Origin of the sequence: Thioclava atlantica, from assembly GCF_000737065.1 — a bacterium.
Classification (GTDB): domain Bacteria; phylum Pseudomonadota; class Alphaproteobacteria; order Rhodobacterales; family Rhodobacteraceae; genus Thioclava; species Thioclava atlantica.
In genome coordinates, this window is the sequence record NZ_AQRC01000003.1 from 110119 (window position 1) to 165277 (window position 55159).

56 protein-coding genes and 2 tRNA genes (2 of these 58 running past the window's edge) are annotated in these 55159 nt (G+C 66.1%); 19 read left to right on the forward strand and 39 right to left on the reverse strand.

All coding sequences use genetic code 11. From position 1 onward, the window contains the following. From sdhA to DW2_RS04815, 7 genes are all read right to left on the reverse strand, one after another. Positions 1–1373, reverse strand: partial view of a succinate dehydrogenase flavoprotein subunit gene (gene sdhA / locus DW2_RS04785; protein WP_038144196.1) — the 5' portion only. The gene continues 433 nt to the left of window position 1, outside the view; the window shows 1373 of its 1806 coding nt (coding positions 1–1373); the start codon lies at positions 1371–1373; the stop codon falls past the left edge of the window. An 18-nt stretch (positions 1374–1391) separates the two neighbouring features. Then, on the reverse strand, positions 1392–1784 hold the full coding sequence (locus tag DW2_RS04790; RefSeq protein WP_038144197.1) for a succinate dehydrogenase, hydrophobic membrane anchor protein: 393 nt from the start codon (positions 1782–1784) through the stop codon (positions 1392–1394). Positions 1785–1795: 11 nt separating this feature from the next. Next, positions 1796–2185, reverse strand: coding sequence for a succinate dehydrogenase, cytochrome b556 subunit (gene sdhC, locus DW2_RS04795; protein WP_038144198.1), 390 nt, complete (start codon positions 2183–2185; stop codon positions 1796–1798). A 266-nt stretch (positions 2186–2451) separates the two neighbouring features. Beyond that, a complete protein-coding gene (locus tag DW2_RS04800; RefSeq protein ID WP_038144199.1) occupies positions 2452–3486 on the reverse strand; it encodes a MaoC family dehydratase in 1035 nt (344 codons plus the stop codon). Further along, positions 3486–3689, reverse strand: coding sequence for a DUF1737 domain-containing protein (locus DW2_RS04805; RefSeq protein ID WP_038144200.1), 204 nt, complete (start codon positions 3687–3689; stop codon positions 3486–3488). The genes DW2_RS04800 and DW2_RS04805 overlap by 1 nt, the downstream gene beginning before the upstream one ends. Before the next feature lies 1 nt (position 3690). Further along, positions 3691–4239 carry an NnrU family protein gene (locus DW2_RS04810; protein ID WP_038144201.1) on the reverse strand — a complete coding sequence of 183 codons (549 nt, stop codon included), beginning with the start codon at positions 4237–4239 and terminating at the stop codon, positions 3691–3693. 12 nt (positions 4240–4251) lie between these two features. Next, positions 4252–5112 carry an HpcH/HpaI aldolase/citrate lyase family protein gene (locus DW2_RS04815; RefSeq protein WP_420340830.1) on the reverse strand — a complete coding sequence of 287 codons (861 nt, stop codon included), beginning with the start codon at positions 5110–5112 and terminating at the stop codon, positions 4252–4254. 188 nt (positions 5113–5300) lie between these two features. Between DW2_RS04815 and DW2_RS04820 the strand changes: the two genes are divergently transcribed. Further along, entirely contained in the window at positions 5301–5612 is a 312-nt protein-coding gene (locus DW2_RS04820) for a hypothetical protein (protein WP_038144203.1), read from the forward strand. On the opposite strand, the gene DW2_RS04825 is transcribed toward DW2_RS04820, so the two are convergent. Next, positions 5609–6352, reverse strand: coding sequence for a sulfite exporter TauE/SafE family protein (locus DW2_RS04825; protein ID WP_156102895.1), 744 nt, complete (start codon positions 6350–6352; stop codon positions 5609–5611). The genes DW2_RS04820 and DW2_RS04825 overlap by 4 nt on opposite strands. A 230-nt stretch (positions 6353–6582) precedes the next feature. Between DW2_RS04825 and mdh the strand changes: the two genes are divergently transcribed. Next, positions 6583–7545 (forward strand): malate dehydrogenase, encoded by a 963-nt coding sequence (gene mdh / locus DW2_RS04830; protein WP_038144205.1) that lies wholly within the window; start codon positions 6583–6585, stop codon positions 7543–7545. Positions 7546–7597: 52 nt separating this feature from the next. On the opposite strand, the gene DW2_RS19005 is transcribed toward mdh, so the two are convergent. After that, positions 7598–8641 carry a glycosyltransferase family 2 protein gene (locus DW2_RS19005; RefSeq protein ID WP_051855429.1) on the reverse strand — a complete coding sequence of 348 codons (1044 nt, stop codon included), beginning with the start codon at positions 8639–8641 and terminating at the stop codon, positions 7598–7600. 253 nt (positions 8642–8894) lie between these two features. Between DW2_RS19005 and sucC the strand changes: the two genes are divergently transcribed. From sucC to lpdA, 6 genes are all read left to right on the forward strand, one after another. After that, positions 8895–10088 (forward strand): ADP-forming succinate--CoA ligase subunit beta, encoded by a 1194-nt coding sequence (gene sucC, locus DW2_RS04840; protein WP_038144206.1) that lies wholly within the window; start codon positions 8895–8897, stop codon positions 10086–10088. A gap of 4 nt (positions 10089–10092) precedes the next feature. Continuing rightward, a complete protein-coding gene (gene sucD / locus DW2_RS04845; protein ID WP_038144207.1) occupies positions 10093–10980 on the forward strand; it encodes a succinate--CoA ligase subunit alpha in 888 nt (295 codons plus the stop codon). Positions 10981–11481: 501 nt separating this feature from the next. Beyond that, positions 11482–14436 (forward strand): 2-oxoglutarate dehydrogenase E1 component, encoded by a 2955-nt coding sequence (locus tag DW2_RS04850; protein ID WP_038144208.1) that lies wholly within the window; start codon positions 11482–11484, stop codon positions 14434–14436. A gap of 4 nt (positions 14437–14440) precedes the next feature. Further along, complete coding sequence (gene odhB / locus DW2_RS04855) at positions 14441–15961, forward strand: 2-oxoglutarate dehydrogenase complex dihydrolipoyllysine-residue succinyltransferase (RefSeq protein ID WP_038144209.1); 1521 nt, start codon at positions 14441–14443, stop codon at positions 15959–15961. A gap of 110 nt (positions 15962–16071) precedes the next feature. Then, positions 16072–16464, forward strand: coding sequence for an MAPEG family protein (locus DW2_RS04860; protein WP_038144210.1), 393 nt, complete (start codon positions 16072–16074; stop codon positions 16462–16464). A 107-nt stretch (positions 16465–16571) separates the two neighbouring features. Continuing rightward, positions 16572–17960 carry a dihydrolipoyl dehydrogenase gene (gene lpdA, locus DW2_RS04865; protein WP_038144211.1) on the forward strand — a complete coding sequence of 463 codons (1389 nt, stop codon included), beginning with the start codon at positions 16572–16574 and terminating at the stop codon, positions 17958–17960. A gap of 67 nt (positions 17961–18027) precedes the next feature. Here the strand turns inward: lpdA and DW2_RS04870 are convergent, their stop codons facing one another. From DW2_RS04870 to DW2_RS04885, 4 genes are all read right to left on the reverse strand, one after another. After that, positions 18028–18441: a hypothetical protein gene (locus DW2_RS04870; RefSeq protein ID WP_038144212.1), complete on the reverse strand. Its 414-nt coding sequence runs from the start codon at positions 18439–18441 to the stop codon at positions 18028–18030. A 72-nt stretch (positions 18442–18513) separates the two neighbouring features. After that, a complete protein-coding gene (locus DW2_RS04875) occupies positions 18514–19020 on the reverse strand; it encodes an acyl-CoA thioesterase (RefSeq protein ID WP_038144487.1) in 507 nt (168 codons plus the stop codon). 87 nt (positions 19021–19107) lie between these two features. Beyond that, positions 19108–21594, reverse strand: a complete 2487-nt coding sequence (hrpB, locus tag DW2_RS04880) for an ATP-dependent helicase HrpB (RefSeq protein WP_051855432.1) — start codon at positions 21592–21594, stop codon at positions 19108–19110. Beyond that, the gene (locus DW2_RS04885) at positions 21566–22318 is read right to left on the reverse strand and encodes a DUF3108 domain-containing protein (RefSeq protein ID WP_238321265.1); all 753 of its coding nucleotides are present in this window, start codon (positions 22316–22318) and stop codon (positions 21566–21568) included. Before DW2_RS04885 ends, hrpB begins: the two co-directional genes overlap by 29 nt. Positions 22319–22447: 129 nt before the next feature. Here DW2_RS04885 and meaB point away from each other — a divergent pair, with 129 nt between their 5' ends. Then, a complete protein-coding gene (gene meaB / locus DW2_RS04890) occupies positions 22448–23434 on the forward strand; it encodes a methylmalonyl Co-A mutase-associated GTPase MeaB (RefSeq protein WP_038144493.1) in 987 nt (328 codons plus the stop codon). Between the two features lie 35 nt (positions 23435–23469). Here the strand turns inward: meaB and DW2_RS04895 are convergent, their stop codons facing one another. From DW2_RS04895 to DW2_RS04915, 5 genes are all read right to left on the reverse strand, one after another. Further along, a complete protein-coding gene (locus tag DW2_RS04895) occupies positions 23470–24024 on the reverse strand; it encodes a copper chaperone PCu(A)C (protein WP_051855434.1) in 555 nt (184 codons plus the stop codon). 40 nt (positions 24025–24064) lie between these two features. Further along, positions 24065–24418: a hypothetical protein gene (locus DW2_RS04900; RefSeq protein WP_051855437.1), complete on the reverse strand. Its 354-nt coding sequence runs from the start codon at positions 24416–24418 to the stop codon at positions 24065–24067. 114 nt (positions 24419–24532) lie between these two features. Further along, a complete protein-coding gene (rpmB, locus tag DW2_RS04905) occupies positions 24533–24820 on the reverse strand; it encodes a 50S ribosomal protein L28 (RefSeq protein ID WP_038144213.1) in 288 nt (95 codons plus the stop codon). A 182-nt stretch (positions 24821–25002) separates the two neighbouring features. Next, on the reverse strand, positions 25003–25659 hold the full coding sequence (locus DW2_RS04910) for a GntR family transcriptional regulator (protein WP_038144214.1): 657 nt from the start codon (positions 25657–25659) through the stop codon (positions 25003–25005). A gap of 32 nt (positions 25660–25691) precedes the next feature. Next, positions 25692–26378, reverse strand: a complete 687-nt coding sequence (locus tag DW2_RS04915) for a M48 family metallopeptidase (RefSeq protein WP_038144496.1) — start codon at positions 26376–26378, stop codon at positions 25692–25694. Positions 26379–26511: 133 nt separating this feature from the next. Here DW2_RS04915 and DW2_RS04920 point away from each other — a divergent pair, with 133 nt between their 5' ends. Continuing rightward, positions 26512–26835, forward strand: coding sequence for an FYDLN acid domain-containing protein (locus tag DW2_RS04920; RefSeq protein ID WP_038144215.1), 324 nt, complete (start codon positions 26512–26514; stop codon positions 26833–26835). A 191-nt stretch (positions 26836–27026) separates the two neighbouring features. After that, positions 27027–27102, forward strand: a tRNA-Ala gene (locus DW2_RS04925). Between the two features lie 80 nt (positions 27103–27182). Here DW2_RS04925 and DW2_RS04930 read toward each other — a convergent pair. From DW2_RS04930 to DW2_RS04960, 7 genes are all read right to left on the reverse strand, one after another. After that, positions 27183–27887, reverse strand: coding sequence for a PEP-CTERM sorting domain-containing protein (locus DW2_RS04930; protein WP_162178885.1), 705 nt, complete (start codon positions 27885–27887; stop codon positions 27183–27185). A gap of 216 nt (positions 27888–28103) precedes the next feature. Continuing rightward, entirely contained in the window at positions 28104–29993 is a 1890-nt protein-coding gene (locus tag DW2_RS04935; RefSeq protein ID WP_038144217.1) for an acyl-CoA synthetase, read from the reverse strand. A gap of 196 nt (positions 29994–30189) precedes the next feature. Further along, positions 30190–31971 (reverse strand): ABC transporter transmembrane domain-containing protein, encoded by a 1782-nt coding sequence (locus DW2_RS04940; RefSeq protein ID WP_038144218.1) that lies wholly within the window; start codon positions 31969–31971, stop codon positions 30190–30192. A 157-nt stretch (positions 31972–32128) separates the two neighbouring features. Then, positions 32129–32211 (reverse strand) — tRNA-Leu (locus DW2_RS04945). A gap of 42 nt (positions 32212–32253) precedes the next feature. Then, complete coding sequence (locus DW2_RS04950; protein ID WP_038144219.1) at positions 32254–33027, reverse strand: enoyl-CoA hydratase-related protein; 774 nt, start codon at positions 33025–33027, stop codon at positions 32254–32256. Between the two features lie 217 nt (positions 33028–33244). Next, the gene (locus DW2_RS04955; protein WP_038144220.1) at positions 33245–33709 is read right to left on the reverse strand and encodes a cytochrome c-type biogenesis protein; all 465 of its coding nucleotides are present in this window, start codon (positions 33707–33709) and stop codon (positions 33245–33247) included. A gap of 3 nt (positions 33710–33712) precedes the next feature. After that, complete coding sequence (locus tag DW2_RS04960; protein ID WP_038144221.1) at positions 33713–35680, reverse strand: heme lyase CcmF/NrfE family subunit; 1968 nt, start codon at positions 35678–35680, stop codon at positions 33713–33715. A gap of 223 nt (positions 35681–35903) precedes the next feature. Between DW2_RS04960 and DW2_RS04965 the strand changes: the two genes are divergently transcribed. Genes DW2_RS04965 through DW2_RS04975 form a run of 3 tightly spaced genes read left to right on the forward strand, consistent with a single transcriptional unit; the run spans position 35904 to position 37468 of the window. Beyond that, a complete protein-coding gene (locus DW2_RS04965; RefSeq protein WP_038144222.1) occupies positions 35904–36311 on the forward strand; it encodes an META domain-containing protein in 408 nt (135 codons plus the stop codon). A 42-nt stretch (positions 36312–36353) separates the two neighbouring features. Further along, positions 36354–37082, forward strand: a complete 729-nt coding sequence (locus DW2_RS04970; protein WP_038144223.1) for a rhomboid family intramembrane serine protease — start codon at positions 36354–36356, stop codon at positions 37080–37082. Beyond that, positions 37082–37468 carry a GFA family protein gene (locus tag DW2_RS04975; protein ID WP_038144224.1) on the forward strand — a complete coding sequence of 129 codons (387 nt, stop codon included), beginning with the start codon at positions 37082–37084 and terminating at the stop codon, positions 37466–37468. Before DW2_RS04970 ends, DW2_RS04975 begins: the two co-directional genes overlap by 1 nt. Here the strand turns inward: DW2_RS04975 and DW2_RS04980 are convergent. The 10 genes from DW2_RS04980 to pyk all read right to left on the reverse strand — a co-directional run bounded on the left by DW2_RS04980 (position 37440) and on the right by pyk (position 46991). Continuing rightward, the gene (locus DW2_RS04980; RefSeq protein WP_038144225.1) at positions 37440–39053 is read right to left on the reverse strand and encodes a GMC family oxidoreductase; all 1614 of its coding nucleotides are present in this window, start codon (positions 39051–39053) and stop codon (positions 37440–37442) included. The genes DW2_RS04975 and DW2_RS04980 overlap by 29 nt on opposite strands. 358 nt (positions 39054–39411) lie before the next feature. Further along, on the reverse strand, positions 39412–41820 hold the full coding sequence (pheT, locus tag DW2_RS04985; protein ID WP_038144226.1) for a phenylalanine--tRNA ligase subunit beta: 2409 nt from the start codon (positions 41818–41820) through the stop codon (positions 39412–39414). Between the two features lie 10 nt (positions 41821–41830). Beyond that, positions 41831–42124, reverse strand: a complete 294-nt coding sequence (locus DW2_RS04990) for a YrhK family protein (RefSeq protein WP_038144227.1) — start codon at positions 42122–42124, stop codon at positions 41831–41833. Beyond that, positions 42121–42516, reverse strand: coding sequence for an ASCH domain-containing protein (locus DW2_RS04995; RefSeq protein ID WP_038144228.1), 396 nt, complete (start codon positions 42514–42516; stop codon positions 42121–42123). The genes DW2_RS04990 and DW2_RS04995 overlap by 4 nt, the downstream gene beginning before the upstream one ends. A 19-nt stretch (positions 42517–42535) precedes the next feature. After that, entirely contained in the window at positions 42536–42991 is a 456-nt protein-coding gene (locus DW2_RS05000; protein WP_038144229.1) for a hypothetical protein, read from the reverse strand. Beyond that, on the reverse strand, positions 42988–44061 hold the full coding sequence (gene pheS, locus DW2_RS05005; RefSeq protein ID WP_038144230.1) for a phenylalanine--tRNA ligase subunit alpha: 1074 nt from the start codon (positions 44059–44061) through the stop codon (positions 42988–42990). Before pheS ends, DW2_RS05000 begins: the two co-directional genes overlap by 4 nt. A gap of 491 nt (positions 44062–44552) precedes the next feature. Beyond that, the gene (gene rplT, locus DW2_RS05010) at positions 44553–44918 is read right to left on the reverse strand and encodes a 50S ribosomal protein L20 (RefSeq protein ID WP_038144231.1); all 366 of its coding nucleotides are present in this window, start codon (positions 44916–44918) and stop codon (positions 44553–44555) included. A 17-nt stretch (positions 44919–44935) separates the two neighbouring features. Then, the gene (gene rpmI, locus DW2_RS05015) at positions 44936–45136 is read right to left on the reverse strand and encodes a 50S ribosomal protein L35 (protein WP_038144232.1); all 201 of its coding nucleotides are present in this window, start codon (positions 45134–45136) and stop codon (positions 44936–44938) included. Between the two features lie 127 nt (positions 45137–45263). Next, positions 45264–45506: a hypothetical protein gene (locus tag DW2_RS05020; protein WP_038144233.1), complete on the reverse strand. Its 243-nt coding sequence runs from the start codon at positions 45504–45506 to the stop codon at positions 45264–45266. A gap of 39 nt (positions 45507–45545) precedes the next feature. Continuing rightward, a complete protein-coding gene (pyk, locus tag DW2_RS05025) occupies positions 45546–46991 on the reverse strand; it encodes a pyruvate kinase (protein ID WP_038144234.1) in 1446 nt (481 codons plus the stop codon). Positions 46992–47128: 137 nt separating this feature from the next. Here pyk and DW2_RS05030 point away from each other — a divergent pair, with 137 nt between their 5' ends. The 3 genes from DW2_RS05030 to DW2_RS05040 all read left to right on the forward strand — a co-directional run bounded on the left by DW2_RS05030 (position 47129) and on the right by DW2_RS05040 (position 49695). After that, positions 47129–47875 (forward strand): N-formylglutamate amidohydrolase, encoded by a 747-nt coding sequence (locus tag DW2_RS05030; protein WP_038144235.1) that lies wholly within the window; start codon positions 47129–47131, stop codon positions 47873–47875. A 137-nt stretch (positions 47876–48012) separates the two neighbouring features. After that, the gene (locus DW2_RS19010; RefSeq protein WP_081874860.1) at positions 48013–48942 is read left to right on the forward strand and encodes a calcium-binding protein; all 930 of its coding nucleotides are present in this window, start codon (positions 48013–48015) and stop codon (positions 48940–48942) included. A gap of 219 nt (positions 48943–49161) precedes the next feature. Further along, on the forward strand, positions 49162–49695 hold the full coding sequence (locus tag DW2_RS05040; protein WP_156102887.1) for a hypothetical protein: 534 nt from the start codon (positions 49162–49164) through the stop codon (positions 49693–49695). 72 nt (positions 49696–49767) lie between these two features. Here the strand turns inward: DW2_RS05040 and DW2_RS05045 are convergent, their stop codons facing one another. The 3 genes from DW2_RS05045 to dgcN form a co-directional block, all read right to left on the reverse strand. After that, positions 49768–50628, reverse strand: a complete 861-nt coding sequence (locus tag DW2_RS05045) for a D-amino-acid transaminase (RefSeq protein WP_038144237.1) — start codon at positions 50626–50628, stop codon at positions 49768–49770. A gap of 18 nt (positions 50629–50646) precedes the next feature. Further along, positions 50647–51609, reverse strand: coding sequence for an N-acetyl-D-Glu racemase DgcA (gene dgcA / locus DW2_RS05050; RefSeq protein WP_038144498.1), 963 nt, complete (start codon positions 51607–51609; stop codon positions 50647–50649). Positions 51610–51680: 71 nt separating this feature from the next. Then, positions 51681–52682, reverse strand: a complete 1002-nt coding sequence (dgcN, locus tag DW2_RS05055) for an N-acetyltransferase DgcN (protein ID WP_038144499.1) — start codon at positions 52680–52682, stop codon at positions 51681–51683. A 268-nt stretch (positions 52683–52950) separates the two neighbouring features. On the opposite strand from dgcN, the gene DW2_RS05060 reads away from it, so the two are divergent. After that, positions 52951–53907, forward strand: coding sequence for an L-malyl-CoA/beta-methylmalyl-CoA lyase (locus DW2_RS05060; RefSeq protein ID WP_038144238.1), 957 nt, complete (start codon positions 52951–52953; stop codon positions 53905–53907). A 177-nt stretch (positions 53908–54084) separates the two neighbouring features. Here DW2_RS05060 and DW2_RS05065 read toward each other — a convergent pair whose 3' ends face one another. Next, positions 54085–54552, reverse strand: a complete 468-nt coding sequence (locus DW2_RS05065; RefSeq protein ID WP_038144239.1) for an AraC family transcriptional regulator — start codon at positions 54550–54552, stop codon at positions 54085–54087. Between the two features lie 160 nt (positions 54553–54712). Here DW2_RS05065 and DW2_RS05070 point away from each other — a divergent pair, with 160 nt between their 5' ends. Then, positions 54713–55159: the 5' portion of an acetyl-CoA carboxylase carboxyltransferase subunit alpha gene (locus DW2_RS05070; protein ID WP_038144240.1), read on the forward strand. The gene runs 513 nt beyond the window's last position; 447 of the gene's 960 nt are visible here — the first part of the coding sequence; the start codon lies at positions 54713–54715; its stop codon lies off the right edge, out of view.

Sequence of the window (55159 nt, forward strand, 5' to 3'; positions counted from 1 at the left end):
GGCACGGTGCCGTCGGCATAGCGGACCTTGTCGAAGCGGTCGAAGATCGCGTCGATTTTCGCCTTCGGGATGTCGGGGTTCGACGCGGTCGGATCGACGACCTGACCCGCGCGCAGGGCCGCGGCGCGACCGAAGACCACGAGGTCGATCAGCGAGTTCGAGCCCAGACGGTTCGCACCATGCACCGAGGCACAGCCCGCCTCGCCCACGGCCATCAGACCGGGCACGATCGCATCGGGATTGTCGGCGTCCGGATTGATCACCTCGCCGTGGTAGTTCGTCGGAATGCCTCCCATGTTGTAATGCACGGTCGGCAGAACCGGGATCGGCTCTTTCGTGACATCCACGCCAGCGAAGATCTTGGCGCTTTCCGAGATGCCCGGCAGGCGTTCGGCCAGCGCTTCGGGCGGAAGGTGGCTGAGGTTGAGGAAGATGTGGTCTTTCTCGTCACCCACGCCGCGGCCTTCGCGGATCTCCATCGTCATGCAGCGCGACACCACGTCGCGCGAAGCGAGGTCCTTGTAGGTCGGCGCATAGCGCTCCATGAAGCGCTCGCCTTCGGAGTTGGTCAGGTAACCCCCCTCGCCGCGCGCGCCTTCGGTGATGAGGCAGCCCGAGCCGTAGATGCCGGTCGGGTGGAACTGCACGAATTCCATGTCCTGCAGCGCGAGACCCGCACGCGCCACCATGCCGCCACCGTCGCCGGTGCAGGTATGGGCCGAGGTGGCCGAGAAATAGGCGCGGCCGTAACCGCCGGTCGCCAGAACCACCATCTTCGCGTTGAAGACATGCATCGTTCCGTCGTCGAGCTTCCAGCAGACGACACCCTGACACTGCCCGTCATCGGACATGATCAGGTCGATCGCGAAATACTCGATGTAGAACTCGGCATTGTGCTTGAGCGACTGGCCGTAAAGCGTGTGCAGGATCGCGTGGCCGGTCCGGTCGGCCGCGGCGCAGGTGCGCTGCACGGGCGGGCCCTCGCCGAATTCGGTGGTGTGTCCGCCGAAGGGACGCTGATAGATCTTGCCCTCCTCGGTACGCGAGAACGGCACTCCGTAATGCTCGAGCTCGTAGACGGCTTTCGGGGCTTCGCGTGCGAGGTATTCCATCGCGTCGCTGTCGCCGAGCCAGTCCGAACCCTTCACGGTGTCGTACATGTGCCACTGCCAGTTGTCCGGCCCCATGTTGCCCAGCGAGGCGGCGATGCCCCCCTGCGCGGCGACCGTATGCGAGCGGGTCGGGAACACCTTGGTCACGCAAGCCGTGCGCAGCCCCTGTTCCGCCATGCCGAGAGTGGCGCGCAGCCCCGAGCCACCGGCGCCGACCACGACCACGTCGTAATTATGCGTTTCGTATTCGTAAGCAGCCATTCGTCTCGTTCCGATCTATCAGTTGCCCATCAGCAGGCCGATGAAGACCATCTTGCCCAGAGCGTAAAGGGTCGTGGCCATGATGACGTAGGCCAGCGAATGCATCGCGATCTTCAGCGCCTTGCCGGCGGTGCCGTGAACGTAATCCTCGATCCAGATCTCGGTGCCCTTGGCGAAGTGGCGCATGCCGATCACCGCGATCAGCGCGGTGAGGATCGCCACGAAAGGCTGCGAGAAGGTTGAGATCACGGTTCGCTGGTCGGCGCCCAGCGTGGTGCCCACGATGTAGAGCCAGGTCGGGATCATGAATGCGAGCGCGACGGCCGAAGCCGACATCCACCAGTGGTGCTCGGTCCCGGTGCCAGAGGCGCCCTTGCCTACGGCGCGCTTGCGATCGGTCAGGTAACGCATCTCGGCCTCCGTTACAGATGAATGATGATGAGGGTGAGGATCGTGAGGACGACCGACCCGATGGTGCTGATCCAGCCGAGCATCTCGGCGGATTTGATGTCCATGTACTTGCCCGTGTCGAAGATCAGGTGCCGGATCCCCGCGAGGTAGTGATACCAGAGGCCCAGCAGCGACAGGGTGAAGACCAGATCGCCGAACCACGAGGTCGCGATCGCGTTCACGAAGTTGAAGTAGTCAGGGCTCGTCGCCGCGGCGAGCAGCCACCAGACCAGCAGGAGCACGCCGACGATGATCCCGTTGCCGGTGATCCGCGTCATGATCGACGAGAAGGACGTCATCTGCGGGCGGTAGATTTGAAGGTGGGGGGAAAGCGGGCGCGCAACCTGTTTCGCTTCAGCCATGATCGGTCCCTTTTTCGCTGGGCTCGGTGCGAGGGGCGTCCCAAGACGGGGTCCGCGACCGCACGGAGCTGGCCGGATTTGCGCTTTTTACTAGCGTGTTTTTCCCTCAAGTCACGGGGGCAGAGCCGGAAAAGCGGCGATTTGAACCGAAAGACAGCCGAATTTTTCGCTTTGTGATCACATAAATTCCAAGTGTGATCACATGTTATCGCTCTCGGTCGCGACCGGCGCAAAGTGAGTCTCGTCCCGGTCGGGCCCGTGCACGATCAGATAGGCATCAACGCCCAGTAGTCGAGATCGAGGAGCACTTCCGGCAGATACTTGCCGTCCGCGCCCTTATAGGCGAACTCCCCGGCGCCCTGCTTGGTCGCCACCAACCGCAGCCGGATCGCGCCGATATCGGGCACCCCGGTTTCGGCCTTGTCGAGCACCTCCGACCAGACCTTGATCGTATCGCCCGCGAAACAGGGATTGGCATGAGCCCCGCCATTGAGCGCGACGATCATCTGCGCATTGGCGAGCCCGTTGAAGGAGAGCGCGCGCGCCATCGAGATCACGTGGCCGCCATAGATCAGACGCCTGCCGTCCTCGCGGAAGGTGGCATCGAAATGGACCTTGGCGGTGTTCTGCCACAGGCGCGTCGCGATCATGTGCTCGGCTTCCTCGATCGTGACGCCATCGACATGGTCGATCTTCTCGCCGATCTCGTAATCGCCCCAGCGATGCGGCTCGCCCGCCAGTTCGAAATCGTAATTCTCGAAGGTCAGGCCTTCCGGGATCACCAGATCGTCGGGCGCCACCACCTGCGCCAGCTCCGGGATCACCGTCTCGGGCGCGGGCGCGTCGAGATCGCGTTTGCGCACCATCACCCAGCGGACATAGTCGAGCACGACCTCGTCCATCTGGTTGAAGCCGCGGGTGCGGACATAGACCACGCCCGACTTTCCGTTCGAATTCTGCTTGAGGCCGATCACCTCGCTTTCCGAACGCAGCGTGTCGCCCGGATAGACCGGCCGGATCCAGCGCCCCTGCGCGTAGCCGAGATTGGCGACCGCATTGAGCGAGACATCCGGGACGGTCTTGCCGAAAACGACATGGAAGGCGAGCAGATCGTCGAGCGGCGAGCCCTCGAGCCCGCAGGCCGAGGCGAATTCGTCGCTCGAATAGAGGGCATGCCGAGCCGGGTAGAGCGCGTGATAGAGCGCCCGCTCCCCTTCCGCGACGGTGCGCGGCACCGCGTGGCGGATGACGTCGCCGAGGCGGTAATCCTCGAAGAAGCGGCCCGGATTGGTCTTGCCCATCATTGCTCTCCCAGCTTCATGTCGGGGTGATAGTCGGCCGCGATGTCCTTGGTGACGGCCTGAGCGCAGCGCATTACGCCGCGCGCCGCGTCAAAGGCGTATTGCGGATCGCCCTGCAACTCCCAGCCTTTCGAAAGCGCGAGCGACACCTTGTGGCAGAAGGCCGAGGTGTCGTCCTCGGTCAGCAAACGGTAGATCTTCATGTCACGCTCCGAAAACGGGGTAGCCGAACCAGTAGTGGATGCCCGCGATCGCGGCATAGACGATCAGGGTGCCGACGATCCCGCCGATCTCCTTGCCGACATTCACCGGGCCGGTGGGCGGGGTCCACTTGGTCTGGCGGTTGATCAGGATGACCTCCAGAACCGCCCAGATCAGCAGGCCGCCGAACAGGACGAATCCCGGGATATCCCCGTTGACCAGGAGATGCGCGATCGCCCAGGTCTTCACGCCGGTCAGTTGCGGATGGCGGATCTTGCGGGTGATCCAGAGCTTCATCCCCGAGGCCGCGAACAGGTAGACCGCAAACAGCATCAGCAGGTTGTTGATGCCCTTGAGCGCGGCATTGGGCGCCCAGAGAAAGGTGGGATCGGTGGCGCGCCAGCCGATGAACATCAGCACGACGCTGACCAGGACCAGCGCGCCGACCATCGGGCGCTCGGCGCCTCTCAGGGCGCGATGAAAGCCCGGGAAGATGCGTTCCGCCATATGTGCGAGCGACCAGATCAGGACGCCGAGGATGAGAAGTGCCATTGCGATTGCCCCTTAGCTGCCAAGCGCGGCAATCGCCTCCGCCTTGGCGAGGACCTGCCGCGCGGTCACGATATGCAGATTTTCGACGATCTTGCCATCCACGACTGCGACACCCTGCCCGACTTTCTCGGCTTCCTCGAAGGCAGCGATCTGGCGGCGGGCGAGGTCGATCTCGGCCTCCGAGGGCGCGAAGGCGGCATTGCAGATCTCGAGCTGCGCGGGATGGATCAGCGTCTTGCCGTCGAAGCCCATGTCGCGGCCCTGCTCGCATTCCGCCCTGAGGCCCTCGTCATCCTTGAACGCATTATAGACCCCGTCGACGATGATCTTGCCCTGCGCCTTCGCAGCGAGGACGCAAAGCCCCAGCCCCGTTTGCATCGGCAGACGATCCGGGCGGAAGCGCGAGCCCAGCTCCTTGGCGAGGTCGTTCGTGCCCATCACCATCCCCTCGAGCCGCGCATGGCCCGCGATCGCGCTCGCATTCAGCATTCCGAGCGCGGTCTCCATCATCGCCCAGAGCGGCACGCCCTGGATCAGGTCCGCGACCGCGTCGAGATCGGCGGGGCTCGAGACCTTCGGGATCAGGATCGCATCGACCTTGGCACCCGCCCGGATCGCTTCGGCGAAGGTCAGGATGTCATCCCTGCCCCATTCGGTGTCGAGCCCGTTCACCCGCACGATCTTCATCCGCGCACCGTAATCGACCTCGGTCAGCGTCTTGGCCAGCAACGCGCGGGCCTTCGACTTCTCCTCGATCGCCACGGCATCCTCGAGATCGAAGATGATCGCGTCGCAGGCGAGCCCGGTGGCCTTTTCCAGCGCACGCTCCTTGGAGCCGGGTATATAGAGCACGGAACGGGTCGGGCGGGCCATTTGATTCTCCATCTCGCAATTTTCTTTCGCCTGATCGCACAAACGGGACAGAATCAACAAGCCCCGATTTGCCGCGTCGCAGAAAAACGCGGTCCCACATGCGGCGCCCAAGGCTCGGGCGCGTGGCGTTAACCCTTTCTTCGGGCTCCTGCCGTCACGCTGATGCAATCCGATCGAAAGAGAACGCCATGCAGAACAAATTGATCGCCCTGTCGCTCGGCTTCGCCCTGCTGATCCCGTTTTCCCACCGCGCCCAGGCTCAGGGAATGACCTGCGGCACGCGCAGCGACCTGATCGGCCAGCTGCATGAACGCTATCGCGAAACCCGTCGGGCGGTCGCCCTCGCGGCGAACAATTCCGTGCTCGAGATCTTCGCGGCCGATAGCGGGAGCTGGAGCATTCTGGTCACGAAACCCGGGGGCGCGACCTGCCTCTTCGCTTCGGGTGAGGCCTATGAAAGCCTCTCTGAAACCCTGCCCGTGCAGGGCTCGGCGCTCTAGGCCATCACCGATTGCTGGATCAGCTTGAGCGAGATCAGCAAAAGCGCCCAGATCACCGCCTTGTAGAAAATCTCGGTCGGCATCCGCTTGACGAGCCAGACCCCGAGGAACACGGCCGCCGAGGCGGGCACGGCGAGGATCAGCGCTGTCCCCAGGCTGTGCCAGTTCACCTCTCCCAAGGCGATATAAGGCCCGAGCTTGGCGAGGTTCACATAGGAAAAGAGCACGGTCGCGGTGCCCGCGAAGACCTGCTTGGGCAGATTGAGCGGCACCGTATAGGCCTGGTAGGGCGGCGCGCCGGAATGGCTCACGAAGCTGGTGAACCCGGTGATCGTCCCCCAGAACAGGCCGGGCGCGACACGCGCCTCCTGCCGCGCTCCGAACCGGTGACGCAACAGGGCGTTGAGTGCGAAAAGCACCCCGATCACCCCGACAAGCAGCGTCACCCAGCGTTCGGGGATGATCTCGGCGGTGGCCCAGCCGATCCCGATTCCGATCGTGGTGGCGGGCACCATGATCACGAGCACGCGCTTGTCGAAATGCTTCCGGTAGGCCCAGAGGCCGAACATGTCAGCGATGATATAGACGGGCAGCAGCAGTCCCGCCGCGGTGATCGGGTCCATCACCATCGCCAGCACCGGGACCGAGATCGAGGCGGCCATCGGGATGCCGCCCTTCGACAGACCGACCATCACCGCCGCGAGCAGCGCCAGCGCCCAGCCCGTCACCGTCAGATCCATGATCACCAGCTGTCCTCCCCGAGAATCACCCGGCCGCGCGGGCGCGCTCTTGGTGACACGGGCTTGGGGAAATGAGAACCGCCCCGCCGGCGAAAGCGCTGCAGGCCATCAATTTTTGCATACCTTTGCATACAGCGCACCCTGCCGCGGCGCAGCGCCCTTGCCCTTTGGGAACCAAAGAGCTAGTTCACCTGCGTCAGATTTACCCATCCATCCACCCGGAGGACCAAATGGCCAGACCCAAGATCGCCCTTATCGGCGCCGGTCAGATCGGCGGCACGCTCGCTCATCTCGCCGCCATCAAGGAACTCGGCGACGTCGTTCTGTTCGACATCGCCGAAGGCACGCCGCAGGGCAAAGCGCTCGACATCGCGGAGTCGGGCCCGGCCGAGGGCTTCGACGGCTCGTTCAAGGGCACCAATGACTACGCCGATATCGCGGGCGCCGATGTCTGCATCGTCACCGCCGGCGTGCCGCGCAAGCCGGGCATGAGCCGCGACGACCTGCTGGGCATCAACCTCAAGGTCATGAAATCGGTGGGCGAAGGCATCGCCACCCATGCCCCGGACGCGTTCGTGATCTGCATCACCAACCCGCTCGACGCGATGGTCTGGGCGCTGCGCGAGTTCTCGGGCCTGCCGCATGAGAAGGTCGTCGGCATGGCCGGCGTGCTCGACTCGGCACGCTTCCGTCACTTCCTGTCGCTGGAATTCGGCGTCTCGATGCGCGACGTCAACGCCTTCGTGCTCGGCGGCCACGGCGACACGATGGTGCCGCTCGCCCGCTATTCGACCGTTGGCGGCATCCCGCTGCCCGACCTCGTCGAAATGGGCTGGTCCACCCAGGAGAAACTCGACGCGATCATCCAGCGCACCCGCGACGGCGGCGCCGAGATCGTCGGCCTGCTGAAGACCGGCTCGGCCTTCTATGCCCCGGCCACCTCCGCGATCGAGATGGCGGAAGCCTATCTGAAAGACCAGAAGCGCGTTCTGCCCTGCGCGGCCTATGTCAAAGGCGCGCTCGGCCTCGACGGCCTCTATGTCGGCGTCCCGACCGTGATCGGCGCGCGCGGCATCGAGAAGGTCATCGACATCAAGCTCAACAAGGATGAGCAGGCGATGTTCGACAAATCGGTCGACGCGGTGAAGGGCCTGGTCGAAGCGTGCAAGGGCATCGACAGCTCGCTCGCCTGATCCGACCGGACAGAAATGCGATGACGGGGCGCGGTTTCGACCGCGCCCCGTTTCATTTCGACATCAACGACTCCGGATCGAAGCCGAACTCGGCCCCGAGCCGCGCGATCAGTTCGGCCTCATGTGCGACAAGCGCCCGGTCGAACCCCGCGGGGCTCAGATCGACCCGATCCCCGAACAGCGCGCGGGTCTCCTCGGCGATCGTCACCTGGGGACGCACGAGGAGATCATGTGCCTCCAGTTCCTCGGCCTCGTAGTCGCGGATCCCCTGCACATCCCACCACAGCCTCAGCAACTCCACCGGGTCGTCCGCCCGCAAGGCCGCGGCATCGAACTGCGCCCGGCGCGAGCCGACATAGGGCACCGGCTCGCCCGTCACCTTCGTCGTCGCGCGACGCAGCATCTTGAGAATGAAATGCAGCGGCGTGAGCCCGTCGAAATGCATCAGCCGGCCGTTATAGCTGGGGCGATAGGGCAGATCGTTGACCTTGCTGTCCCAGTTGCTGAGCGGGAAATGCACCCCGATCGCATAGCCCCGCCCGGATCGCACGACCGGCTTGCCCGCAACATGCCCCGCGAGCCCCTTGTTGAGGTAGCGCGCGCGCAGGCCGTAGAACAGCAGGCCCTCCTCCTTGAACCCGTTCCAGCGACGACGGAAGACCCCGCCGAAGATATCGGCGCCGGGCGCCTTGCTGACGTGACAGCGTTCATCCACCTCGAGACGCAGCCACGCCTTTTGCGGACCGGTCTTGGCCAGCTCCCATTCGAGCGGGCGCTCGAGACTCACATATTCGTCCGCATCGCAATGGATCAGCCAGTCGAGGTCGGTCTCGTCGAGGATCCGGGTGGCGTTGTATTTCTGGCGCCCCTGATGGCGGGCGGGGCGCTTGCTGCGCCATCCGCGCACCCATCCATCCTCGCCCGAATGATGCACGAACACCTTCTCGACCCCGGCCAGGAGCGCCTCCGCCTCCGGGTTCGGGCGGTCGAGAAAGACATGCACCGCGCTCGCCCCGATCGCGAGGTGATGCGCGGCATAGGCCGCGACCAGCGCCGCCGGCTCGTCCACCGTGGCGACCACCCCCCAGCGGGGCATTGCTTCCGTTTCCGTCATCGGCCTGTCACGTTGCTCCTGTCTGCCTCCGCGCACCTGACTCGATTTTCCCGAGTCGTGCCAGTGCCACGGCGCAACAGGCTCGAATTCGCTTTTGTGATCACACCTTTCTTTGCCGTGATCACATATGTGCGTTTTTCCGCCCGAGCAGCGCGAAAACTCGTGATTTCGGTTTGTCGCAAGGCGCAAACAGCCTAGAACCCCTGCAAATCGCACCAGCATGGGGTATCCAAGGATGAATATCCACGAATATCAGGCCAAACAGCTTCTCAAGAGCTATGGCGCACCGGTCTCGGACGGCCGCGTTGTGCTCAAGGCCGAAGAAGCCAAAACCGCCGCGGGCGAGCTCGACGGGCCGCTCTGGGTCGTCAAGGCGCAAATCCACGCCGGCGGTCGCGGCAAGGGCCACTTCAAGGAACCCGAAGCCGGCGAAAAGGGCGGCGTGCGCCTCGCGAAATCGGTCGAAGAGGCCGAGACGCTGGCCAAGCAGATGCTCGGCAAGACCCTCGTGACGCACCAGACCGGCCCGGCGGGCAAGCAGGTCAACCGCATCTATATCGAAGATGGCTCGGACATCGAGCGCGAGCTCTATCTCGCGCTGCTCGTCGACCGCGTCACCTCGCGCATCTCGATCGTGGCCTCGACCGAGGGCGGCATGGATATCGAGGAAGTCGCCGCGTCGACCCCCGAGAAGATCCTCTCCTTCTCGATCGACCCGGCCACCGGCTACATGCCCTTCCACGGCCGCCGCGTCGCGTTCTCGCTCGGCCTCGAAGGTCCGCAGGTCAAACAGATGGTCGCGCTGCTCGGCAATCTCTACCGTGCCTTCACCGAGAAGGACATGGAGATGCTCGAGATCAACCCGCTGATCGTGATGACCGACGGCAACCTGAAGGTTCTCGACGCCAAGCTCGGCTTCGACGGCAACGCGCTCTATCGCCACTCCGACATCCAGGCGCTGCGCGACGAGACCGAAGAGGATCCCAAGGAACTCGAAGCCTCGAAATACGACCTCAACTACATCGCGCTCGACGGTGAGATCGGCTGCATGGTGAATGGCGCGGGCCTCGCGATGGCCACCATGGACATCATCAAGCTCTACGGTGCCGAGCCCGCCAACTTCCTCGACGTGGGCGGCGGCGCGACCAAGGAGAAGGTCACCGAGGCGTTCAAGATCATCACCTCGGACAAGAACGTCAAAGGCATCCTCGTCAACATCTTCGGCGGCATCATGCGCTGCGACATCATCGCCGAGGGCGTCATCGCCGCGGTGAAGGAAGTCGGCCTCGAAGTGCCGCTCGTCGTGCGTCTCGAAGGCACCAACGTCGAAAAGGGCAAGGAAATCATCGCGAATTCCGGCCTGAACGTCATCGCCGCCGACAACCTGTCGGATGGCGCAGAGAAAATCGTCAAAGCGGTGAAAGGCTAATCACATGGCAGTTCTCGTCAACGAAAACACCAAGGTCATCTGCCAGGGCTTCACCGGCTCGCAGGGCACCTTCCACTCCGAGCAGGCGATCGCTTACGGCACCAAGATGGTCGGCGGCGTGACCCCCGGCAAAGGCGGCCAGGAGCATCTCGGCCTGCCGGTCTTCGACTCGGTCCACGAGGCGAAAGCCAAGACCGAAGCGAATGCGTCGGTGATCTACGTTCCCCCGCCCTTCGCGGCCGACTCGATCCTCGAGGCGATCGACGCCGAGATGGAACTGATCGTCTGCATCACCGAAGGCATCCCGGTTCTCGACATGATGAAGGTCAAGCGCGCGCTGGTCGACAGCAAGTCGCGCCTGATCGGCCCGAACTGCCCCGGTGTCATCACGCCCGACGCCTGCAAGATCGGCATCATGCCCGGCCACATCCACAAGCGTGGTTCGGTCGGCGTCGTGTCGCGCTCGGGTACGCTGACCTACGAGGCCGTGAAGCAGACCACCGATATGGGTCTGGGCCAGTCCTCGGCCGTCGGCATCGGCGGTGACCCGATCAAGGGCACCGAGCATATCGACGTGCTCGACATGTTCCTCGACGATCCGGAAACGGAATCGATCATCATGATCGGTGAGATCGGCGGCTCGGCCGAAGAAGAAGCGGCCGAATTCCTCGCCGAGCAGCGCAAGAAGGGCCGCTGGAAGCCGACCGCCGGTTTCATCGCGGGCCGCACCGCCCCTCCGGGCCGCCGCATGGGCCATGCCGGTGCCATCGTGGCCGGTGGCAAGGGCGACGCCGAGAGCAAGATCGAGGCCATGAAATCGGCCGGGATCGTGGTCGCGGACAGCCCCGCCACGCTGGGCGAAGCCGTGATGAAGGCGATCAAGGGCGCGTAAGCCCGTCGCAAGGAAACTGCGGGGGCCGTCGCGCACGGCCCCGCGCTGCAAGGAAAGGACCGGACCCATGCTGCTGCGACAGGCACGGCGCGCAACCCGCCCGCTCGACGGGCAGGTCGGCTGCGCTCTGCTGGCAGGGAGCATCGCGGTCCGGCGCCTTCCGGGCGAGCCACAATCGCCGATCGCCCCGTCCGACTGCCCCCCTGCCCGTCCAGATTGCCCCGTCAGAATCGCACGGAGCCGCGCAGGGTATGGAACCAGCGTCAACAGTACCTACATCGCAAAGCCAATGGATGGCCCGTCTCAGGCATTCGCGCCGGTGAAAGGGCTCAGCACGATGTCGCGCTCGACGAAAAGGAAAGCCGCCATGCCCCGCAGCATCCGCCGACTGGCTGCGTCAACGAACCGGATCTGCGGCACCCGCCGATCCCCGAGAGCCGCGACCCAACCGTGACCGGGCCGCTCGAGACTTTGATATTCACCGCTTCAAGGTGAGGAAAAATGACCGACCAATCCCCCAATGACCAGTTCAATGCCTCGCAGTTCCTGCAAGGTGCGAATGCCGAATATGTCGAGCAGCTCTATGCCCGCTTCGCCGAGGATCCGTCCTCGGTCGATACCGCCTGGGCCGCCTTCTTCGCCTCGCTCGGCGATCCCGACCAGGATGTGAAGAAATCCGCGCAGGGCGCGAGCTGGGAACGCGCCGACTGGCCGCCGGCCTCCGCGGATGACCTCACCGCCGCGATGACGGGCGAATGGCCGGTGATGGCCGAGGGCAAGGCCGCCGCCGAGAAGATCAAGAAGAAGGCCGCCGAGGCCGGGGTCGCCGTGGACGAACAGGCGATCCGCCGTGCCGTGCTCGACTCGATCCGCGCGCTGATGATCATCCGCGCCTACCGGATCCGCGGCCACCTGATCGCCGATCTCGATCCGCTCGGGATGCGCGAACAGAACAGCCACCCGGAGCTCGATCCGAAAAGCTACGGCTTCACCGATGCCGACATGGATCGCCCGATCTTTATCGACAACGTGCTCGGCCTCGAGGTCGCCTCGATGCGCCAGATCATGGACATCGTGAAGCGCACCTATTGCGGCACCTTCGCGCTGCAATACATGCACATTTCCGACCCCGAGCAATCGGCCTGGCTGAAAGAGCGGATCGAGGGCTACGGCAAGGAGATCACCTTCACCAAGACCGGCCGCCGCGCGATCCTCAACAAGCTCGTCGAGGCGGAAGGGTTCGAGAAATTCCTGCACGTCAAATACATGGGCACGAAGCGTTTCGGCCTCGATGGCGGCGAAGCGCTGATCCCGGCGATGGAACAGATCATCAAGCGCGGCGGACAGCTCGGCCTGAAGGAAGTCGTGTTCGGGATGCCCCACCGCGGCCGCCTCTCGGTTCTGGCCAACGTGATGCAGAAGCCCTATCGCGCGATCTTCCACGAATTCCAGGGCGGCTCGTTCAAGCCCGAGGACGTGGACGGTTCGGGCGACGTGAAATATCACCTCGGCGCCTCCGCCGACCGTGAGTTCGACGGCAACAAGGTCCACCTGTCGCTGACCGCCAACCCCTCGCATCTCGAGGCGGTGAACCCGGTCGCGCTCGGCAAGGTCCGCGCCAAGCAGGACCAGCTCCACGATCAGGACGGCCGCACCAGCGTTCTCTCGGTGCTGCTGCACGGCGATGCGGCCTTCGCGGGTCAGGGTGTCGTGGCCGAGTGCTTCCAGCTCTCGGGCATCCGCGGGCACCGCACGGGCGGCACGATCCATATCGTCGTGAACAACCAGATCGGCTTCACGACCGCGCCGCATTTCTCGCGCACCTCGCCCTACCCGACCGATATCGCGCTGATGGTCGAGGCGCCGATCTTCCACGTGAACGGCGACGATCCGGAAGCCGTGGTGCACGCAGCCCGCGTCGCCACCGAGTTCCGTCAGAAGTTCCACAAGGACGTGGTGATCGACATCTTCTGCTACCGCCGCTTCGGTCACAACGAAGGCGACGAGCCGATGTTCACCAACCCGGTGATGTACAAGTCGATCAAGACGCACAAGACGACCCTCCAGCTCTATACCGAGCGCCTCGTCGCCGACGGTCTCATCCCCGAGGGCGAGATCGAGGACATGAAGGCCGCCTTCCAGTCGCATCTCAACGAGGAGTTCGAGGCGGGCAAGGTGTTCAAGCCCAACAAGGCCGACTGGCTCGATGGCCGCTGGTCCGGTTTCGAACAGGAGAAGGGCGAGTATTCGCGCGGCTCGACCGCAATCTCGCCCGACACGCTGGCCGAGGTCGGCAAGGCGCTCACCAGCGCGCCGAAGGACTTCGCGCTGCACAAGACGGTCACGCGCCTGCTCGACAACAAGAAGCAGATGTTCGAGACCGGCACCGGCTTCGACTGGGCGACCGCCGAGGCGCTGGCTTTCGGCTCGCTGGTGACCGAAGGCTACCCGGTGCGTCTGTCGGGTCAGGATGCGACCCGCGGCACCTTCTCGCAGCGCCACTCGGCCTTCATCGATCAGAATACCGAGGATCGCTACTACCCGCTCAACAACATCCGCGAGGGTCAGGCCCGCTACGAGGTCATCGACTCGATGCTCTCGGAATACGCGGTGCTCGGCTTCGAATACGGCTACTCGCTGGCGGAACCGAAGGCGCTGACGCTCTGGGAAGCCCAGTTCGGCGATTTCGCCAACGGCGCGCAGATCATGTTCGACCAGTTCATCAACTCGGGCGAACGCAAATGGCTGCGCATGTCGGGCCTCGTCTGCCTGCTGCCGCACGGGTTCGAAGGCCAGGGCCCCGAGCACAGCTCGGCCCGCCTCGAGCGCTTCCTGCAGCTCTCGGCCGAGGATAACTGGATCGTCGCCAACTGCTCGACGCCGGCGAACTACTTCCACATCCTGCGCCGCCAGATCCACCGCGACTTCCGCAAGCCGCTGATCCTGATGACGCCGAAATCGCTGCTGCGTCACCCGAAATGCGTGTCGAAGGCGGAAGAGTTCACCACCGGATCGAGCTTCCACCGCGTGCTGTGGGACGATGCCGAAATGGGCAATTCGGATCTCGAGCTGAAATCCGACGACCAGATCAAGCGCGTCGTGATCTGCTCGGGCAAGGTCTATTACGACCTGCTCGCGCAGCGCGACGAGCGCGGCCTCGACGACGTCTACCTGCTGCGTCTCGAACAGTTCTACCCGTTCCCCGCGCAGGCGATGACGAAGGAACTGACCCGCTTCAAGGGCGCCGAGATCGTCTGGTGCCAGGAAGAACCCAAGAACCAGGGCGCCTGGTTCTTCGTCGAGCCCTATCTCGAATGGGCGCTCGCCAAGATCGACGCGAAACATGTCCGTGCGCGCTATGCCGGCCGCGCGGCCTCGGCCTCGCCCGCCACGGGTCTGGCCAGCCGCCACAAGGCCGAGCAGGACGCGCTCGTCAACGATGCACTGGAGGGTTGAATAGATGTCCACTGAAGTCCGCGTGCCCACGCTCGGCGAGAGCGTCACGGAAGCCACCGTCGCCACCTGGTTCAAGAAACCGGGCGACACGGTGGCCGCAGATGAGATGCTGTGCGAGCTGGAAACCGACAAGGTGACGGTGGAGGTCCCCGCCCCCGCCGCCGGCACGCTCGGCGAGATCGTCGCGGCCGAAGGCGAGACGGTGGGCGTCGACGCGCTCCTTGCCACGATCGAGGAGGCGGGGGCCGCGGCCGCCGCTCCGAAACAGGAAGACAAACCGGCGGAAAAATCCGCCCAACCCCAATCGAACGAGGGAAAAATGGTCGATGTGATGGTGCCCAGCCTTGGTGAATCGGTCACCGAGGCCACGGTTTCGACGTGGTTCAAGAAGTTGGGCGACACCGTCGCCGCCGACGAGATGCTCTGCGAGCTGGAAACCGACAAGGTGTCGGTCGAGGTTCCTGCCCCCGCCGCCGGCGTTCTCACCGAGATCGTGGCCGCCGAAGGCGCGACCGTCGACGCCTCGGCCAAGCTCGCGGTGATCGCGGAAGGCGCCGCCGCCGGTGCCGCCGCCCCGAAAGCCGCCGAGGCCCCCAAGGCCGCAACTCCCGCAGCGGGCGGCAAGGATGTCGAGGACGCGCCCTCGGCGAAGAAGGCGATGGCCGAGAAGGGCATCGAGCCCGCGAGCGTGCAAGGCAGCGGCAAGGACGGCCGGATCATGAAGGAAGACGTCGCCAAGGCCGCGAGCGCGCCGAAGGCGGCCTCGGTCTCGGTCGCCCCCGCCCCGGCGCAGGCGCCGCGCGGCCCGGTCAATGCCGACGATGCCTCGCGCGAGGAACGGGTGAAGATGACCCGCCTGCGCGCCACCATCGCCAAGCGCCTCAAGGACAGCCAGAACACCGCCGCGATGCTGACCACCTATAACGAGGTGGACATGTCGGGCGTGATGGACCTGCGCAACGAATACAAGGATCTCTTCCTCAAGAAGCACGGCGTGAAGCTCGGCTTCATGTCCTTCTTCGTGAAGGCCTGCTGCCACGCGCTCAAAGAGGTCCCCGAGGTCAATGCCGAGATCGACGGCAACGAGATCGTCTACAAGAACTACGTCCATATGGGCGTCGCGGTGGGCACGCCCTCGGGCCTCGTCGTGCCGGTCGTGCGCGATGCCGACCAGATGAGCTTCGCCTCGATCGAGAAGACGATCGCCGAGATGGGCACCCGGGCCCGCGACGGCAAGCTCTCGATGGCCGAGATGCAGGGCGGTTCGTTCACCATCTCGAATGGCGGCGTCTACGGCTCGCTGATGTCCTCGCCGATCCTCAACCCGCCGCAATCGGGCATCCTCGGCATGCACAAGATCCAGGAACGCCCGATGGTCGAGAACGGCCAGATCGTCATCCGTCCGATGATGTATCTCGCGCTGAGCTACGACCACCGCATCGTCGACGGCAAGGGCGCCGTGACCTTCCTCGTGCGCGTCAAGGAAGCGCTCGAGGATCCGCGCCGCCTGCTGATGGATCTGTGATCGCAAGCGGAAGGCGGCGGCCCCCTGCCCCTTCCTCTTGATCCATATATCCCCGGGGGGTCCGGGGGGCAGGCAGCCCCCCGGTCCGCCCTCTCCACCGGGAGCGACACATGACCCCCGAACTCACCACCCTCGCCCTCGCCCTGCTTCTCCATCTCGGCCTGATGGTCGCCTATTCGATCAACGCCAATCGCGAGCTGGGCACGCGCTACCCGCTGAGCCCGCGCGACGAGGCCGCGCCCGGGATGTCGGTCCTGCTGGGGCGGTTGCAGCGCACGGTGAACAACTCCTTCGAGGGGCTGATCCTGTTCACCCCGGCGGTGCTGATCGTGGTGCTCTCGGGGCAGGCCGACCAGGTCACGGCAGGCGCCGCGGTCTGCTTCGTGATAGCGCGCATCCTCTATATCCCGGCCTATCTGATGGGGCTTGTGCCGTGGCGCTCGCTCGTCTGGGGCTTTTCGTTCTTCGCGATCCTGACGCTGGTGATCGCCGCGCTGATCTGAACACCCGCGCGGGTCCCCGCGCAAGACTGACACCCGCGCGGGGCTGCCGCGCAAAGACAAATTCCGCGCGCCGAGATCGCGCGCCAAGACTTCAAGGAGCAAGACCAATGGCAGACTATGATGTGATCGTGATCGGCGGCGGCCCGGGTGGCTATGTCTGCGCCATCCGCTGCGCCCAGCTGGGCCTGAAGACCGCCTGTGTCGAGGGCCGCGAGAGCCTTGGCGGCACCTGCCTCAATGTGGGCTGCATCCCCTCGAAGGCGCTTTTGCACGCCACGCACCAGCTGCACGAGGCCGAGCACAACTTCGCCAAGATGGGTCTGAAGGGCAAAAGCCCCTCCGTCGACTGGAAGCAGATGCAGGCCTACAAGCAGGACGTCATCGACGGCAACACCAAGGGCATCGAGTTCCTGTTCAAGAAGAACAAGATCGACTGGCTCAAGGGCTGGGGCTCGATCCCGGCGGCCGGTCAGGTGAAGGTGGGCGACGAGATCCACAACGCCAAGAACATCGTGATCGCCACCGGCTCCGAGCCCGCCTCGCTGCCCGGCATCGAGATCGACGAGAAGACCGTGGTGACCTCGACCGGCGCGCTGTCGCTGAACAAGGTGCCGAAATCCATGGTCGTGATCGGCGCGGGCGTCATCGGGCTCGAAATGGGCTCGGTCTATGCCCGGCTCGGCGCCGAGGTGACCGTGGTCGAGTATCTCGACGCGATCACGCCCGGCATGGATGGCGAAGTGGCCCGCAACTTCCAGAAGATCCTCGCCAAGCAGGGGCTGAAATTCGTGCTCGGCGCGGCGGTGCAGGGCGTCGATGTCAAGAACGGCAAGGCGACGGTGAACTACCAGCTGCGCAAGGATGAGAGCGAGGCCACGATCGAGGCCGAAACCGTGCTCGTCGCGACCGGCCGCAAGCCCTATACCGACGGGCTCGGCCTCGAGGGCGTCGGCGTGGAGATGCTGCCGCGCGGCCAGGTGAAGACCGATGCGCATTGGCAGACCACCGCGAAAGGCATCTACGCGATCGGCGACGCGATCGTGGGCCCGATGCTCGCCCACAAGGCCGAGGACGAGGGCATGGCGGTGGCCGAGGTCATCGCGGGCAAGCATGGCCATGTGAATTACGACGTGATCCCCGGCGTGATCTACACCACCCCCGAGGTGGCCTCGGTGGGCCAGACCGAAGAGGCGCTCAAGCAGGAAGGCCGCGCCTACAAGGTCGGCAAGTTCTCCTTCATGGGCAACGGCCGCGCCAAGGCGGTCTTCCAGTCGGAAGGCTTCGTGAAGATGATCGTCGACAAGGAGACCGACCGGATTCTCGGCTGCCACATCATCGGCCCCGGCGCGGGTGACCTGATCCACGAGATCTGCGTCGCGATGGAATTCGGCGCCTCGGCCGAGGACGTGGCGCTGACCTGCCACGCCCACCCGACCTTCTCGGAAGCGGTGCGCGAAGCCGCGCTGGCCTGCGGCGACGGCGCGATCCACGCCTGAGCGCGACGGACACCACCGAATGCGAAGGGCGGCCGACAGGCCGCCCTTTCTTCATCCTGTCGCAGGCTTATTTCCGAGCGCCTTTGAACTGAAGCGCTTGATCGGGATAGCCATAGACATCGAGCGTCGCATCACGGCGCGCTCTCTGGCTGCTGGAAGAAATACCCGTCACGATCACCCCGATGAGGCCGGCGCCCGCACCAGCGGCGGCAGCGTTCTGATCGATCTTTGTCGTTGTATCGTTGATAGGCTGAACGATCCTGAAGACCTTCTCGCCCTGATAGACACAGCTGATCGACGCCACGGGCGTGCGGGGGCCCATATCGGGCGTCACCACCACCGCAGGTGTCGTAAACTCCGCATGGAAACCGTCGGCTTTGAAAGTACAGGGGACGCCTTTCACTTCCTGATAGCTGCCCTTGGTCGAATAGGTCCGCACCGTGAAATTGGACGTGCCCCCTCGGATCGCCAGGCTGGTCACGCGGCTCCAACTACCCCTTCGTGTTTTCCCCTCGACCGGGCGGACCGCCAGTTTTCCGCAGTCCAACCCGGCTCACGTCCCCTCGCCGTGATCCGCCGCCGCCTCCATCTTGGCGGCGAATTCGCGGCGGAGCGCCCGGCGGAGCTCGGCGGCGCGCCAGCGGTGCTTTTCCTCCGCCGTCTCCGGCTGCAATTTCGGCACCTGCGCGGGTTTTCCGGTCTCGTCCACGGCGACCATGGTGAAATAGCAGCTATTGGTGTGACGCCGCGTGCCCGCGGTGATGTTCTCGGCCTCGACCCGAATGCCGATCTCCATCGAGGTGCGCCCGGTATGATTGACGCTGGCGCGGAAGGTCACCAGCTCGCCCACATTGATCGGCTGCTGGAAGGTGACCTGATCGACGCTGAGCGTCACCGCGTAGCGCTGCGAGTAGCGCGAGGCGAGCGAGAAGGCCACGCGGTCCAGCCAGTTCAAAAGCGCGCCGCCATGCACCTTGCCCGAGAAATTCGCCTGATCGGGCGTCATCAGCACCGTCATCACAAGGCGTTTGCGGTCTTCGAAGCTCAGCGTTTCAGTCATCATCGTCCCTCTTTTTGCGCGCGGGATTTGGCCCGAAGCGCCCCGCCCGGTCAATCGGGACAAATGGGCCGGGACAAATGGGCGCAGTCACTTGCGGGGCTTGGCGCGCAGGGTGGGGTCGGCTTCACGCGGATCCTCGGGCCAGGGATGTTTCGGATAGCGTCCGCGCATATCCTTGCGCACATCGGCGTAGGAGCCTTCCCAGAAGCCCGGCAGGTCCATCGTCACCTGGATCGGCTTGTGGCCGGGCGAAAGCAGCGTGATCCTGAGCGGCAGGCGTTTCGGGCCGACGGTGGGGTGCGTGGCGACGCCGAACATTTCCTGCAGGCGGATCTCGATGCCCGGCGCCTCGCCTGCATAGTCGATCGGCACGCGCCGCCCCAGCGGGGTCTCGAAATGCGCAGGGGCCAGTCGGTCGACAAGCTGCATCTGCTCCCAGTCGAGCGACGCGCGCAGCGCATCGGTCAGGTCGAGCTTTCGCAGATCGGCCTCGGTGCGCGCCTTGCCGAGATAGGGTAGCAGCCAGTCCTCGGCGCGCGCCAGAAGCCCCTCATCGGAGAAATCGGGCAGATCGGCGCCCTGCCCGCGCAGGAGTTCCACCCGCGCCTGCAGGCGACGTGCGGCGGGGCTCATCGGCAGCCCGATCTGGCGCAGCCCGGCCAGCGCGCCTTGCGCCAGCGCCTCGCGCGGGGCGTCCTTCCAGACCCGGTCGTCGAGCACCAGCGCCCCGAAACGCTCTTGCTTGCGCGCGATCACCCGGCCCTCGCGTTTCGACCAGTCGCAGATATCGTGCCAGTGGATCTGATCGGCATAGAGGCGGCGCAGCTCCGCCTCCGAGATCGCGAGACCCTGCCGCACCTTCGCCTCGCGCGGATCGCCGTCGAGATCGCTCACCACGATCAGCCGCTGCACCCCCAGCGGGTCGCCCTCGGCCACCACCGCGCCCTTGCCGCCCGAGAGCACATAGCGCGGCGCGTCGCCCTTGCGCCGCAGCCCGACCCGGTCGGGATAGGCCAGCGCGAGCTGCTCGGCGGGGGAATAGCGATGCGAAACCTCGGGCGCGAGCCGGGCGAGGCGCTTGGCCTCGGAACGGATGCGCTCGATCGTGCCGCGATGCGGGGTAAAGGGATGTTCGGCCTCGAACCGTCTGGGATCGCGGATCGCGCTCAGGCGCAGCCCCAGATCGGCAGGCGCGCCCCGCAGCGGGTCACGCTCGGCCAGAAGCGCGGCGAGCGGGGCGGCGTCAGGACCAGCGGTGAGCAGCATATGCCCGATGCGCGGATGGAGCGGCAGCGCGGCCAGCGCGCGCCCGTGATCGGTGATCCGCCCCTCCTTCAGCGCGCCAAGCTCCTCCAGCAGCGCGCGCGCCTCGGCCAGTGCGGGCGCAGGCGGCGGGGTCAGGAAGGCCAGATCCGCCCCGTCCGAGCCCCAGAGCGCCAGTTCCAGTGCCAGCCCGGTCAGGTCCGCCACCTCGATCTCGGGTGGGGCGAAAGCGGGCCGCGCACCTTCCGCGCCTTTCGTCCAGAGCCGGTAGCAGATCCCTTCGGCCACACGCCCCGCACGGCCCCGACGCTGCTCGGCCTCGGCGCGCGAGACGGGTTCCGTCACCAGCCGCGCCATGCCCGAGCCGGGATCGAAGCGCGCGCGCCGGGCCTTGCCGCCATCGACCACCACGCGGATATCCTCGATCGTCAGCGAGGTCTCGGCGATGGCGGTGGCGAGCACCAGCTTGCGCCCTGAGGGCGGGGGCGCGATCGCCGCGCGTTGGGCTGCGAATTCCATCGCCCCGAACAGCGGCCGCACCGCGATATCCTCCGGCAGACGTCCCTTTAGCATCCCCTCGACGCGGCGGATCTCGCCCTCGCCGGGCAGAAAGGCCAGAAGGCTGCCCTCGCAGACCTCCGCCGCCTCGACGATCAGCCCCGCCATCGCGGCCTCGAAGCGCATCGAGGCGTCGACAGGGCGCGACAGCCAACGGGTTTCGACCGGATAGGCGCGGCCCTCCGAGACCACGATCGGCGCATCGTCGAGCAGCTTCGCCACCGGTTCGGCATCGAGCGTGGCCGACATCACCACCAGCGCCAGATCGGGCCGGAGCGCGCCGCGCACCTCCCAGGCGAGCGCCAGCCCCAGATCGGCATTGAGCGAGCGTTCGTGAAACTCGTCGAAGATCACGCAGCCGATCCCCGACAACTCGGGATCCGATTGCAGAACGCGGGTCAGGATCCCCTCGGTCACCACCTCGATCCGCGTTGCCCTCGAAACCTTCGCCTCGCCGCGGATCCGGTAGCCGACGGTCTCGCCCACGCGCTCCCCCAGCGTTTCGGCCATCCGCTCGGCGGCGGCGCGTGCGGCGAGCCGGCGCGGCTCGAGCATGACGATCTTGCCTTCGGTCTGGTCGAGGAGCGCGAACGGCACGCGGGTCGTCTTGCCCGCGCCGGGCGGCGCCATCAGCACCGCGCGGCCATGCGAAGCGACGGCCGCCCGCAGCTCGGGCAGCACCGCATCGATCGGAAGGGAAACGGCGTCCTGTCTCACCCGGCCCTTATCGCCGAGAGAGGCTGCCTTTTCCATAGAGCGTTTCGGTCTCGATCCGGTCGACCTGCAAGCCGCCTTTCGGGCTCGGGTCGTAATAGAGGGTGAAGGCGAAGCGGCTCTTCTCGGCCATGTCCTTCTCGGAGAAGCCCTCGAGCCGGCGATATTCGCCCGCACAGACAAGGCCCTCGCCATTCGGCTGGGGCTTGAAGAGCCGGACCTGGCTGCGCCGCGCCCCGTCATACATCTTCACGTCGAGCTGGCAAGCTTCGTCGCGCGGCACGTCGCGCAGCACCGCATAGAGCGCGGTCAGCGGATCGACCGTGCCGCCCTGCTTGGCCGGATCGACGTCGCGCGGGTTCGGCGGGCGCGGCGGCACCCGGCTCACCGAGACCGGCGTTCCGTTCTGGTAGATGATCTCATGGGTGGCGTTGCGTCCGGGCGCCTCGTCGGTCTCGGCGTATTTCATCGGCGTGAAACGCCCCTGCGAGACATGGCCCGTCACGCTCGCGATGAACTTGATCTTGCGAAGGAAGCCGACGAGTCCCGCGGTCTGCAGCACACCGTTGGCGCCGTAGGACCCGTTCACGACCTTGCCGTTGATCGCAAGCTCGCCCGCGCGGATGCCCCGCAGCTTCACGTCGAACACGATCCGCTCGCTTTGTTCGGCGCGGGCCGCCATCGCACCGAGCGGGATGGCCAGCACAGCGGCTGCCAGGCCCAGACGGAGCGGTTTCGAGATCATCGACCGGTAGGAACGCATGACTGCCCTCATTGCGCAAAATGCCCTTTGGCACTGGACATAGGTCGTCCCGAAGAGGCAAGAAACCGGAAAGCCTTCACGTCTCGTGTCAGGACTGACATGAACCCCGAAATCAGCGAAAGCCCGCCGATGACCGCCCAAATCCCCGCCGATCTCGCCGCTCGCATCCTCGCCTCGGACCGCCGCGCATTGGCGCGCGCGATCACTCTGGTCGAGTCGGGCCGGGCCGAGCACCGGGCGCAGGCGACCGCGCTTCTCGACGAGTTGGCCGGTGCGGGGCGTCAGGCGCTGCGGATCGGGCTGTCGGGCACGCCCGGGGTCGGCAAGTCGACCTTCATCGAGGCGTTCGGAATGATGCTGACGGGCCAGGGGCTCAAGGTCGCGGTGCTCGCCGTCGATCCCTCCTCGACCCGCTCGGGCGGCTCGATCCTGGGCGACAAGACCCGGATGGAGCGGCTCTCGCGCGATCCCAACGCCTTCATCCGCCCCTCGCCGAGCCAGGCGCATCTGGGCGGCGTGGCGCGGCGCACCCGCGAGGCGGTCTCGCTATGCGAGGCGGCGGGGTTCGACGTGGTGCTGATCGAGACAGTGGGCGTCGGTCAATCCGAGACTCTGGTGGCCGAGATGGTCGATCTCTTCGTGCTGCTGATGGCGCCTGCGGGGGGCGACGAGCTGCAAGGGGTCAAGCGCGGCATCATGGAGATGGCCGACCTGATCCTCGTGAACAAGGCCGATGGCGATCTGAAACCGGCGGCGATGCGGACGGTCTCGGATTACGCGGGCGCGCTGCGGCTGTTGCGCAAGCGCCCGCAGGACCCCGAGGGCTTCCCGAAGGCGCTCCCGGTCTCGGCGATCGAGGAGGCCGGGCTGGAAAAGGCCTGGGAGGAGATGCGCGCACTGGCCCAGTGGCGCCGCGAAACCGGCCATTTCGACCGCTGCCGCGCGGAACAGGCGCGGCACTGGTTCGAGGCGGAGGTCCGGGAAGGGTTGCTGGCCCGGCTGCGCGAGGACCCGCAGATCCGCGCGAAGATGCGCGAGCTGGGCGATGCCGTGGCCGAGGGGCGAAGCGCGCCCTCGGCCGCAGCGGCGGCGATGCTCGGAACTCTGGAGAACTGAGGGCGCGCATACGCCCCCAGCACCCTCCGCTCCCCTTACATCGCGCCTTCGGTCTTGTTCATCGTCGGCTCCGTATGGCTCGGCTCGCCATGCATGACCGCCGCGTGGTCGATCTTGCCGTGGCTCATCGGATCGGCCTCGTTCATCTGCATCGGCTGCCCGCGATTGAGATCGACCGGGATGTCGACGACCATGTCGCCCGCCTTCTCGAAATGCAGGGTCACCCGCACCAGATCGCCCTGCTTGAGGCTGTGCACGAGCCCCATGAACATGACATGGTCGCCACCGCGCTGCAGCATATGCTCGCCATGGGCCGGGATCGGGAAACCCTCCTTGACCTCGAGCATCTGCATCTCGCCGCTCGGGCCTACCTTGTGGGTGTGAAGCTCGACCCGCGCGGCGATATCCGAGCTGGCCGAGACCAGGCGGTCCTCGATATCGGTGGTGTTCTTGATCTCCATGAAGGCCGCGCCCGATTTCGACATCGGAGTGGCGACGCGCACATAGGGATCGACGATCTCGATCTGGTCGGCGAAGGCAGGCAGAGCCACGGCGATCAGCGCCGCGCTCATCAGAAATTTGCGGATCATTTGGGTCTCCTGTGATTCAATCCGTCTGAAAACTGTGGGTTCAGACGGTGACAGGTGGCCCCCGTGCCCGCGGGACGACCCGCGCCTGCGCCTGGGCAACCGGCGGTTCGCTCGGACGGAGGCTGCGCCCCTGCCCGCCTGGCGGCTCGGGCAGAACCGGCGCGACCGCGATCGCGGCCATCATCGCGAGGACCATATCGGGACAGAGATGGACAGGGCCCGTCGGGTTGCCCTTCTCGTCCACGCTGATCGTCGTGACGCCGTAGCCGGTGCAGATCACCACCTCGCCCGCAACGCGGGCCTGACCGCGCGCGACGGCCATCGTCATGCTGGTCATGGCCAGCACGATCGCCGCGGCGATGCCGATCACTAGGTTGAAGCGCGTCCTGCTCATGCCGCTCACCCTAGCGTGAGCTCTGCGGGAAGGAAATGCGGCAGATCAACCGCAGACATGCAAAAACCCCGCGCCGAAGCGCGGGGTTTTCGAAAGTCCCGGTCGAGGAAAAGATCAGGCCGCGGCCTGGGCCTTCTCGATCGCTTTCTTGATCTTCAGAGCCTTCGACGACAGCTCGACATCCTTCGCCTTGGCGAGGAACGCATCGAGACCGCCGCGATGGTCGACCGAGCGCAGGCCGGCGGCGGAGACGCGCAGCTTGAAGCTCTGGCCGAGAACGTCCGAGATCAGGGTGACATCGTTCAGGTTCGGCAGGAAGCGGCGACGCGTCTTGTTGTTCGCGTGGCTCACTTTGTTGCCCGTGGTGGGGCCCTTGCCGGTCAGTTCGCAAACGCGCGACATGGCATACTTCCTTCGTTTCTTACCCGGCCAAAGCAGCACGAATCGCGCCCCGGCCCCAACATCAAAGGGCGCCGACATGGCAGCGCCCGAAAATCCGTTGGCGCGGAATAAGGCCAAACCCGCCCCGCGTCAAGTCGCTCGAGCCGTTTTTATGGCCTCGAGCGGGGCTTTCCCGGCCCGTTCTACCAGCCGCGCTGCGCCAGATGGCGCAGACCCTGGGTCACATCGGTGCGTACCGCGAGCCGGAGCGCCGGTTCGTCGCCCGCCCGCAGCGCGGCGAGAATCATCCGGTGGTGGCGCGGCGGCTCGTTGCGCTGCACCTTGTTGTAGAGCGCGCGCATCGTTGGGCCCAGCTGCAGCCAGACGGTCTCGATCACCGCGAGCATCGCGGGCGCCTGCGCCCGCAGGTAGAGCGTGCGGTGGAATTCCAGGTTCGTGCGGATATACCCCACCGCATCCTGCTTCGCGACCGCCTCGGCATTGGCGACGTTGATCGCGCTCAGGCGGTCGATCAGCGCAAGATGCGCCCGCGGCAGCGCGCGCGCCGACAGCTCCGGCTCGATCAGGGCGCGCAGGGCGGCCAGTTCCTCGATCCGCTCGTTCGACAGCTCCGGCGTCGCCACCCTGCCCGAGCTCGACAGCGTCAGTGCCCCTTCCGCCACCAGCCGCCGCAGCGCCTCGCGCGCAGGCGTCATCGACACGCCGTATTGCTTTCCCAGCCCCCTGAGCGTGAGCGGCACGCCCGGCAACAGCTCGCCCACCATGATCTGGTGGCGCAGCGCGCGGTAGAGCCGGTCATGGGCGGCGGTTTCGATCGGACGGGTGGAGATCGTGGTCATGCGCGCGTTTGTGATCACATTTTCCGATCAGGTCAATCGCGAAACCGGATCGCGTGCAGCGCCGAACCCTCGCGCTTGAGCCAGTCCCGTTCGGGCCGGAAGCTCGGGCGCAACTGCTCCACAACCCGCCAGAAGGCGGCCGAATGGTTCATCTCGGCCAGATGCGCGACCTCATGGGCGGCCACGTAATCCAGCACCTCGGGCGGCGCCATGATCAGCCGCCAGCTGTAGGAGAGCGCGCCCGACGCGCTGCACGAGCCCCAGCGGGAGCGGGTGTCGCGCAAGGTGATCCGCGAGAAGGATCGCCCCAGTTCGGTCGCATAATGCAGGCTCGCCGCGTGCAGACGCGCCCGCGCGGAATGCTTGAGGAAGGCTTCGAGCCGCACCCCGAGCCGCTCCGGATCGCCCGGCACCAGAAGCCGCGCCCCCTCCACGCGCGGGCTGCGCAGGGCGGCGGGCTCGAGCGTCAGGCTCCGACCCTCGAAGGGGATCTCCACCCCGAATTGCACCGCGCGCGCAGGCGTGATCCCTCCGAGCGTCTTGCGCAGCCACTCGGTCTGCGAACGCGCGAAGGCCAGCGCCTCGCGCTCGCTCGCCCCTTTCGGGATCGTCAGGGCGACGCGGCCATCCGCCCGCGAGACCCGCAACGAGAATCGGCGCGCGCGCCCGGAACGGCGCAACACCAGATCGAGATCCGGAAGTTCGGGAATGAGCGGCAGACGGGGCACGGTCCCTCCTGATGCAGGCGACGCTGGCGCAACCCCGCAAAAAACACGCGAAAAGGCTTTGACACCCAGCCGTGCCTGTGGCAGTTGGCTGCGACTCTGCTGGATTAGTGCGCAGGAGAATTCCATGCCGAAAGAGGAATGGGGCGTCAAGCGTCTCTGCCCGCATTGCGCGAGCCGCTTCTACGACCTGAACAAGGACCCGATGACCTGCCCGGTCTGCAACAACGTCTTCACCCTCGAAGCGCTGACTTCGGGCAGCGGTCGTACGCTGGTTTCCAGCAAGACCGCGTCGCAGAAGGACGAGGACATCGATCTCGAGGATGACGATCTCGACGCCGATACCGGCGACGTGGATATCGACGATGACCTGCTCGAGGATGACGATGACGACAACGTCTCGCTCGACGAGATCGCCGATGTGAGCACCGAGGACAAGGAAGACAGCTGATCGGGTTTCCCGTTCGGTTCTGTACGAGGCGCGAGGGTCCCCTTCGCGCCTTTTTCCTTTGCTGCCGCAAGGGCACGCAGCGCGCCTGACGAAAATCGCCGCGGGCCGGAAAAATTCCTCTTGCACCCATCCGGCGCTTTGCCTATACGCCTCCCCACGCAGCCGGGCACAACCCGCGCTGGACCTCCGGTGGGGCCATAGCTCAGTTGGGAGAGCGCTTGAATGGCATTCAAGAGGTCAGGGGTTCGACTCCCCTTGGCTCCACCAATTCTCCTCAGAAAGAAAAATGATCGCAACGCGCCTTGAGGCGCGGGACGCGCCTTTCCTGAGGACGGGGAATGCCCTGATCAGGCCGACTGCCCGCCCGAACGGCGGCGTTTCCACCCCATCGCGCCCAGGGCGCCGAGACCGGCCAGCATCATCCAGATCGTGGGCGGCAGCGGCACGGCGGCGGGGGTCTCCACCATCATCGAGACATTGTCGAGCGAGGCGTTCATCGACCAGTGCTGCGCCTCGAGTTCGAACTGAACGCCGAGGGTCCGACCCTGATTGGCCTGCATCAGCGCGGTCAGATCGAAACTGAGATCGGAGGGTGTGCCGCTGCCGAGCTGGAGCCCTGCGGAGGCCGTCGAATAGACCTGCGAGATCACATCGCCGATCTTGTCGATCACCGAGACCCGGAACTGATGATTCGAAACGTCGAAGAAGCCCCAGAGCCCGACCCGCTCGGTGAAGCTGAAGGTCGCGCTGAAGACCTGATCGGGAACGGTGAAGAACTGCGTGAGCGACGCCGCACCGGAAAAGCGGGGGACATAGAGTGCGTCATAGCTGCCCGAGAGCGGCTCCGTCGCGCGTAGCGGCCCGTGCGGATTGCGGGTGCCCTCATTGACCGCGAAGGTCTCGCCGCGCGCATTCCCGGCCGTGGTCCAGCCCGAGAGATCGCCGGTCTCGAAATCGCCATTGGAGATCAGGTCGACGCTGAGCGCCTGAGCGGCAGGCGCGAAGAGCCAGCTTGCCGCAACAAACCCCATCACCGCTTTCCAGAACCGCATTTTCCGCATCGCTTCGCCTGCCCCGAGTCTCTGCACTCTCTCACATCGGCCCGACCGCCCGCCGGGTCTCGCGTTCGTTAAGAAAGATTAACCCTTTGAATGCGGTAAGATTGGGGCACGCGCAGGACAATTGGGCGGCGCGTGAAGCGCTGTTTCCGAAATGAGAACGCCGCCCTTGGAAGGGCGGCGTGTCGCGAACAATCGGCGGCGTGCGCCTCAGCGCGCCCAGTCCCAGGGTACGGTGAACTCGCCCAGCTTGTGCGCAAGCGCCTCCTCGTCGCAATTGCCGGTGGTCGCGATATGGGCGACGAGCCCGCGCTTCTTGTCCTCGGTGACCGAGATCACATGGGCGGCGAGGCCCGCCTCCTTCAGCACGCCGTCGAGCACCCGCATGATGGCGCGCTTGCGCAGGTCGGGCTTGAAGATCTTGCCCACCGCGGTCTTGGGCAACTCGTCCATGATCTCGAGATGCTTGGGGATCGCGGCGCGCTCGTGGATATGGGTCTTCGCGTGCTCGAGCAGTTCCTCGGTAGTGACCGAGGCGCCATCGACGAGCTCGACATAGGCGCAGGGCAGCTCGCCCGCGAAACTGTCGGGCTGACCGATCGCGCCCGCGAAGGCCACCGCCGGGTGCTTGAGGAGCGCATCCTCGATCTCCGCCGGGTCGAGATTGTGACCGCCGCGGATGATCAGGTCCTTCGCGCGCCCGGTGATCCAGAGATAGCCATCCGGATCGAGCCGCCCCAGATCGCCCGTGCGCAGGAAGCGCTCTTCGGCAAAGAGATCGTGGTTCTTGTCGGCTTCGGTATAGGTCGATCCCTCGAACACGCCCGGATTGGCGACGCAGATCTCGCCCACCTCGTCGATGGCGCATTCATCGTAGCTGCCGTTGCGCTTCTTGAGGATGCGCACATGGGTATAGGGCAGCGGAATGCCCACCGAGCCCACCTTCTTGACCCCGTCGACCGGGTTGACCGAGACGAGGCAGGTCGCCTCGGTGAGGCCGTAGCCCTCGGAGACCTCCACCCCGGTCGCCTTCTTGAACCGGTTGTAAAGCTCGACCGGCAGCGGCGCCGAGCCCGAGATCGCGGATTTGAGCGAGGAGATATCGGCATTGACCGGGCGCTGCATCAGCGCGGAGATCGCGGTCGGCACGGTGATCAGGAAGGTCACCTTGTAACGCTCGACGAGCTTCCAGAAATTGTCGAACACGCCGTCGCCGCGGTAGCCGGCCGGCGTCGGGAAGACCACATGCGCGCCGCTCGCGATGGCCGACATCAGGATCGGATAGGCCGCGAGCACATGGAACAGCGGCAGCGGGCAGATCATCACGTCGGTCTCGTCGAAGAGCAGCCGTCCGCCGAGCCAGCCATTGTAGATCATGCCCGAATATTTGTGCTGGGCGACCTTCGGCATGCCCGTCGTGCCGCCGGTATGGAAATAGGCCGCGATGCGGTCTTCCTGCACATCCTCGAACATCAGCCGGTCGCCGGGCAGTTTCGCGGCCTCGGCGTTGAAATTCATCACCTTGGCATGGTGCTTCGTTTCGGTCTTGGGGCGCACGAGCGGCACGATCCAGCTTTTCGGCGGGGTCAGGTAGCGATTGAGATCGACCTCGAGCACGGCCTCGACATTGGGCGCGAGCCGGACCGCCTCGGCCGCCTTCTGCGCGACATCGGTCTTGGGAAAGCTCTTGAGCGTGACCAGCACCTTCGCGCGGGTCTCGCGCAGGATCGCCGCGATCTGCTCGGCATCGAGAAGCGGGTTGATCGGGTTCACGATCCCCGCCGTCGCGCCGCCCAGAAGCGTGATCGCGGTCTCGAGCGAGTTGGGAAGCAGATAGGCCACCGTGTCGGTCGGCCCCACGCCCAGATGGCGCAGCAGGTTCGCGGCCTGGGTGACGCGGCCATGCAGGTCCGACCAGGTGAGCGTCTCGGTCTTGTCGGTCGGCCCCGACAGGATCTGGAACGACAGCGCCGGGCGGGCGCCATAGGCCGCCTTGGCATCGCTCAGGAACCCGTAGAGCGTGGTGGCGCGGTTGCGCTCTTCCCAAGGCTTCTCGGCCTCGACCGCGTCGCGATCGGCAATCGTTGCGAATCTTTGCATGTAGTCCTCCCACGAGCCGCCCGTTCTGCCGCGGACGAAACGCCCTCAGGATGCGGCAAAAGCGACATTCGCGGCAAGGGGTGGTCCGCTCGAAAACGCGACGTCATGACGTTTTTGACGTTGGGAAACGACGCGGCGCCGTCGCAGACAAGCGAGCGCCCCACACAGGGACGCCCCGCCGCCCGGAACCGGCCCCTCACGCCCCGTCGGTGAATTGCAGCCGCGCCAGCTCGGCATAGAGGCCGCCCTCGGCGACGAGGCTGTCATGCGTCCCCTGCGCCACGATCCGCCCCTCGTCGAAGACGACGATCCGGTCCGCCTTCTTCACCGTCGCCAGCCGGTGCGCCACGATCACCGTGGTGCGGGTGCGCGCAAGCTGCTCCACCGCCGCCTGCACCTCGCGCTCGGAGGCCGCATCGAGCGCCGAGGTCGCCTCGTCCAGCAGCAGGATCGGCGCGTCGCGCAGGATCGCGCGGGCAATCGCGATGCGCTGCTTCTGCCCACCCGAGAGCATCACCCCGCGCTCGCCCACATAGGTGTCGAACCCGTCGGGCAGCGCCTGCAGGAAGTCATAGGCATGGGCGGCGCGCGCCGCCTCCTCGACCTCTCGATCCGAGGCGTCGGGGCGGCCGAAACGGATGTTCTCGCGCGCCGAGGCCGCGAAGACGACCGGGTCCTGGGGCACCAGCGCGATCGCCTGCCGGAAATCGTGTCGCGCCATGTCGCGCAGGTCGTAGCCGTCGATCATCACGCGGCCCGTCTCGGGATCCCAGAACCGCTGGATGAGCTGGATGACCGTCGTCTTGCCCGCCCCCGAGGGGCCGACCAGCGCCACGGTCTCGCCCGGCGCGATCTCGAGATCCACATGGTCGAGCGCCGAGGTCTCGGGCCGCGACGGATAATGGAAGCTCACATCCTCGAACTGGATCGCGCCTTTCGCCGGCATCGGCAGCGGCACCGGATGGGCGGGGTCCTTCACGCTGTCCTCGGTCTGCAACAGCTCCACGAGGCGTTCGGTCGCGCCCGCGGCACGCTGCAATTCCGACCAGATCTCGGACAGCGCCCCCACCGAGCCCGCGACCATCACCGCGTAGATCACGAACTGCACCAGCTCGCCCACGCTCATAAGCCCCTCGCGCACGTCGCGCGCGCCGACCCAGAGCACGCCCACCACGCCCGCGAAGACGAGGAAGATCACGATCACCGTCATCACCGCCCGCGTGCCGATGCGTTTCTTCGCCGACTGGAAGGCCTGTTCGGTCACCTGCGAGAAGCGTTCGCGGGTGATCGCCTCATGGGTGAAGGCCTGCACGGTCTGCGCGGCCAGCAGCGATTCCGAGGCCGCGCCCGAGCTGTTGGCGATCCAGTCCTGGTTCTCGCGCCCCAGCACCCGCAGCCGCCGCCCCAGAACCACGATCGGCACCACCACCACGGGCACCACCAGCAGCACCAGCCCGGTCAGTTTCGCCGAGGTAACCAGCAGCATCACCATCCCGCCGATCAGGATCAGCACGTTGCGCAGCGCCACCGAAACCGAGGACCCGATCACCGAGAGGATCAGCGTCGTGTCGGTGGTGATGCGCGAGATGATCTCGCCGGTGAGGATGCGCTCGAAGAAGGCGGGCGACATCGAGATCACCCGCTCGAAGACGGCCTTGCGGATATCGGCCACCACGCGCTCGCCGAAGCGGGTCACGAGATAGTAGCGCAGCCCCGTCCCGAGCGCGAGCAGCCCCGCGATCAGCAACGCCGCGCCGAAATACTGATCGAGCAGCGCCGCCCCCTTCTGGAACCCGTCCACCACCCGGCGCACCGCAAGCGGCAGGATCAGCGAGATCGAGGCGGTCGCGATCAGTGCAAGCAGCGATGCGAGCGCGAGCCCCCTATAGGGGGCGATGAAGGGCGCCAGCCCCCTGAGCGCGCCGATCTTCTTCGTCTTGGGCCGGTCCTCGGCCGGTCCTGCGGGTCTGCGAGCCATGACGTCTCCCTTTTTGACCCAACCGGGTTTAGGGGGCGCACCCCTTTGAGGCAAGCCTCGATCGGCGCGGCGGATCGGCGCGCGGGCCCCGTGCGCGCGGGCAGATCGAGGCATCTGCGCGCTCCGGGCATCGGAGACGGAGGGAAGACCGTTTCGCTACGGGCGGCCGGACTCGAACCGGCACGGGCTTGCGCCCCAGGGAGTTTAAGTCCCATGCGTCTACCATTTCGCCACGCCCGCAGCGCGCCTTGGCTAGCGCGCGCGCGCGGCCATGGCAAGCGCTCAGCGCCCCTCGAAACGCGGCGGACGCTTTTCGAGGAAGGCGAGCACCCCCTCGCGGAAATCGTGACTCGCGCCAAGACCGCCCTGCAATTCCGCCTCGAGCTCGAGCTGAGCGGGCAGGTCATTGGCATAGCCGTCGCGCAGCGCTCGCTTCACCGCCGCATAGGCCGCGGTCGGACCATTGGCCAGATGCGCGGCGCGGGCACGCCAGTGATGGGCGAAATCGACCTCCGGCACGGCTTCCCAGATCATCCCCCAATCGGCGGCCTGGCGCGCGCTCACCTTGTCGGCGAAAAGCGCAAGCCCCATCGCGCGCGCGAATCCCACCTGGCGCGGCAACCAGTAGGTTCCGCCCGCATCGGGCATCAGGCCGATCCGCGTGAAGGCCTGGATGAAGGCCGCCGCCTCCGAGGCGATCACGATATCGGCCGCGAGCGCGAGATTGGCCCCCGCCCCCGCCGCCGGCCCGTTCACCGCCGCGATGACCGGCACCGGACAGTCGAAGATCGCGCGCAGCATCGGCTCGTATTCGTCGCGCAGCACCCGCTCGAGATCGAGCCCCGCCGCCGCGGCCCCGTCGCCCAGATCCTGGCCCGAGCAGAAGGCGCGCCCGGCCCCGGTGAGCACGATCACCCGCGCCTCGGCCTCGGCCCGGCGCACCGCCTCGAGGATCTCGGCGCGCATCTGCGTGTTGAGCGCATTCATCACGTCGGGACGGTTCAGCGTGATGACCGCGACCTGGTCCTCGCAAGAATACTCGATGGCCTGGAACATGGCGCGCCTCCCTGTTTGCGTCGCGATCACGATAGCGATGCGGCGAAGCAGGGAAAGCGGAACGGTGCGTCACGAAGCCCGGCGCGGGGCGAGGGCGGCGAGCGGGGATGCCTCCGGCGGGGATATTTGGAGCATTTGGAAGGGCACGCCGCCTGCTTCCAAATGCCTCAAATATCCCGGGGTGAATTTGCGCAGCAAAGAGGGGCAGCGCCCCTCCTCACTCGCCCATCAACTCCTTGAGGCGTTTCTCTTCCTCGGCCGAGAGTGCGGGGCCCGTGGGGGTCTCGGGGGCGCTGCGCCGCGCGCGGACATAGAAGAAGCCGCCGATCAGGGCGAGGATCAGAACCCCCGGCCCGAGATACCACAGCAGCAGGTTGGCGCCCTTCTTCTCGGGCTCGAAGAGAACATATTCGCCGTAGCGCGCGGTGATGTAGTCGATCACCTGGCTGTCGGTATCGCCCGCCTGGAGCCGCTCGCGCACGAGAAGCCGCAGATCGCGCGACACTTCGGCATTCGAATCGTCGATATTCTCGCCCTGGCAGACCGGGCAGCGCAGCACTTTCGAGATCTCGCGGGCGCGCGCCTCGAGCGTCGGGTCCTTGAGCACCTCGTCGGGCTGCACCGCGAAGATCGGGCCCGCGAAGATCAGAAAGATGAATGTCAGGACGAATTTCTTGAGCATGGCTTATTCCGCAGGGGTTGCATGGCCGGGCATCGCGCGCGTCTTGCGCGCGCCCGCCGCGACCCGGTAGCGGCGATCGCTCAGGCTCAGGAGCCCGCCGAGCGCCATGATGATCGCGCCCGCCCAGATCCAGTCCGCGAAGGGCTTGATATAGGTGCGTACCGCGTAGCCGCCGTCTTTCTGCGGATCGCCGATCACCAGATAGATATCCTCGAGCGGCGTGGTGTGGATCGCCGCCTCGGTCGTGGGCATCCGCTGCACCGGGTATTCGCGCTTTTCGGGATGCATCGTGGCGACCAGCTTGCCGTCGCGCTTCACCACCATCGTACCCATCTGCGACATGTAGTTCGGGCCCTTGACCTGCTCGACCTTGGTCAGGGTGATCTCATAGCCATCGACGGTGAACGGCTCGTTCAGCTGGGCGACGCGGATATTCTCGACCTGGCCGGCCAGCAACAGGCCGACCCCGATGAAGGTGACGCCGAGCCCGGAATGCGCGACCGCCTTGCCCCAATCGGCGCGCGGCAGGCGCTTGAGGCGGGCCGGCGTGCGGCCGGCGCGCTGCCACAGCTCGGTCATCGAGCCGAAGACGAGCCAGGAGCCGAGGAAGGTCGCGACGAGCGCGAGCAGCGAATTGCCGCTTTCCACCGCCCAGGCGAGCCCCGCCACGGCGAGGGCGAGCACGAAGGCCGGCACGAGGCTGCGCAGCACGCGGCCGAGACGCGCGCGTTTCCACGGCATCATCGCGCCCACCGGCAGGATCAGCGCCAGGATCACCATGAAGGGGGTGAAGGCCTGATCGAAGAAGGGCGCGCCGACCGAGAGCTTGCGGCCGAAGAACATCTCGGCCACGAGCGGCCAGACGGTGCCCACGAAGACGACGAGCGCGGCCACGGCGAGCAGGATGTTGTTCACCACCAGCGCGGTCTCGCGCGAGATCATCGAGAACACGCCCTTGGCCTGCATCGCGCTCGCGCGGAAGGCATAGATCGTGAGCGCGCCGCCCACGAAGAAGGCGAGGATCGCGAGGATGAAGATGCCGCGCTGCGGATCCGAGGCGAAGGAGTGCACCGAGGTGATGACGCCCGAGCGCACGATGAAGGTGCCGATCAGCGAGAAGCCGAAGGCCATGATCGCGAGCAGGATCGTCCAGCTCTTCAGCGCCTCGCGCTTCTCGACGACGATGGCGGAATGGAGCAAGGCGGCGGCGAGAAGCCAGGGCATGAAGGAGGCGTTCTCGACCGGATCCCAGAACCAGAAGCCGCCCCAGCCGAGCTCGTAATAGGCCCACCACGAGCCGAGCGCGATGCCGATGGTCAGGAAGATCCAGGCGGCGAGCGTCCAGGGCCGCACCCAGCGCGCCCAGGCGGCGTCGATCCGGCCCTCGATCAGGGCGGCGACCGCGAAGGAAAACGCCATCGAGAGCCCGACATAGCCGAGATAGAGGAAGGGCGGGTGGAAGGCGAGGCCCGGATCCTGCAGCAGCGGGTTCATCCCCTTGCCGTTGAAGGGCGCCTCGGCGAGACGCAGGAAGGGATTCGAGGTAAACAGGATGAAGGCGAGGAAGGCGACGCCGATCCAGGCCTGCACCGAGAGCACCCGCGCGCGCAGCCGCGGCGGCAGCGCCCCGCCGAACCAGGCCGCGGCCGCGCCGAAGAGCGAGAGGATCAGCACCCAGAGCAGCATCGAGCCCTCGTGATTACCCCAGACCCCGGTCACCTTGTAGAGCATCGGCTTGTCGGTATGGGAGTTTTCCCAGACCAGCTTGAGCGAGAAATCCGAGACCACGAAGGCATGGGTGAGCGCGGCGAAGCTCACCGCGATCAGCAGGAACTGGGCCGAGGCCGCGGGCTCGCCCACCGCCATCCAGCCACGCCAGCCCTTATGCGCCCCGATCAGCGGCACGAGCGCCTGAACGATGGCGACCGCAAAGGCCAGGATCAGGGCGAAATGGCCGAGCTCGTTGATCATGATGGTCTCCTCCTGTGCGCGTCGGGCGATCATAGAGGTATACGGCGCCCCGGCCAAGCAGGATGCGCGCCGATGTCGCAACCTCTCACGCGGGCGTGAGTGGCCTTCGCCGCATCGGGCGGGGTAAGGGGGGCTGTCCGCCCCCTCTTCGGCTGCGCCGAATTCACCCCCGAGGGTATTTTCATCCAGGTGAAGGGGCTGCCGGGAGCGTGGAGGAAGAGCGATGCGTGCGATCCTGATCAGAGCCTGCCTGGGCACGGCGCTGCTTGCCGGGTGCAAGCCCGCGGCCCACGATCCGCTCGAGGCGGTCGCACCGAATGCAATCTGGGAAGTGGTGCAGATCGCGGGCAAGCCGGTGCCGCAGACTGTCGAGGTGACGCTGACCCATCCCGAGAAGGGGCTGATCGCGGGCCGCTCGGGTTGCAACCGCTACAACGGGCGGATCTCCGAGCAGAACGGCCGCGTGCGCGTGGGCGAGCTGGCCGGGACGCGGCTTTCCTGTCCGGCCGACGAGCTCGCGGTGGAAGAGGCCTTCCGCTCCGCGATGGCGCGCGTCGACGCGGTGACGATCGCGAAGGACCGGCTCGAGCTGCTCCAGGGCGGCGTGCCGGTGATCGTCGCCACGCAATAAGCCGCGCTTGACCGCGCCGCGCGCGCATGGCCCACTCGCGCCATGTTCCCGATCCGCGATCACAACCCCTCGCTCGGCACGCCCTGGGTCACCTGGTCGCTGATCGCGCTCAATTGCCTCCTCTACCTGCTGACCGCGCCCTGGGCGGGCGACATGCGGATGCTGTGGCTCGAGAATGCGCTCTGGCCCGTCGCGGTGACGCAGGGCGTCGCGCTGCATGGGCTGGTGACGCATATGTTCCTGCATGCGGGGCTCGTGCATCTGGCCGGCAACATGCTGTTTCTCTGGGTCTTCGGCGACAATCTGGAGGAGCGCCTGGGGCGGCTCGGCTTTCTCGCCTTCTACCTCGCCTGCGGGCTGGCCGCCGCCCTCGCGCAGATCGCGAGCGCGCCGCGCCTGCAGATGCCGATGGTCGGCGCCTCGGGGGCGGTCGCGGGCGTGATGGGAGGCTATCTGCTGCTCTATCCGCGGGCGCGCATCGACGTGCTCTTCTTCTTCGTGATCTTCTTCAAGATCTGGCCGGTCCCGGCCTGGCTGCTGCTCGGGCTCTGGTTCGTTTTGCAGGTGCTCAACGAGCTGGGCGCGGGCGATGCGAGCGCGGTCGCGCATATGGCCCATATCGGCGGTTTCGTCGCGGGAGTGGCGCTGATCGTGCCGCTCTGGCTGCGGCTGGGCGGGCGGGACTATTGGGCGCGCACGCATGGCCACCCGCCCTTCCCCGCCGCGCAGTTCCCGAGATCCCCCATTCCCACCGTCAGAAGGAGACGCTGATGCTGCCCGAGATCCGAACCCCGCATCGCCTGACCTGCCATTGCGGCGCGGTCGAGATGGAAGTGACGCTTTCAGACGGGCTGAACACCAAACGCCGCTGCGACTGCTCCTTTTGCCGCAGGCGCGGCGCGGTGGCGGTCTCGGCTCCGCTGAGCGGCATCCGCATCGTGAAGGGGGAAGACAACCTGACCCTCTACCAGTTCGGCACTATGACGGCGAAGCATTACTTCTGCAAAACCTGCGGGATCTACACCCACCACCAGCGGCGCTCGAATCCCGAGCAATACGGCGTGAACGCGGCTTGCCTGGAAGGGGTGAACCCGCGCGATCTCGACCCTGTGCCCTGGGCGGACGGGGTCAATCACCCGACCGACCGGAGCGAATGAAGGCGGCCGCGCGCTCGGCGATCATGATCGTGGGCGCGTTGGTATTGCCAGAGACCAGCCGCGGCATCACCGAGGCATCGACGACGCGCAGCCCCTCGATCCCGTGCAGACGCAGTTCGGGATCGACCACCGCCATCGCGTCGCGCCCCATTCGGCAGGTGCCGACCGGGTGATAGATCGTATCCGCCCGCGCCCGGATATCGGCCAGCAGCCCGGCATCCGACCCGTCATGCGGATAGAGCCTGCGCCCGCGCCAGGGAGCCAGCGGTTCGGTCTCCGCCACCTTTTCCACCAGCCGCGCGGCGCGCAGCATCAGAGCCTCGTCGCGCGGATCCGAAAGGAAGCCCGGATCGATCAGCGGGGCGGCGCCCGGGTCTGTTGACGCAAGGCGCACCGTGCCGCGCGAGGCCGGCCGCAGCGGGCAGATATGGACCGACCAGCCATCGGCAAGATGCGGTTTGCGCATATGCTGATCGACGATGCCGACGACGAAATGAATCTGCAGGTCGGGCCGGGTGAGGCCGGGCTCGGAGCGCAGGAACGCCCCGCCCTCCGCCATCGGCGAGGCGAACAGCCCCTCCCCGTGTTTGCGCCAGCCGCCCGCGGCGCGGGCCAGCCGCAGAAGCCCGCGCGGATTGAGGCCCACCACATCACGGCGCGGCGAGGTGTAGGAGACGATATAGTCGAGATGGTCATGCAGGTTCGCGCCGACGCCGGGCAAATCGAGGACCGGCTCGATCCCGATTTCGCGCAGATGGTCCGCCGGGCCGATCCCCGAGAGCATCAGGATCTGCGGCGAGCCGAAGGCCCCGGCCGAGACGATCACCTCGCGCGCGGCCTCGATCCGGTGGCGCTTGCGGCCGCGCCGGATCAGCGCCCCGGTCGCGCGGGTGTCTTCGATCAGGATCCTCTCGGCGCGTGCGCGGGTCAGCACGGTCAGGTTGGCGCGCGCCATCACGGGGTGCAGATAGGCGGCGGCCGCCGAGCAGCGTTCGCCCTTGCGCGACCCGTCCCAGAATTGCGTGACCTGATAGAGCCCCGCGCCTTCCTGGTCGGGGCCGTTGAAATCGTCATTGGGCGCGCAATCCACCGCGCCGCAGGCCTCCACGAAGGCGCGGCTGATCGTACAGGGGCGGCGCTGATCGCCGACCTGCAAGGGGCCCGCGCCGCCATGCAAGTCGGAGGCCCCGCGCATGTTGCGTTCGCTCGAAAGAAACCACGGCTTCACGCTTTGCCAGTCCCAGCCCTCGGCGCCCATCCCGGCCCAGCCGTCGTAGTCCTCGGGCTGACCGCGCAGATAGAGCATCGCGTTGATCGCGGAAGAGCCGCCGAGCCCCCGCCCGCGCGGCTGGAACCCGCGCCGCCCGCTCAGTCCCGGCTGCGGCGTGGTGTGATAGGCCCAGTTATGGATCGGCGGGCGGCCCGCGACCATTGCCGCGACCAGCGCCGGCGCGCGCACGAAGATGTCGCGCGCCGTGTCGCCCGCCTCGATCAGGCAGACGGTGACGGCGGGATCTTCGCTCAGCCGCGCGGCCAGAACCGCGCCGGCCGAGCCACCGCCCAGAATGAGATAGTCGAACCGCAAGGGCTCCTCCTTCCCCTGTTCGCGGGAAGCCTAGCGGGTTTGCGAGGTTTGGGAAGCGTGACGCCGGGTCGGAAGGTTGAGGGACGCGCCCGAACCTTGGGTGGGTGCTTTGCTCCGATTGTGGCTTGGCCCTTTATCTCAAAAGCCCGAACGACGCTCGGTCTCGCGAAGACCTCGCCAATGCGCCCTCCCGGGGGAAGGGTCGGGCGCGGCCCGGTCTGGACGCCCGGGCCAAGGGAAATGCCCGGATCAGCCGCTAAGCGGCCCACCCGGCGCTCGGGCCCTGCCCTCCCGAATGCGCAAAAGAAAACGCCCGGTCCTTGCGAACCGGGCGCTCCAAACTCTCTCGCGAAAACCCTCAGCCGCGCAGCGTGCCGCCGGTCGCCTTGCTCACCTTCTCGACGATCTTCTTGCTGACCGCCTCGATCTCGGCATCGGTCAGCGTCTTGTCGGAGGGCTGCATCCGCACGGAAAGCGCGATGGATTTCTTGCCCGCGCCCATCTGTTCCTCGGCCTTGGCTCCGGTGAACTGGTCGAAGACATTCACGCTCTCGATCAGCTTCTTGTCGGCACCCAGAGCCGCGTTCACCGCCGTCAGCGCCTCGACGCCCGCATCGACCACGAAGGCGAAATCGCGTTCCACCGCCTGCAGATCCGAGATCTCCAGCGCCGGACGGGTCGCGCCCTTCTTCTTCGGGAAGGGCACGTTCTCGAGCCAGATCGAGAAGGCGACCGCCGGGCCCTTCACGCCCATTTCGCGCAGCACCTTGGGATGCACCTCGCCGAATGTCGCGAGCATGTTGGGCCCGAGCGCGACATTGCCCGCGCGGCCCGGATGCCACCATCCCGCCAGCTTGCGGTTGATCTGCGCGCGCGCGGGCGCCCCGATCGCGGCCAGCACGGCTTCCGCATCGGCCTTGGCGTCGTAGAGATCCACCGGACGGCGCGAGCCCCAGGGATCGCGCGGCCCCGCCTGACCAACCAGCAGGCCCGCCGCCTGCACCACCTGTTCGCCCGGCTCGCCGCCCGCGAAGGCAGGGCCGACCTCGAACAGCGCCAGATCGCCGAAGCCGCGCGCCTGATTGCGGCTCGCGGCCTGCAGCAGGCCCGGCAGCAGATCGGGGCGCATATGCGTCATCTCCGACGAGATCGGGTTTTCCAGCCGCGTCGCATCCGCGCCACCGCCGAACAGCTTGGCCGCGGCCTCGTCGATGAAGCTGTAGGTCACGCATTCATTGTAGCCGAGGCTCGCGATGGTGCGGCGCGCCATGCGTTCGCGCACCTGCATCGGCGTCAGGATCGGTCCGGGCACCCCGGTCGTCTCACGCGCCAGTGGCTTGCCGATCAGCTTGGTGAGCGAGGCGATCCGCGCCACCTCTTCCACCAGATCGGCCTCGCCCAGGATGTCGGGCCGCCAGCTCGGCGGGCTCGCCATGTCGCCTTTCAGCGTGAAGCCCAGCGCCTCGAGCGTCGCGCGCTGTTCGGCCTCGGGGATATCCATCCCGACGAGGCTGACCACGCGGGCCGGATCGAGCCGGTAGGCGCGCGCGCTTTCGGGCACCGCGCCATCCATAACCAGTTCCGAGGCCTCGCCGCCGCACAGATCCAGCACCATCCTGGTCGCCAGATCGAGCCCCGGCAGGGTGAAGGCCGGATCGACGCCGCGCTCGAAGCGGTAGCGCGCATCCGAGTTGATCTTCAGCGCACGGCCCGTCGCCGCGATGGTGATCGGGTCCCAATAGGCGCTCTCGAGGAACACATCGACCGTGTCCTCATCCGCACCCGATGCCTCGCCGCCCATGATCCCGGCGAGGCTTTCGACGCCCTTGTCGTCGCAGATCACCATGTCGCCGGCGCGCACGGGGTAGGTCTTCTCGTCCAGCGCGAGGAACTCCTCGCCGCCCTCGGCCGGCTTGATCGCCAGATTGCCCGCCACCTTCTTCAAGTCGAAGACATGGAGCGGCCGGTTCAGATCGAAGGTGAAATAGTTGGTGATATCGACCAGCGTCGAGATCGGCCGCAGCCCGATCGCCTTGAGCCGCTTTTGCAGCCAGTCCGGCGAAGGCCCGTTCTTCACGCCGCGGATCACCCGACCCGCGAACAGGGGACAGCCCTTCTCCTTCAGCGCGGGTTCGATGGTCACGGAGACCGGAGCCGCGAACGCCTCCTCGACCGCCGGGATCTCGAGCGGTTTGAGCTTGCCCAGCCCCCGCGCGGCCAGATCGCGCGCCACGCCGCGCACGCCCAGCGCGTCCGGCCTGTTCGGCGTGATCGCGATCTCGATCACCGGATCGACCGCCTCGGGCCGGTTCTCGGCCAGCCAGTCGGTGAACCTCTGCCCCACCTCGCCCGAGGGCAGCTCGATGATGCCGGTATGCTCGTCCGACAGCTCCAGCTCGCGCTCCGAGGCCATCATCCCGTGGCTCTCGACGCCGCGGATCTTGCCCACGCTCAGCGTCACGTCGATGCCCGGCACGTAATCGCCCGGCTTGGCGAGAACCACCGTGATCCCCGCGCGCGCATTGGGCGCACCGCAGACGATCTGCTTCACACCCTCATCCGTCTCGACCATGCAGACCCGCAGACGATCGGCGTCGGGGTGCTGCTCGGCCGACTGCACCTTCGCCAGCGTGAAGGCGCTCAGCTTCTCGGCCGGGTTGACGACCTCCTCGACCTCGAGCCCGAGATCGGTGAGTGCCTCGGCGATCTCATCGACGGAGGCCGTGGTCTCGAGATGGTCCTTGAGCCAGGACAGGGTGAATTTCATCGGGATCCCCTCAGGATTGCTTACGCTGGGCGAGGTCCTTGTAATCCCCCATCTCGAGAAGTTTCAACTCCCGCCAGAGCCGGATCGAGGGTTTTGCGGCGAAAAGCACCGAGCCGATCAGGAAGAGCCAGGTCGCCGCGGTGGCGAGGCTGTCATAGAAGAACAGGATCGAGCCGATGACGAAACAGAAGGCCGCGCCGAAATCGACCACCGTGTAGGCGATCTCGGTGAGGGCCACGAAGCGGCGCTGCTCGGGGGTCTGTTCGTGCTTGGGCGTGTCGAAGAGGCGTTTGGATCGGGTCATGGCTTGGCTCCTTGCATGTCTTCAACCAAGCGAAACCGCTCGCAGACGAGTTCCATTTCCGGATCAAAACCTCCGTTACGCTCGAAATAGGCCTGATGGCCTTGCCGCCAGCCTTCGAGCGTCTCATCCTCCCCCTCGGCCAGCGCGAAATCCTCATCGACATCGCAAAAGCGCCGGATTGTGACCTCGACGGTCTCGATCATGATCGCCGGGTTGCCGTCCCAGTCGAGCGCGATATCGCGCCGTCCCACCACCGGCATATCCTCGCCCCCTTCGGTGAAATAGGTGAGCGCGCCGCAGGTGGCGGTCTTCTTGCCTTCGCGGATCAGGGAGAGGAGTTGGTCGCAGAGTTCGCGGCTGTCGCCGAAGGTGAAGGTGGTGGGGTCGGGCATGGGGGAATTCAGCTCAAATTCACTCGAAGTCACTTGGGTCGAGCGACGGTCGATAATCGCGTCCTTGCCGGCTCGGAGCGAACACTGACCACATCATTGCATCGTTTCGCATAGCCCAAACCATTCGGTTGTAGTCGGTCATCAGCTTAATGAAGGCTGGATGGCCCGCGATTTCTACGCCAACGAGCTTTTCTTGAGCTTCTGCAAATGCCGTGAAATAGGCCGCAGCAAACTTCAGCACATCTCGAGAAGCATAAACCGTCAGGATTCCAATCTCTCGTTGTAGTTCTGTCGTGTTCACCCGTTCTGCATCGTGCGCCTCGTTGGGCGCAGGGCAGAACCGAAGAAAGGCCTTATAGGCCTCTCTCTTGCGATCCAAAATATTCTCAGACTGCGAAAAAATCTTACCGCCAACGAAACTGACCAAGCTCGCGATTAAGCCTAGCGCACCAACGATTGCGGTTTCCCATGTCACCGGCTCAACCCACCAGCCACCGTCGGCAGATCCAGCGCGCTGAACCCGTAATGCTTCAGCCAGCGCAGGTCGCTCTCGAAGAACGCCCGCAGGTCGGGAATGCCGTATTTCAGCATCGCGAGGCGGTCGATGCCGATGCCGAAGGCGAAGCCCTGCCATTCGCTCGGGTCGATCCCGGCGGATTGCAGCACTTTCGGATGCACCATCCCCGAGCCGAGGATCTCCATCCAGTCGTCGCCCTCACCGATCTTGAGCGAGCCGCCCTCCCACGAACAGCGGATATCGACCTCGGCCGAGGGCTCGGTGAAGGGGAAATGCGAAGCGCGGAAGCGTAACTCGACGCCGTCGACCTCGAAGAAGCTCTTGCAGAACTCTTCGAGCACCCATTTCAGGTTCGCCATCGAGATGTCCTTGCCGATCGCGAGGCCTTCGACCTGGTGGAACATCGGCGTGTGGGTCTGGTCCATGTCCATGCGGTAGACCCGGCCCGGCGCGATCACGCGGATCGGCGCGCCCTGCTCCAGCATCGCGCGGATCTGCACCGGCGAGGTATGGGTGCGCAGCACATGCGGCGGGCGGTCGTCGCCCTCGTCGCGATGCATGAAGAACGTGTCATGCTCCTGCCGCGCGGGGTGTTCGGGCGCGATGTTGAGCGCGTCGAAATTGTGCCAGTCGTCTTCGATCTGCGGGCCCTCGGCGACCGCAAAGCCCATATCGGCGAAGATCGCGGTGACCTCGTCCATCACCTGAGAGACCGGGTGAATGGTGCCCTGCCGCCGCGGACGGCCCGGCAGCGTCACGTCGAGCCATTCTTCCTTCAGGCGCGCGTCCAGCGCGGCATCGGCCAGCGCCACTTTCTTCGCGCGCAGCGCCGCGTCGATCTCGTCCTTCAGGACATTGAGCGCCTTGCCGGTGGTCTGGCGCTCCTCCGGGGTCATCTTGCCCAGCTCGCGCATCTTCAGGCTGATCTCGCCCTTCTTGCCCAAGGCGGCCAGACGGATCTCTTCCAGCGCGGCCTCGTCGCTCACATCGGCCACGGCTTTGAGGTATTTGTCGCGAAGCTCTTGCATGTCTTCCCCCGGGAAATTCTCGGGTCCCGGGTTAGCCGCGCCGCGCCGCCTTTGCAACCTCGCGCTTGGGAGAAAGGGCGCAAAGGGGGCGCCGCCCCCGTCGCCGGATGGCGACAATTATCGGTGTAAGAGGGGGCGCTGCCCCCTCGGGCTCCGCCCTCACCCCCGGGATATTTGGATCAAGAGGAAGATTAGCGGGTTCTTTACCAGAATCGCGTTGTCCTGGAGATGCGGTACAGGCGGGGACGCCGATGACCGCTCAAGGGGAAGCGCCCGGCCTGCCGCTCGACATGGGCTCGAGCCGGGTGTTTTTCTCTTCCTCTTGACGAAAATATCCCGGGGGAGTCTCCGGCACGGAGACGGGGGCAGCGCCCCCTTCTCGGTCATCCCTTGTCGCCCCAAGGTGCCGGAGGGGGGCAGCGCCCTGCCCCCCGCAACGAAAAAGGCCGCCCCGATCGGAGCGGCCCTTCCCATATCTGTCATCCAGACGCTTACGCGGCGGCGGCGGCTTTCGCCTGCTCGACGATCGCGCCGAAGGCTTCGGGCTCGTGCACGGCGAGATCGGCGAGGACCTTGCGGTCCACTTCGATCCCGGCCTTGTTCAGGCCGAAGATGAACTTCGAGTAGCTCAGATCCGCATCGACGGCGCGCACGGCGGCGTTGATACGCTGGATCCAGAGCGCGCGGAAATTGCGCTTGCGCTGCTTGCGGTCGCGGGTGGCGTACTGGTTCGCCTTGTCGACCGCCTGGGTCGCGGTGCGGAAGTTGCGCGAGCGCGAGGAATAATACCCTTTCGCCTTCTTGAGCACTTTCTTGTGCGCGGCGTGGGTGACCTTACCGGATTTGACGCGTGCCATTGTTCAAGTCTCCCCGATCAGCGGTTATAGGGCATGTATTTCTTGACGATCTTGGTGTCAGCTTCACACAAGACCATCGTGCCCGCGGTGTCGCGGATGAATTTCGGCGTGCGCTTGATCATGCCGTGGCGCTTACCGGCGTGACCGACCTTGATCTTGCCGCTCGCGGTAAACTTGAACCGCTTCTTGGCAGCGGATTTCGTCTTCATCTTGGGCATTTACAGCTCCTTTGCAGGGTGTGGAAGCGCGACTCGGCATGCCACATCGGCCGGCCGCGCGGGGTTAGAGCGCGCCTGATAGACGCGTGAGGGGAATTTGGCAAGGCAAAATTGTCCCCCGCGAGGCTCAGCGGTTGAGCACCCGCGCGAGGGTGCGGGCGACCGCGTCGGGGATCCGCTCGAGCGTGTAGCCCTCGGGGGAGCCGAGGAAGGCCCAGAGGATCATCGCGCCCGAAACCACGATGCCCAGCGCGCCCGCCCGGGGCGCCCGGCCATCGGCGAAGGCCGCGATGACCGACGGGATCGCGAAGATCGCGATCCCCAGACCGAGCGTCAGGATCAGATCGGCATCGGCGGTCGAGAGAGCCATCCGCATTCCCCATGGGGCACCGCCCCTTGGGAAAGCAGGTTACTCGGGGTCGGTGCGATAGATCAATCGCTCGTCGCAGGGGGCGACGCGCAGGATGTTCGTCGTACCCTGCACGTTGAAAGGCACGCCCGCGGTCACGACGATCTGCTGCGTCTCGTCGGCGAAGCCGAAATCGCGCGCCGCGCGGGCGGCGTTGACCACCGCCTGCTTGAAGCGCTCGAGCTCGCCGCTGCGCACCGCATGCACGCCCCAGGTCAGGGTGAGCCGGCGCAGCGTCGTCTCGATCGGCGAGAGCGCGATGATCGGGGTGCGCGGACGCTCGCGCGCGATCAGCGCGACCGTCTTGCCCGATTGCGTATAGGCGCAGATCGCGGCGATATCGGTGGTCTCGGCGATCTCGCGCGCGGCGGCCACGATCCCGTCCGCGACGGTCTGGCGCGCAGCCGACCGCGATGCCTCGATCACCTCGCGATAGGTCGGGTCCTTCTCGACCGAGATCGCGACGTTGTTCATCGTCTCGACCGCCTCGACCGGGTAATTGCCCGCAGCCGATTCCGCCGAGAGCATCACCGCATCGGCGCCCTCGTAGATCGCGGTCGCGACATCGGAGACCTCGGCGCGGGTCGGCATCGGGCTCTCGATCATCGATTCGAGCATCTGCGTCGCGACGATCACCGGCTTGGCCATCGAGCGGCATTTGCGGATCAGGCGCTTCTGGATCGGCGGAACCGCCTGCACCGGGAGCTCGACGCCCAGATCGCCGCGCGCGACCATGATGCCGTCGGAGACCGCGAGGATCTCGTCGAAGGCGCGCACGGCGGCGGGTTTCTCGATCTTCGAGAGGACCGCGGCGCGGCCCTTCGCGAGCGTTTTCGCCTCTTCGACATCCTCCGCGCGCTGCACGAAGCTCAGCGCTAGCCAGTCGACGCCCATCTCGCAGGCGAATTCGAGGTCCTTGCGGTCCTTTTCCGACAGCGCGGCGAGCGGCAGCACCACATCGGGGACGTTCACGCCCTTGCGGTCGGAAATCGTGCCGCCGACGGTGACGACGCAATTGGCGTAATCGGCGCCGCAATCCTCGACCTTGAGACGGATCTTGCCGTCATTGACCAGAAGCTCCGAGCCTGGCTCGAGCGCCGCGAAGATCTCCGGATGCGGGAGCCGCACGCGGTGGTTGGTCCCTTCCTCCTCGGAGAGATCGAAGCGGAACGCATCGCCCTCCTCGAGATCGGCGGCATGCGCCGCGAAGGTGCCCACGCGCAGCTTCGGGCCCTGGAGATCGGCGAGGATCGCGATCGGGCGGCCGAACTCGGCCTCGAGCTGGCGGATGATCGCATGGCGCATCCGGTGCTCGTCATGGCTTCCATGGCTCATGTTGAGGCGGAACACGTCGGCCCCGGCTTCGAACAAGGCCTTGATGCTGTTGTAATCCGACGAAGAGGGGCCCAGCGTGGCCACGATCTTCACGTTGCGAAGGCGTCTCATGCGTCCTCGTTTCCCGTTCAAATTAATGTCATGTCGTGGGCCAGGCTTGGGTATGGCGCAATTTGGCGCGGGCCGCAACTGGCGCCGGGCAAAGATTACCGCTATCTGAGCGCCTATCGAGAAAGCGTGAAGAGAAGATGACGGAAAATCCTGCCTACACGATCACCGGAGAGGCGCGCACGGCGCGCTGGCTTGTCACCTGCGACCATGCCCGCAACACCGTGCCCGACTGGGTCAATGGCGGCGATCTCGGTATCGCCCCCGAGGACATGGCGCGCCACATCGCCTATGACGTCGGGGCCCTGGGGCTGTCCGAGGCGCTGGCAGAGCGGCTCGACGCGCCGATGATCGCGACGGATTTCTCGCGCCTGGTGATCGACCCGAACCGCGGCGAGGACGATCCCACCCTGGTGATGAAGCTCTATGACGGCACGATCGTCCCGGCCAACCGCCATGCCGATGCGGCCGAGATCGAGAAACGCCTCGAGCGGCTGCACCGCCCCTATCACCGGGCCTATGAGGCACTGGCGGCGCGGCGCGATGACACGGTGATCTGCGCCATCCATTCCTACACGCCGCAGCTTCGCGGCCGCGAGCCCCGGCCGTGGCATGTCGCGATCCTGCACGCCCCCGCCGATCCGCGCCTCGCGCATGAGACGATCGCGGCGTTGCGCGCCGAGGGCGATCTGTGCGTCGGCGACAACCAGCCCTATCTCGGTCACCTCGAAGGCGACTCGATCGACCGCCACGCGCTCGCCCATGGGCGGCCCAACGTGCTGATCGAGGTTCGCAACGATCTGATCGCAAGCGCGGACCAGCAACGCGCCTGGGCCGATCGCCTCGCCCCGATCCTGCAACGCGTGCTCGCGCAAAGCGGTCTCTGATATCGAAACAACCCCGGCATTCGGGGCGGACCGGCTCCGAATGGTACCGGCCGCACTCTCCTTTTCGTCATAATTGTTGACGCCGCCGTGAGCTCTGCGAATAGTCCCCACATTGTTTAAGCCTTTGGGGGGCCGGGATGTTTGGTTTTCTACTACTTTCTTTCTTGCCGCTTGCGCTGATCGCGGGCGTCTTCAACGACCATGATGATTCCGACAGCGGCGACGAGCCGGTGCGTGACGAGACCGATCACGAAGCGGCTCAGGGCGAGGAGATCCAGATCGAGGGCTCCGATCAGGTCACGCAGGGCACGGCCGGTGACGACCGGATCACCGGCACGGACGGGACGGATTTCGTGTTCGGCAATGCGGGCGAGGACAAGATCTTCCTCGGCGACGGCGACGATATGGGCGAGATCCCTCCTGAAGCCCAGGCTGCGATGGATGCCGCGCAGACCCCCGGAGAGTTCATCGACGCCTACGAGGCTTCGGGCTTTTTCGGCGCGGTGGGCGGCACCGGGGCCGACTATATAGACGGCGGCCATGGCGATGACGCGATCACCGGCAGCCAGGGCAATGACGTGCTGCGCGGCAATCTCGGCGCCGATACGCTGATCGATTTCGAGGGCACGAACAAGCTCTTCGGCGGCTATGGCAACGACACCCTGATCGCGACCGATTACGATGGCGATCCCGATCTGCTCGATGGCGGCGGCAATGACGATTACCTGCTCGGCAATGACGGCGACACGATGACCGGAGGCGACGGGTCGGATCAGTTCGGCGTCTACTGGCAGGGCGACGACGATCCGGTGACGGTGACCGATTTCGGCCAGCTCGGCCCCTCGCCCGCGCCGGGTGCGGCCGAAGAACAGCTGGTCATCGAGGTGGACGACCTCGCCGATGTGCAGAATTTCGACGTGGTCCAGAGCGGATCGGGCGCGCTCGTCACGCTCAATGGCGCGCCGGTCGCGAAGCTCGACGATGTCGATTACGCGGCGCTCAAGGCGGCGGGCGGCGCGATCTACGCGACCGATCAGGTCGGCTCTCTCCTGCCGAGCTACGCCTGAGGGCGACGAATCATCGTCTCGGAGGCCGACATGGTTACCCGCCGGGTAACCGCGTCGGCGCCCGGGACGGCGGTTCTGCGATGAGCGAGGGATCAATCCCACCCTCGCGCCTGCACGGTTCACGCAGGGCGAACAATCGCGTGAAAACCGCGACCTTCCGGCGTTGCGCTCGCGGCGAATAGGCCCGAGACTCGAGACGGGAAACGCAGGAAAGACATGATGCTGGGATTGTTCATCGCCGCGACTATGGCGCTTTGCCTCTTGGGCTGGGCCGAAATGGAGCCGAGCCGCCTCGGCGCGGCGCAAGGCCCCGAGGACGGCCCCAAGACGCGCGCGCGCATCAAGGCACGCCACCCGCGCCGCCTACTGCGGCGGGCGCGCCCTGCGGCCGCCGCCAGCGCCGATGAGGCGCCGGTCGCCCCGTTCGAGGAGGCGCTCTCGGCCAGCTCCGCCCGCGACGAGACGGTGATGGCCCGCGTGGTCCAGGCGCTGACCCCGGCCGAGCCCGATCTGCCCCGCATCTCCGGCTTCGCCCAGGGCGACCGGATCCTGATCACGGTCGAGGGGCCCGTCCCCCCTCCGCATGAGATCGTCTTCGACCAGGCCCCGGGCGGCGCCCGCGTGGTGATCGAAGGGGAGCCCGTGCTCATTATCGACGGGGTCGCGCCCGAGGCGCTGCGCCCCGACATTCTGGAATTCCGCGGTCATGCGGAGCTGAGCGACACCGATTTCCGGTCTCTCGCACCCGCATGACGGAGAAAGAGCCCCGGTCGGGCTGTCCGGGGCTCTTTCCTCTATTCACCGATCAAATTGCGCAGCCGCGCCTCAGACCGCCGATTTGCGGCTCTCGTCGAGATAGATCTCGCGCAGACGCGCCGCCACCGGGCCCGGGGACCCCGCACCCAGCGTCACCCCGTCGATCTCGACGACCGGCATCACGAAGGCCGAGGCCGAGGTGAAGAAGGCCTCGTCCGCGCCCTGCGCCTCCTCGATGGTGAAGGGGCGCTCCTCGATCTCCATCTGCGCTTCGGCCGCGTATTTCAGCAGCGAGGCGCGGGTGATCCCGTGCAGGATGTCTTCCGACAGGTGCCGGGTGACGATCTTGTTGCCCTTCACGATATAGACGTTGTTCGACGAGCCTTCGGTCACATAGCCGCCCTCGACGAACCAGGCATCGTTCTTGCCCGCCTTCTCGGCCGCCATCTTCGCCATCGACGGGTAGAGAAGCTGCACCGTCTTGATGTCGCGGCGATGCCAGCGCAGGTCGGGCAGCGAGATCACCTTGATGCCAACCTTCGCCTTCGGATCGTCGGCGAGGTTGGGCTTGGCCTGCGTGTAGAGCACCACCGTCGGCGGGGTGCCTTCCGGCGGGTAATGGAAGTCGCGATCGCCCGCATTGCCGCGGCTCACCTGCAGATAGACGAGCCCCTCGTCGATCCCGTTGCGCGCGATCAGTTCGCGATGGATCGCGAGCCACTCGTCGCGGGTCAGATCGCAGTGCATCTCCAGCTCGTTCATCGAGCGCTCGAGCCGCGCCATGTGGCCCTCGAATTCGAGCACCTTGCCGCCGAGCACCGAGGTCACCTCATAGACCGCATCGCCCATCACGAAGCCGCGGTCGAAGACCGAGATCTTCGCCTCCTCTTCGGGCAGGTAATCCCCGTTCAGATAGACAATGCGGCTCATCTCGATCTCCTTGCAACGTCAGCCCCAGAGCGCGGGCTCGGGCGGGTCCATCTCGCTTCCGCGATAGCGCAGCGGCGCCTCGCGGTCTTCGGCCAGAAGGAGCGGCCCGTCAAGATCCACGTAATCGGCGCCCTGCGCGACCAGCACCGCGGGCGCCATCGCGAGGCTCGATCCGACCATGCAGCCCACCATCACGCCGAAGCCTTCCGAACGGGCCAGCGCGCGCAGCCGCAGCGCTTCGGTCAGCCCGCCGGTCTTGTCGAGCTTGATGTTGATGACGTCGTATTTGCCGCGCAGATCGAGGAGCCCCTCGCTGGTATGGCAGCTCTCGTCGGCGCAGATCGGCACCAGACGCTCGATCTCGGAGAGCGCCTCGTCGCCCGCCGCCGGCAGCGGCTGCTCGACCAGCGCCACGCCAAGCTCCTTCAGCTCGGCCTGGATGTCGAGGAAGGTCTCGATCTCCCAGCCCTCGTTGGCATCGACGATGATGCGCGATTTCGGCGCGCCCGCGCGCACGGCGCGCAGCCGCGGCAGATCGTCGGGCGTGCCCAGCTTGATCTTCAGAAGCGGCCGCGCGGCCTGTGCCTGCGCGGCCTCGCGCATCTTCTCGGGCGTATCGAGCGACAGCGTGTAGGCGGTGGTGAGCGAGCCCGGCCTCTCGAGCCCCGCGAGTTCCCAGACCGGCTCGCCGCGGCTCTTGGCCTCCCAGTCCCACAACGCGCAATCGACAGCGTTGCGCGCCGCCCCCGCGGGCAGCGCCTCTTGCAGTTCGGCGCGGGTGATGTCGCCGGGCAGGGATTCGATCTGCGCCGTCACGCTCTCGAGGCTCTCGCCATAGCGCGCATAGGGCACGCATTCGCCCCGGCCCGTCACCCCCTCGCGCGCCACCGTCGCGGTCAGGACCTGCGCCTCGCTACGCGATCCGCGCGAGATGGTGAAGACCTGCGCGAGCCTGAAACTCTGCTGCTGAACCCGGATCATCGTCACCCCCACCTTCCTCTGGCGTGAAACACCCCCGCCGGAGGCCTCCGGCGGGCTCATCGGTGAGAAGATCAGATCGCGGCGAGCGCGTCCACCAGCTTGCCGGCCCCGAAGCGGAACGGATCGGTCGCGGGCAGGCCCATCTCGGCCTCGAGCTTGGCGAGATAGGCGCGCGCCTCCTCCTCGCCCATCTTCTGGCTGTTGACCGAGATCCCGACCACCTGGCAGTCGGGATTGGCCACCTTCGCCAGCGACAGCGCCATGTCGCGCAGCGCCTCGAGCGAGGGAAGCGAATAGCCCGGAAGCCCGCGCATGTGCTCGCGCGTGGGCTCATGCGAGAGGATCAGCGCATCGGGCTGGCCGCCATGGATCAGCGCCATCGTCACGCCCGAATAGGAGACGTGGAACAGGCTGCCCTGTCCTTCGATCAGGTCCCAGTGATCGGCCTCGTTGTCGGGCGTCAGGTATTCGATCGACCCGGCCATGAAATCCGCGATCACCGCATCGAGCGGCACGCCGTCGCCGGTGATCAGGATGCCGGTCTGCCCGGTGGCGCGGAAACTTGCCTTCATGCAGCGTTCGCGCATCTCGCGCTCGAGACACAGCGCGGTGTACATCTTGCCCACCGAGCAATCCGTGCCCACCGCGAGGCAGCGCTTGCCGGTTCGCTTCTCGCCATTGGCGATCGGGTATTTCACCGCCGGGATGCGTACATCGTGCAGCTGCCGCCCGCAGGCCTCCGCCACCGCGACCAGATCGGGCTCGTCGCGCAGCAGGTTGTGCAGCCCCGACGCGATGTCGAGCCCCTCTTCCAGCGCCTGCACCAGAACCTTCTTCCAGGCCTGCGAGATCACCCCGCCGCGGTTGGCGACGCCGATCACCAGCGTCTTGCAGCCCTTCTCGATCGCCTCTTTCAGATCGAGATCGGGAAGGCCCATATCGGCCTGACAGCCCTCCATCCGGTATTGACCGATCGCGAATTCGGGACGCCAGTCCTTGATCCCCTGCGCCACTTTCGCGGCCAGCGGGTCGGGGGCATCGCCCAGAAACAGCAGATAGGGGGTGTCGATCAGCGCCATGTGCATCTCCCTGTGTTTTTCATTAGCGGTGATGGTAGGGCAGAGAGCGGAAATTTCTTGGGGATTTCCTTGCGAATTCCGCCCACCTTGCGAAGATCTTCCGCCCAACCGGTGTATTTGCGCAAAGTTTCACCAGATCGCCCTCGATCATGCTGCGCTGCGGCCCGCGATTCTGCATGCGCAAAATCACCTTGCAAGCCGGCACGCAACAATATACCCAAACAACAACTAAAAACGTAACTTCATTGCGAAAGGCCCCGCCATGAGCTTCCGCGTCCAACCCGCCGCCCCGGCACGTCCCAATCGCTGCCAGCTTTTCGGCCCGGGCTCGCGCCCGGCGATCTTCGAGAAGATGGCGGCCTCGGCGGCCGACGTGATCAATCTCGATCTTGAGGATTCGGTGGCGCCCGACGACAAGGCGCAGGCGCGGCGCAACATCATCCAGGCCAGCCACGAGATCGACTGGGGCACGAAATACCTCTCGGTGCGGATCAACGGTCTCGACACGCCCTACTGGTATCGCGACGTGATCGAGCTTCTCGAGGAGGGCTCCGAGCGCATCGACCAGATCATGATCCCGAAAGTGGGCTGCGCGGCCGATGTCTACGCGGTGGACGCGCTCGTCACCGCGATCGAGACGGCGAAGGGCCGCAAGAAGAAGATCTCGTTCGAGGTGATCATCGAATCCGCCGCCGGCATCGCCCATGTCGAGGAGATCGCGGCTTCCTCGCCGCGTCTGCAGGCGATGAGCCTCGGGGCCGCGGATTTCGCCGCCTCGATGGGGATGCAGACCACCGGCATCGGCGGCACGCAGGAAAATTACTACATGCTGCGCGAGGGCGCGAAATACTGGTCGGACCCGTGGCATTGGGCGCAGACCGCCATCGTCGCGGCCTGCCGCACCCATGGCGTCCTGCCCGTCGACGGACCTTTCGGCGATTTCTCCGACGATGAGGGGTTCCGCGCCCAGGCGCTGCGCTCGGCCACGCTCGGAATGGTGGGCAAATGGGCGATCCACCCCAAGCAGGTCGCACTCGCCAACGAGGTCTTCACCCCCTCCGAGGCCGCCGTCTCCGAGGCCCGCGAGATCCTCGCCGCGATGGAAGAGGCCAAGGCGCGCGGCGAAGGCGCGACCGTCTACAAGGGCCGGCTCGTCGACATTGCTTCGATAAAACAGGCAGAGGTGATTGTCAGACAGGCCGAAATGATTAAAGATTGAGCCCGATAAAAACGAATCGCTGACAGCCATTCGTATCCCGGAGCGGTTGGGAGGGGAGGCCCGACTGCATGAGGGAAGAGGAACGCCCCGGCCATCGGCTGGGGCGTCTCCATTCCGCCGATAGCGCATTCGCGTGAAGAAAACATGACAGTCCGGGCGGGCACCTCCGGCCGCGCCCTAGCCTTTGAGCGGCAGCCGGATCTCGGTCAGCAGATCCTCGGGGGCGGTCTCGGAAGGATCGTTGAGATAGACCTCGTAGGGATCGAGATCGCGCGGACGTTCGCCCGAACCCGGCAACCATTCCGAGTCCATCCAGCGATAGGCCTCGGGCAGCTTCTCGTAGGGCCCCTTGAGCCGGAGCACGGCGTAGCGCCCCGCCGGGTAGCGGATCTCCTCGAGCGGCGGGAACAGCGCGAATCCCTCTCCGACCACGAGGCAGGCATGCGCGCGCAACTCTTCTGCCGGAACCTCGCGCGGGTCGTCATGGCCGATCATCGCCATGCCCTCGACCTCCACCCAGGACGGCTCGGCGACCAGCCCCGCGAGTTGCTGGAAGACCGGGCCCACGGAGGGATAGGGCCCGCGATGGGCCAGCCCCGCCAGACGCACCGACGGCAGCTGCTGCAACGTGATCTCGTAGGTCATGCTCACCCCCTTGTGACGGTGCGCGCCTCCTGCAGATGCAGGGTAGCACAGCCGCCCGCCCCCGCCCATGCGGCATGCGAGCGCCTTCGCGGCCGCTCGCCCGTTGCAATTCCCCCCCGACCGCGACATACAGTGCCGAGTTTCGGATGCGGAGTGTTCCATGACCTATCTCGAGTTCGAAAAGCCGCTGGCGGAGATCGAAGGCAAGGCCGAAGAGCTGCGCGCGCTGGCTCGGCAAAACGAGGAGATGGATGTCGAGAAAGAGGCCGTCGCCCTCGACAAGAAGGCCGAGGCGATGCTGCGCGACCTCTACAAGGACCTGTCGCCCTGGCGCAAATGCCAGGTGGCGCGCCATCCGACCCGTCCGCATTGCCGCGACTATATCAAGCAGCTTTTCACCGAATTCACCCCGCTCGCGGGCGATCGCAACTTCGCCGACGACCATGCGGTGATGGGCGGTCTCGCCCGTCTCGACGGCAAGCCGGTGATGGTGATCGGCCATGAGAAGGGCCATGACACCGCCTCGCGCATCGAGCGCAATTTCGGCATGGCGCGCCCCGAGGGCTACCGCAAGGCGATCCGCCTGATGGACATGGCCGACCGGTTC

Bases quoted from the DNA above. Each gene is read 5' to 3' on its own strand.
- DW2_RS04790 (WP_038144197.1), bottom strand. From the start codon at position 1,784: ATGCGTTACCTGACCGATCGCAAGCGCGCCGTAGGCAAGGGCGCCTCT.
- sdhC (WP_038144198.1), bottom strand. From the start codon at position 2,185: ATGGCTGAAGCGAAACAGGTTGCGCGCCCGCTTTCCCCCCACCTTCAA.
- DW2_RS04800 (WP_038144199.1), bottom strand. From the start codon at position 3,486: ATGGGCAAGACCAATCCGGGCCGCTTCTTCGAGGATTACCGCCTCGGC.
- DW2_RS04805 (WP_038144200.1), bottom strand. From the start codon at position 3,689: ATGAAGATCTACCGTTTGCTGACCGAGGACGACACCTCGGCCTTCTGC.
- DW2_RS04810 (WP_038144201.1), bottom strand. From the start codon at position 4,239: ATGGCACTTCTCATCCTCGGCGTCCTGATCTGGTCGCTCGCACATATG.
- DW2_RS04815 (WP_420340830.1), bottom strand. From the start codon at position 5,112: ATGGCCCGCCCGACCCGTTCCGTGCTCTATATACCCGGCTCCAAGGAG.
- DW2_RS04820 (WP_038144203.1), top strand. From the start codon at position 5,301: ATGCAGAACAAATTGATCGCCCTGTCGCTCGGCTTCGCCCTGCTGATC.
- DW2_RS04825 (WP_156102895.1), bottom strand. From the start codon at position 6,352: ATGGATCTGACGGTGACGGGCTGGGCGCTGGCGCTGCTCGCGGCGGTG.
- mdh (WP_038144205.1), top strand. From the start codon at position 6,583: ATGGCCAGACCCAAGATCGCCCTTATCGGCGCCGGTCAGATCGGCGGC.
- DW2_RS19005 (WP_051855429.1), bottom strand. From the start codon at position 8,641: ATGCCCCGCTGGGGGGTGGTCGCCACGGTGGACGAGCCGGCGGCGCTG.
- sucC (WP_038144206.1), top strand. From the start codon at position 8,895: ATGAATATCCACGAATATCAGGCCAAACAGCTTCTCAAGAGCTATGGC.
- sucD (WP_038144207.1), top strand. From the start codon at position 10,093: ATGGCAGTTCTCGTCAACGAAAACACCAAGGTCATCTGCCAGGGCTTC.
- DW2_RS04850 (WP_038144208.1), top strand. From the start codon at position 11,482: ATGACCGACCAATCCCCCAATGACCAGTTCAATGCCTCGCAGTTCCTG.
- odhB (WP_038144209.1), top strand. From the start codon at position 14,441: ATGTCCACTGAAGTCCGCGTGCCCACGCTCGGCGAGAGCGTCACGGAA.
- DW2_RS04860 (WP_038144210.1), top strand. From the start codon at position 16,072: ATGACCCCCGAACTCACCACCCTCGCCCTCGCCCTGCTTCTCCATCTC.
- lpdA (WP_038144211.1), top strand. From the start codon at position 16,572: ATGGCAGACTATGATGTGATCGTGATCGGCGGCGGCCCGGGTGGCTAT.
- DW2_RS04875 (WP_038144487.1), bottom strand. From the start codon at position 19,020: ATGACTGAAACGCTGAGCTTCGAAGACCGCAAACGCCTTGTGATGACG.
- hrpB (WP_051855432.1), bottom strand. From the start codon at position 21,594: ATGGAAAAGGCAGCCTCTCTCGGCGATAAGGGCCGGGTGAGACAGGAC.
- DW2_RS04885 (WP_238321265.1), bottom strand. From the start codon at position 22,318: ATGCGTTCCTACCGGTCGATGATCTCGAAACCGCTCCGTCTGGGCCTG.
- meaB (WP_038144493.1), top strand. From the start codon at position 22,448: ATGACCGCCCAAATCCCCGCCGATCTCGCCGCTCGCATCCTCGCCTCG.
- DW2_RS04895 (WP_051855434.1), bottom strand. From the start codon at position 24,024: ATGATCCGCAAATTTCTGATGAGCGCGGCGCTGATCGCCGTGGCTCTG.
- DW2_RS04900 (WP_051855437.1), bottom strand. From the start codon at position 24,418: ATGAGCAGGACGCGCTTCAACCTAGTGATCGGCATCGCCGCGGCGATC.
- rpmB (WP_038144213.1), bottom strand. From the start codon at position 24,820: ATGTCGCGCGTTTGCGAACTGACCGGCAAGGGCCCCACCACGGGCAAC.
- DW2_RS04910 (WP_038144214.1), bottom strand. From the start codon at position 25,659: ATGACCACGATCTCCACCCGTCCGATCGAAACCGCCGCCCATGACCGG.
- DW2_RS04920 (WP_038144215.1), top strand. From the start codon at position 26,512: ATGCCGAAAGAGGAATGGGGCGTCAAGCGTCTCTGCCCGCATTGCGCG.
- DW2_RS04930 (WP_162178885.1), bottom strand. From the start codon at position 27,887: ATGCGGTTCTGGAAAGCGGTGATGGGGTTTGTTGCGGCAAGCTGGCTC.
- DW2_RS04935 (WP_038144217.1), bottom strand. From the start codon at position 29,993: ATGCAAAGATTCGCAACGATTGCCGATCGCGACGCGGTCGAGGCCGAG.
- DW2_RS04940 (WP_038144218.1), bottom strand. From the start codon at position 31,971: ATGGCTCGCAGACCCGCAGGACCGGCCGAGGACCGGCCCAAGACGAAG.
- DW2_RS04950 (WP_038144219.1), bottom strand. From the start codon at position 33,027: ATGTTCCAGGCCATCGAGTATTCTTGCGAGGACCAGGTCGCGGTCATC.
- DW2_RS04955 (WP_038144220.1), bottom strand. From the start codon at position 33,709: ATGCTCAAGAAATTCGTCCTGACATTCATCTTTCTGATCTTCGCGGGC.
- DW2_RS04960 (WP_038144221.1), bottom strand. From the start codon at position 35,680: ATGATCAACGAGCTCGGCCATTTCGCCCTGATCCTGGCCTTTGCGGTC.
- DW2_RS04965 (WP_038144222.1), top strand. From the start codon at position 35,904: ATGCGTGCGATCCTGATCAGAGCCTGCCTGGGCACGGCGCTGCTTGCC.
- DW2_RS04970 (WP_038144223.1), top strand. From the start codon at position 36,354: ATGTTCCCGATCCGCGATCACAACCCCTCGCTCGGCACGCCCTGGGTC.
- DW2_RS04975 (WP_038144224.1), top strand. From the start codon at position 37,082: ATGCTGCCCGAGATCCGAACCCCGCATCGCCTGACCTGCCATTGCGGC.
- pheT (WP_038144226.1), bottom strand. From the start codon at position 41,820: ATGAAATTCACCCTGTCCTGGCTCAAGGACCATCTCGAGACCACGGCC.
- DW2_RS04990 (WP_038144227.1), bottom strand. From the start codon at position 42,124: ATGACCCGATCCAAACGCCTCTTCGACACGCCCAAGCACGAACAGACC.
- DW2_RS04995 (WP_038144228.1), bottom strand. From the start codon at position 42,516: ATGCCCGACCCCACCACCTTCACCTTCGGCGACAGCCGCGAACTCTGC.
- pheS (WP_038144230.1), bottom strand. From the start codon at position 44,061: ATGCAAGAGCTTCGCGACAAATACCTCAAAGCCGTGGCCGATGTGAGC.
- rplT (WP_038144231.1), bottom strand. From the start codon at position 44,918: ATGGCACGCGTCAAATCCGGTAAGGTCACCCACGCCGCGCACAAGAAA.
- rpmI (WP_038144232.1), bottom strand. From the start codon at position 45,136: ATGCCCAAGATGAAGACGAAATCCGCTGCCAAGAAGCGGTTCAAGTTT.
- DW2_RS05020 (WP_038144233.1), bottom strand. From the start codon at position 45,506: ATGGCTCTCTCGACCGCCGATGCCGATCTGATCCTGACGCTCGGTCTG.
- pyk (WP_038144234.1), bottom strand. From the start codon at position 46,991: ATGAGACGCCTTCGCAACGTGAAGATCGTGGCCACGCTGGGCCCCTCT.
- DW2_RS05030 (WP_038144235.1), top strand. From the start codon at position 47,129: ATGACGGAAAATCCTGCCTACACGATCACCGGAGAGGCGCGCACGGCG.
- DW2_RS19010 (WP_081874860.1), top strand. From the start codon at position 48,013: ATGTTTGGTTTTCTACTACTTTCTTTCTTGCCGCTTGCGCTGATCGCG.
- DW2_RS05040 (WP_156102887.1), top strand. From the start codon at position 49,162: ATGCTGGGATTGTTCATCGCCGCGACTATGGCGCTTTGCCTCTTGGGC.
- DW2_RS05045 (WP_038144237.1), bottom strand. From the start codon at position 50,628: ATGAGCCGCATTGTCTATCTGAACGGGGATTACCTGCCCGAAGAGGAG.
- dgcA (WP_038144498.1), bottom strand. From the start codon at position 51,609: ATGATCCGGGTTCAGCAGCAGAGTTTCAGGCTCGCGCAGGTCTTCACC.
- DW2_RS05060 (WP_038144238.1), top strand. From the start codon at position 52,951: ATGAGCTTCCGCGTCCAACCCGCCGCCCCGGCACGTCCCAATCGCTGC.
- DW2_RS05065 (WP_038144239.1), bottom strand. From the start codon at position 54,552: ATGACCTACGAGATCACGTTGCAGCAGCTGCCGTCGGTGCGTCTGGCG.